Source organism: Paracoccus rhizosphaerae (genome assembly GCF_026162645.1).
Taxonomy (GTDB): Bacteria; Pseudomonadota; Alphaproteobacteria; order Rhodobacterales; family Rhodobacteraceae; genus Paracoccus; species Paracoccus rhizosphaerae.
On the sequence record NZ_JAOTBE010000003.1, the window covers coordinates 1 to 56,020 of the forward strand.

Consider the following 56,020-nt stretch of genomic DNA (forward strand, 5'->3'; position numbering starts at 1 on the left):
AGTCCGCATCGCCATCCTCAACCGCTTCACCGCACTCGGCATTCCCGTCACGCAGCCCGTCGGCTGACTTCAGACGGGAAAGGGGAAATCTGATCTTCAAACGCTTCATGCAACAGCGCCCGTTCCCCGCAGTTCTCCAGCCGCTATTGATGTCAGCTTTGTACCGACATCAGAGCTCCGTTACGTATAGCTCGAAGGTCGGCTCAGGGCCGAACTTTTCAGATGATGCTAGAGATTGCTCGCTGCCGCGCCGACCGGCCCTTTCCTGCAAAGCCGCGATGAGCTCTACTCGATCTGCTTTCGTATTCGGGAGCCTCTGATGGCTTCTTCCCATCTCCCTGGCTCGCGGATTGACGCGGGGACGATAGTAGATCGTTGTCTCAGGCAATTACTGTAGTGCGGGGTACCGCCTGTAACGCTTCCAAACCACGTCAGCCTTGCTGCCGCAAAGGAAGAATTGTGGCCACTTGAGGAAGACTTCAGTGGCAATCGACAAACGGGAAAACTGGTCGGAGCGAGAGGATTCGAACCTCCGACCCCCTGCTCCCGAAGCAGGTGCGCTACCAGGCTGCGCTACGCTCCGACCGTGGAGGGGCAGTTAACGCGGTGCCGGCGCGAATGCAAGACCCGTCAACGGCGCAGGGGCCAAAATCTTTGCAGAACCGTTGATTTGGGGGTGGTGACAACCTCGGCGCGCAGGCGGGCGGTGGTGGCGGGGCGGTTGACGGAAACGCCCCTTCCCTCGCGCCAGACGATGTAGATGCCAGATCCAATGATGATCGCCACGCCGACCAGCGTGGCGGGATGGATCGCTTCGTCAAAGAGCAGCCAGCCATAGGCGGTGGCCCACAGGATCTGCGAATACTGCATGGGGGCCACGATGGCGGCCTCGCCGGCCCGATAGGCCATGATGACCAGAAAGCTGCCGATCAGCCCCAGCGCGGCGATAATCCCCGCCATGGCCAGATGCGGCAGCGCCATTGGCTGATATCCCAGCGACAGCGCCGCGCCTGCCGCGAAGAAGTTGCCCAGCATCGGCCACATCATCAGGACCAGCGGACGCTCGGTCCTGCCGAGGCGGCGGATGATGACGGCGCCCATCGCGCTGGCCGTCGCACCCGCCAAGGCCGCAGCATGGCCCAGCTGCAGGTCCTGCGCACCCGGCCGCAGCACGATCAGTACGCCCGAAAGGCCGACCACGACCGCGGCCCAGCGGTGCAGGCCTACCCGCTCGCCCAACAGGGGGATCGACAGGATGGTGATCAGCAGGGGCGTCGTAAACAGGATCGCGTAGACCTGGGTCAGCGGCAGGGTGGAAAAAGCAAAGAATGCCCCCATTCCGGCCACGACCGCGCAGCCGGTCCGCAGGACGACCCAGCCCATGCTGTTGGGCCGCAGCGATCCGGGCTGGGGATCGCGCATCAAAACCATCGACACCAGCGGGAACGACAGAAGCGACGCGAAGAACAGGATCTGCAGCGGCGGATAGACCCCACCCAGCGTCTTGATCACCACGTCATGCGTCGCATAGAGGCCCATCGCTGCCAACTGCAGCAGGGCCCCCTTGACGTTTCCCGTCAGCGCCAATCAGCTCTCCAATGCGGCGATGATCCGGTCGCCCATCTGCGAGGTGCTGACGGGGGTGCCGCCTTCTGGCCCCATCAGGTCGGCGGTGCGGACGCCGTCGGCCAGAACCTTCTCGACCGCGCGCTCCAGCGTCTCGGCGGCCTCACCCTCGTTGAAGCTGTAGCGCAGGGCCATCGCGAAGCTGAGAATGCAGGCGATGGGGTTTGCCTTGCCCTGCCCCGCGATGTCCGGCGCCGATCCGTGCACCGGCTCATACAGCGCCTTGGGCCGCCCGTTCGTCATCGGCGCGCCCAGCGATGCCGACGGCAGCATGCCCAGCGACCCCGTCAGCATCGCGGCAGCGTCCGAAAGGATGTCACCGAAAAGGTTGTCAGTGACGATCACGTCGAACTGGCGCGGCGCGCGGACCAACTGCATGGCGCCGTTGTCGGCATACATGTGCGACAGCTCGACGTCGGGGTATTCGTTGTCGTGGACCCACTGCACCTCCTCGCGCCAGAGGATGCCGGATTCCATGACGTTGGCCTTCTCCATCGAGCAGACCTTGTTGCCGCGCTTGCGCGCCAGTTCGAAGGCCGACCGGGCAACGCGGCGAATCTCTCCGCTGGTATAGCGCTGCGTGTTGATGCCGACGCGGCCGCCCTCGTTGTCGGGGTTGTTGTCGTCGGAATGGATGCCGCGCGGTTCGCCGAAATAGACGCCGCTGGTCAGTTCACGTACGATCAGGATGTCCAGCCCCGCCACGACCTCTCGTTTCAGGCTGCTGAAATCGGCCAGTGCGTCGAAGCACTGTGCAGGGCGCAGGTTTGCGAACAGGTCCATCTCCTTGCGCAGGCGCAGAAGGCCGCGCTCGGGTTTGACGCTGAAATCAAGAACGTCGTATTTCGGTCCACCGACCGCCCCCAGCAGCACCGCGTCCACGGCCTGGGCGCGGGCCATCGTCTCATCCGTCAGGGGTGTGCCGTGGGCGTCATAGGACGCCCCGCCGACGAGGCCATGGGCGACGTCGAAGGACATGCCGCGGTTGGCCTGGAACCAGTCGATGACCTTGACCACCTCGGCCATGACCTCGGGGCCGATCCCGTCGCCGGGCAGGATGAGAAGCGAATAAGCGTCGGACATGTACTCTCCTATGGCGCGGCGACGATCGGCTCCGGGTTAGACCGCACCTGCCACAGGGTCAAGCTTGGCGCCCTTTCCACCTGCAGACCAGCGTGCGCGGAATGGCACAGCTTGCAGCTGCATTGCACTTGCCGCAGCTTGACGGCGGGGAACGGAGGATCACATGCCACGTCTGTCGGCGGGACTGCTCAGCCTTGTGCTGGGCTACATGCTCAGTCAGTTCTATCGGGCGTTTCTGGCGGTGCTGTCGCCCGTGCTGCAGGAGCAGCTGGGGGCGACGCCCGGCGACCTGGCGCTGTCGTCGGGGCTGTGGTTCATCGCCTTCGCGGTCATGCAGCTGCCGGTGGGCGCGGCGCTGGACCGCCACGGGCCGCGCCTGACGGTGGCCTGCCTGCTGGCCTTGGGCGGCGGTGGCGGGGCGGCAACCTTCGCCCTGGCGACCGCGCCGTGGCACCTGCACCTGGCGATGACGCTTCTGGGCATCGGCTGTTCGCCGGCGCTGATGGGGCCCTATTACATCTTCGCGCGCGAATACCCCCCGGCAGCCTTCGGCACGCTGGCAGGGATGCTGGTGGGTTTCGGATCGCTCGGCAATATCCTGGGCGCGGCGCCGCTGGTGGGTACGATCGACGCGCTTGGCTGGCGCATGACGCTGTGGGCGCTGGCCGGGGTGACGCTGCTTGTGGCGGGCGCGGTCCTGGCATGGGTGCGCGATCCGGCGCGGCTGGGGCAGGACCATCCCGCAGGCTCGGTCGGGCAGATCCTGCGGCTGCGGGCGCTGTGGTTCATCCTGCCGCTGTTCGCGGTCAGCTACGCCGTCTCGGCCGCGATCCGCGGCCTCTGGGCCGCGCCGTGGCTGGCCGAGGTGCATGGCGCCGACACCCACCAGATCGGCCGCGTGACGCTGGCCATGGGGCTTGCGATGGTCGCGGGCAGCTTTGCCGTGGGCCCGGCGGCGCGGATGATCGGCAGCGTCAGGCGCGCCGTGCTGGTCTTCACCCTGATGATGATCGCTGTGATGTCGCTGTTGTGGCTGCGGCCCGCGCAGGGGATGGGAACGGCCACGGTCCTGCTGATGGTGCTGGGGTTCTTCGGAGCCAGCTATCCGCTGGTCATTGCGCACGGGCGGTCGTTCCTGCCGCCGCACCTCGTGGGCCGGGGGGTCACCTTCCTCAACATGTTCTCGATCGGCGGGGTCGGCGTGATGCAGTTCGCCTCTCGCCCGGTCTATCGCGCTGCCGAGGGTGCCTACCCTCCGGCGCAGGCCTTCGCTATGCTGTGGCTGTTCTTCCTGGTCCCGCTGGCGATCGGGTTCCTGCTGTATTTCCTGACGCCCGAGGCGGAGCATGACTGACACACCGCTGGTGGTGGCCCCCAACCTGAAACGGCGCCTGTCGGGCGTCACCGCAACGGTGGTGCGGCTGATCCCGGTGCAGGCGCGGATGATCGACATCGCCGCCACCGGCCCCGGCCTGCCGCCCGAGGTGCCGCACATCCCGCTGCGGCGCGCGGCCACACTGCCCCGCGACCGATGGCGCGTCTGGCACGCGCGTCGCAACACGGAGATGGCGCTTGGCCTGATCCTGCGCCGGGTGCTGCGTCGTCGTTACCGGCTGCTGTTCACCTCGGCCGCACAGCGCAGGCACACCGGCTTCACCCGCTGGCTGATCCGCCAGCAGGACGCGCTGGTCGCCACCTCGCCCCAGGCCGCCAGCTATCTGGAGCGTCCGGCGACCGTCATCCTGCACGGCGTCGATACCGACGTCTTCCGCCCCGCCCCCGACCGTGCAGCGCTGCGCCGCGATCTGGGGCTGGACCCCGATGCCGTTCTGATCGGCTGCTTCGGCCGGGTGCGCGCGCAGAAGGGCGTCGATCTGCTGGTCAACGCCGGCCTTGCCCTGCTGCGCGACCGCCCGCGCGTCCAGATCATCTTCACCGGCCGCATCACGGCCGACAATCGCGCCTTCGCCGACGACCTGCAGGCACGCATCCGCGCCGCCGGGCTGTCGGACCGCATCCGTTTCCTGGGCGAATTGCCCTGGGATCAGGTCGTGCGCCATTACCAGGCGCTGGACCTGTTCGCCGCCCCCGCCCGTTGGGAGGGGTTCGGCCTGACCCCCCTCGAAGCGATGGCCTGCGGCGTCCCCACCGTCGCCGCCCGCGTGGGCGCCTATGAGACCCTGATCCGCGACGGCGACACCGGCAGCCTGGTCCCCCGCGACGATGCGCCCGCCCTGACCGCCGCGCTGGCACGCTGGCTGGACGACGACGCGGCCCGCCGGGCGGCGGGACAGGCCGCCCGCGCCCATGTCGCCCAGAACCACGCCATCGAGGGCGAGGCCCGCGCCCTGGTCCGGGTTTATCGCGGCCTGCTGAGGCAGCCATGATCCCGCCGCGCCTGGCCTTCACCGCCGCGCGATTGACCCGGGACGAGGCGCGGCTCGCCGCCCTGTCGGTGCCGCAGGATGATCTGCTGGCCGATCTGCGGGACCGGCAGGTGGCGCTGGTCGGCAACGCCCGCGCGCTGGCGCAGGGCCAAGATGGCGCGCGCATCGACGCCGCTGACTTGGTGATCCGCATCAACCGCGCGCCCACCCCCGACCCCGTCAGCCACGGCAGCCGCACCGACTGGCTGGCGCTGGCGACGCGCCTTCCTGACGCCGACCGGGCGCGGCTGTCGCCCGACCGCATCCTGTGGATGTCGCCCAAGCGCAAGCGCCTGGACTGGCGGACCGCCAGCAGCCCCGGATTCTACCTGCACCCGCTGGCGGATTACCACGCGCTGAGGGACCGGCTGGCCGCACCGCCCACCACGGGGGCGATGATGATCGACCTGCTGCTGCGGTCGCCGCTGTCAGGACTGACGCTTTACGGCTTCGATTTCTTCGCCAGCCTGTCGCTGTCGGGCCGGCGCGGGGCCGCCGACGTGCCGCATGATTTTGCCGCCGAATCCGCCTGGGTCCAGGACCTGCTGCGCCGCGATCCGCGGCTGGTGCTGGTCCCGCCGGGGGCAAGACCCTTCCAATGACGCCACGTTTGCGGTAAACGCCCCGGACCGCAGAAAAAGGAGTTCCCCCGCGATGGGTTACAAAGTCGTCGTCGCCGGCGCCACTGGCAATGTGGGCCGCGAAATGCTGAACATCCTCGATGAACGCCAGTTCCCGATCGACGAGATCGCGGTGCTCGCCTCGCGCCGCTCGCAGGGGACCGAGGTCAGCTTCGGCGACAAGACCCTCAAGATCAGGGACATCGAACAGTTCGACTGGACCGGCTGGGACATGGCACTGTTCGCCATCGGGTCCGACGCGACCAAGATCCACGCGCCCAAGGCGGCGGCCGCTGGCTGCGTCGTGATCGACAACAGCTCGCTCTATCGCTACGACCCGCAGATCCCGCTGATCGTCCCCGAGGTGAACCCCGAGGCGATCCACGACTACAAGAACAAGAACATCATCGCGAACCCGAACTGCTCGACCGCGCAGATGGTCGTGGCGCTGAAACCGCTGCACGACCGTGCGCGCATCAAGCGCGTCGTGGTCAGCACCTATCAGTCGGTCAGCGGCGCCGGCAAGGAAGGCATGGACGAGCTGTGGGACCAGACCAAGGGCATGTATGTGCCGGGTCAGGAAAAGGAACCCAACAAGTTCCAGAAGCAGATCGCCTTCAACGTCATTCCCCAGATCGACGTCTTCATGGAAGACGGCTCGACCAAGGAGGAATGGAAGATGGTGGCCGAGACGAAGAAGATCGTCGACCCCTCGATCAAGGTCACCGCGACCTGCGTGCGCGTCCCTGTCTTCGTCGGCCATTCCGAGGCGATCAACATCGAGTTCGAGGATTTCCTGGACGAGGACGAGGCCCGCGACATCCTGCGCGAGGCCCCCGGCATCATGGTCGTCGACAAGCGCGAACCCGGCGGCTACACCACGCCCGTCGAATGCGTGGGCGACTTCGCGACCTTCATCAGCCGCATCCGCCAGGATTCGACCATCGAGAACGGCCTGAACCTGTGGTGCGTCAGCGACAACCTGCGCAAGGGCGCGGCGCTGAATGCGGTCCAGATTGCCGAGCTGCTGGGCAACAAGGTCCTGAAGAAGGGCTGATCATTGTTCGACTGGATCACCGGTCTTCTTCAGGGCGGCGGGGCTTGGGCCATCGCCGCCCTGATGCTGTTGGAAAACGTGTTCCCGCCCATCCCGTCGGAACTGATCATGCCGCTGGCAGGCTTCAACGCCGCGCAGGGCGGCACGCCGCTGTGGCTTGCTGTTCTGGCCGGAGGCGCGGGATCGACGGCCGGTGCATGGCTCTGGTATGCGTTGGGACGCGCCTACGGGGCGCAGCGGCTGCACCAGCTGGTCGCCCGCCGCGGACGTTGGCTGACCATGACTCCGTCCGAACTGACGCGCGCGCAGGGTTGGTTTGCCCGCCACGGTGGGGCGGCGGTGTTCTTCGGGCGGTTCCTGCCGACGATCCGCACCCTGATCTCGGTCCCGGCGGGACTGGCGCGGATGCCCATGGCGCGGTTCCTGGTCTATACTGCGGCAGGCAGCTTCATCTGGTCGGGCGGCCTGGCGCTGGCAGGGTGGCTGCTGCAGGCGCGGTATCACGACGTCAGCGACTGGCTGAACCCGGCCTCGACCGCCGTCGTCGTGGCGATCGTGGCCGTCTATCTGTGGCGCGTGATCCGCTGGCGGCCCGAAGCCTGATCAGATCTGCGTCCAGGACGCGCCGTCGTCCTCGGCCTGCAGCAGCGTGCCTTCGCTGATGTCGTGCAGCAGCCCGTGCAGCGACAGCTCTCCCCTCTCGACGGCGGCCTGCACGAAGGGGAAGGTCATCAGGTTGCGGATCGAAACCAGCACCGCCTCGCGCTCCAGCGCACTGACCTGCTGTTCGGAGGGCAGATCCTTCACCCGGTCGTAGCCCGGCCGCAGGATGTCCATCCAGCGCCCGACGAAGCTGGTCGTCTCCTCCAGTTCGGGTGCCGCGCCCGAGCACATGGCATGGCAACCGGCGACGCCGCCGCAGCGGGTGTGGCCCACCACGATCAGATGCGCCACCTTCAGCGCCGTCACCGCATATTCGACCGCAGCCGAGGTGCCGTGCTGCTGCCCGTCCGGCGCATAGGGCGGCACCAGGTTCGCGATGTTGCGATGGATGAAGAACTCGCCCGAATCGGCGCCGAAGATCCCGGTGACATGCACCCGGCTGTCGCAGCACGAGATGACCATCGCCCGGGGGCGCTGACCCTCGTTGGCCAGGCGGCGGTACCAGGCGGCGTTCTCGTTATAGGACGTGGCCCGCCAGCCTTGATAGCGCTTGATCAGGTATTGCGGCAAAGGGGACAGGTCTGACATCTGGAACCTCGCTTTCGTTTACGCCTGATAGGCCGAGTTTGAAACGAATTCGAGCCTTTTCGCTTTGCGCGATCAAGGCTTTCTTCATGGCTTCATCCGATGGTCGGCCGGTGCGGCGACAGGACCATACGGAGGTGCGGATGGCACAGATATCAGCTTTGGCCGTGCCCGAGGCGGTGCGCGTCGACAGCCGCCGGGTGGCAGAGATCATCGCCGAGTTGGGCGAGACCGCGGCGCAGCATGTCGTGGGCCTGGCGCTGGAACAACTGGCCGCGGCTCTGACGGCGGTCGATGCGGCCTTGCAGGCGGGCGATCTGGCGCAGGCGGTGGCGGATGCGGAACGGATCTCTCGGCTGGCATGGCAGATCGGGCTGCTGTCTCTGGCCGGCGTCGCCATGGACCTGGGCAGCACCGCCGAACGGGGCGACCAGGCCGCGATGTCTGCTATCCGTGCGCGACTGATGCGGGTCGGCAACCGCTCCCTGACCGCCATCTGGGACCGCACCGCCCTGGCCTGACCGACCGGGGTTGCAGGGCGCCGCACAGGCTGTAGGCTGGCGCCGATCTGCCAAGGACCCGCCATGACACCAGAATTCGCCCCCGCCTCCCACGCCGCCCTGCCGCTCTGGCTGGTGTGGTCCGGTGACGACATTCCCGCTCAGGCGGGCACTTGGCCCGAGGCCAGCGGCTTTGCGGCCAAGGCGGGCCAGATCTGCCTGCTGCCCGATGCGCATGGCGGTCTGGCCGGTGCGATCATGGGCCTGGGCGACTGCAGCCAGGCGTCGCGCGACCGTTTTCACCTGGCCCGGGCCCATGCGCTGCCCAAAGGCGACTGGCGGCTTGCCGCCCTGCCCGGGGGGCTCGATCCCGACCAACTGGCGCTTGGCTGGCTGCTGGGCCAGTACCGGTTCACCCGCTACAAGGGCAGCCCGTCGCAGGGGCCGCGCCTAGTCTGCCCCGACGGCGTCGATGCCGACCGGCTGGTGGCCATCGCCGCGGCCGAATTCCTCACCCGCGACCTGATCAACACCCCGGCCAGTGACTTAGGGCCGGACAAGCTCGAATCCGCCGCCCGCGCGCTGGCCGACGACATTGGTGCGCGGGTTGAGGTGATCTGCGGCACGGCGCTGCTGGAGCAGAACTTCCCCATGATCCACGTGGTCGGCCGCGCCGCCACCGCAGAGCCGCGGCTGATCGACATCCGCCTGGGCGAGGATGGTCCGATGCTGACCATCGTCGGCAAGGGCGTATGCTTCGACACCGGCGGGCTGAACCTGAAACCTGGCACGTCGATGGGGCTGATGAAGAAGGACATGGGCGGTGCCGCGACGGCGCTCGGCCTTCTGAAGATGCTGGCGGGAACCGGAGCCGCCGATGGCCTGCGCCTGCGGGTCCTGATCCCCGCCGTCGAAAACAGCGTCGCCGGGAACGCCTTCCGCCCCGGCGACGTGCTGACCAGCCGCAACGGGCTGTCGGTCGAGGTCAACAACACCGACGCCGAAGGGCGGCTGGTGCTGGCCGATGCCCTGACCTACGCGGCCGAGGAAAACCCTGACCTGATGATATCCTTGGCGACGCTGACGGGGGCGGCGCGGGTGGCGCTTGGCCCCGATGTGCCGCCCTTCTACTGCGACGACGACAGGACGGCCACGGCGCTGCAGCAGGCCGGGGCGCAGGTGGGCGACCCAATCTGGCGAATGCCCTTCTGGGACCCGTACGAGCCGATGATCGAACCCGCCATTGCCGATCTGGACAACGCGCCCTCGGGTGGCATGGCGGGGTCGATCACCGCCGCCCTGTTCCTGCGCCGCTTCGCCGAAGGCGCCGGGCAGTATGCGCATTTCGACATCTACGGCTGGCAACCCGCCGCCGCGCCCGGACGGCCCAAGGGCGGCGTCGGCCAGGGCGCCCGCGCCATCCTGGCCGCGCTGCCGCAGATCCTGGGGTGATCATGGACCGCCGCCTGACACCCGCCACCGACCGCGTCGCGCTGGGGAGCCTGCGCGGCACCCTGGACCGTCCGACCTATGTTCCCGGCCAACCCGCCCGCCTGGCCGTGCCACTGGCCGACCTGCTGAACGGCCCCAGGGGCCGCCGCGACCGGCAAGTGAACTTCGGCGCCGACCTGACCGTGATCGAGCGTCGGGGCGACATGGCCTTCGTGCAGGCCGCGCTTGACGGCTATTGCGGCTGGCTGCCGGTCGCCGCGCTGTCGTTCGACCTGGCCGCCGTCACGCACCGGGTGACGGCCCCGGCGACTCATGTCTATCCGGCCGCCGACATGAAGCGCCCCGAGATCATGTCCCTCTCCATCGGCGCCCGGCTGTCGGTCACCGGCCTCGCCGAAGGCTTCGCGACCCTCGCCACCGGCGGCTTCGTTCCTGCGCAGCATGTGGGCGACGGCCCCGCGGCCGATCCCGCCGCCGTCGCCGAAAGCCTCATCGGCACGCCTTACCTATGGGGCGGCAACAGCCGCGCGGGCATCGACTGCTCGGGTCTGGTGCAGGCGGCACTGAATGCCTGCGACATTGCCTGCCCCGGCGATAGCGACCTGCAGCGCAAAGCCTTTCCCGAAGTGCAGACGCTTCGGCGCGGTGACCTGCTGTTCTGGCCGGGTCATGTCGCCATGGCGCTGTCCGACGACCTGATGATCCACGCCACCGCCTGGACCATGTCGGTCACGCGAGAGCCGATCGCAGATGCCGTCGCCCGCATCGACGCCGCAGGCGACGGACCCTTCCTGGGCATCCGCCGCCCGATCGGCGTTACCTAGAGGTTGAACACCCGCTCGGGCTGGACCATGCCGCCCTGATAGCGCCCGATGCAGACGGGTCCCGTGGCGTCGGACACCCAGACCAGTTCGCCCCATTCGGCGCCGGTGGTCACTTCGCCCGGATTGCCGTTGCGGATACGGGTCGCGCCTTCCGGCGTCGCGCGCAACATCGGCAGGTCTGCCAGGCCGGTCTCCAGCGGCAGGACCTGAGTGTCCAGCCACTCCCGCGCCTCGCGGTCGACACGGTCGAAGGCGACGCCGTTCTCGGCCTCGAACGGTCCCGACCAGGTGCGCCGCAGATGCGCCACGTGGCCCAGGCAGCCCAGCTTGCGCCCCAAGTCGCGGGCGATGGACCGAACATAGCCGCCCTTGCCGCAGACCATCTCCAGCCGTGCGCTGTCCTGACCGGCGTTCAGCAGAACCAGGCTTTCCACCCAAAGGGGCCGGGCCGCCAGCTCCATCTCGACGCCTTCGCGCGCCAGGTCATAGGCCCGCTCACCCTCGACCTTGACGGCCGAGAAGGCGGGCGGCACCTGCATGATATCGCCGGTGAAATTGGCCAGCGCCGCCTCGACCTCGGCGGCGGTCGGGCGGGCATCGGACTGTCGCACGACTTGGCCCGAGGCATCGTCGGTGGTCGTCTCGGCGCCCCAGTTCACTGTGAAGTCATAGCACTTCAGCGCATCCGTCACGATGGGGACGGTCTTTGTCGCCTCGCCCAGGGCCACGGCCAGAACGCCGGTCGCATCGGGGTCCAGCGTGCCCGCATGACCAGCCTTCTTGGCGTCCAGCGCCCACCGGACCTTGGCCACCACCGCGGTCGAATTGACCCCGGCCGGCTTGTCCACGATCAGCCAGCCGCTGATGTCCCGGCCCTTCTTGCGCGCCATGCGTCCCTCCTGCGAAACAGGCGCCGGGGCATAGCGCCGGCGCCTTGCGGGGTCAACCGGCCTCGCCCACCAGCCCGATGATCGGCCCCAGGCTGCGGCCGAAATCGGCCCGGTTCACTCCCGGCGCATAGAGCCGAGAAATCGAGCCGTCGAAGTAAAGCGCGTCCCTGACGCCCAGCCCATCACGGAACAGCCGACCAAATTCATGAAACGTCACCGGCCGGTCCGAGATGGCAAACCATGCCGTCTGCCCGTCCGGCGACACCCCGACGCCGTTGCGGATATAGCGGCTGTCGCTGTCAGGCAGGAAGCGCGGGTGCAGTTCGCCGTCGATGACCAGCATCGGGCCGGACTGCGTGGCCAGCCGGCAATCCGGACGACCCTCGGCAAAGCCGAGCGTCTCGATTACCTGGAACGGAACTTCGCCGCCGGTGCAGAAGACACCGTTCGGCAGCATCCCGAAGTTGTCATTACTGCCCCCGGTGACGATGGGCGACAGTTCCTGCCCGTCGACGACCAGCAGGCCCACGGGGCGGTAATCGGGGTGGAACATTCCGGCGTTCATGGCGAATGCCAGCGCCTCACCATCCGCCAGCGTCCGGCGAACATTGCTGAAATTGCGCAGTGGCGCGCCGTCGGCCCCATCCTGCCAAAGGCGCAGCGCGGGTTCCTGCGCGGCGGGCACCTCGCAGAGGACATAGCCTTGGCCGTCATGGCTCATCCGCTCGCAGGTCGCCGCGCCGGCGGGAAGCGCCAGAGAGACCAGCGCGCCCACAGCCACGGCCAACCGCGACAGATCAAAGCTCATCGTCGTCCTCGTCAGCGGCCTCGACGTCGCGGCGCACGCGTTCGTCGGCGAACAGCCGGCGGGTATCGTCTAGGCGGTCGAAGGTTTCGTCCAGCTGGAACTTGAGCGCGGGGGCGTATTTCAGCGTCATCCCCTTGGTGACCAGGTGCCGCAGCTCGGGCGCATTGCGGCGCAGGGCGGCCAGCGCCTCGTCGGCGTTCTGGCCGAACAGCGGCAGCACATAGGCGGTCGCCACCTTGAGGTCGGACGCCATGACGACCTCTCCCACGGTAATGGAATGCCGGTTCAGGTCCGGGTCGTGCACGTCCCCGCGCGCAAGCACGTCGGACAGGGTGCGGCGGATCAGTTCGCCCACCCGCAGCTGACGCTGCGACGGACCTCTGCCTTGGGAATTTCGGTTCTGTGCCATGATCCCCGATGTAGGGGGTCGCGGGCGACGCCGCAACGGGATATGACGCGGGCAAACCCAGCGGAGGCGCCAGATGAGCGATTTGCAGAACACCGATCAGCCGCAGCGTCCGGGCGTGGTCGTCACCGGCGCCTCGGGGCGGATGGGGCAGATGCTGATCCGGCTGATCCTGGACAGCCCGGACCTGCGGCTGGTGGGCGCGCTGGAACGCGCGGGCCACGACTGGATCGGCCGGGACATCGGCACCGCGATGGGCGGCGCCCCGGCAGGTGTGGCGGTCAGCGACGACGCGGTGACGGCCATCGCCCAGGCGCAGGCGGTGATCGACTTCACCGCCCCTGCAGCGACCGTGGCCTTCGCCGAACTGACCGCGCAGGCCCGCGCCGTCCACGTCATCGGCACCACCGGGTTCGAGGCGGAACATCTGGCCGCGCTGAAAGCGGCTGCGCGCCATGCGCCGATCATCCGGGCGGGCAATATGTCGCTTGGGGTGAACCTTCTGGTCGGCCTGACCCGCAAGGTCGCCGCCGCGCTTGGCACGGACTGGGACATCGAGGTGGTGGAAAGCCATCACCGCCACAAGGTCGATGCGCCGTCCGGCACCGCGTTGATGCTGGGCGAGGCCGCGGCCAGCGGCCGTGGCGCCAAGCTGGCGGATCTGCGCACGCCCGCCCGCGAAGGCATCACCGGCGCGCGTGAACCCGGCAGCATCGGCTTTGCTGCCATCCGCGGCGGAGACGTGGTGGGCGAACACGACGTCATCTTCGCGACCGAGGGCGAACGCATCGTCCTGCGCCACCTGGCGACCGATCGCGCGATCTTTGCCCGCGGCGCGATCCGCGCCGCGATCTGGGGACAGGACAAGGGGCCGGGCGAATACGACATGCACGACGTGTTGGCCCTTTAGTCCGCCCGCGGCCGGACCCGTCAAGGCTGGATCGAGCAGCAGCCGGAGAGCAGCCGCGGTTCCCCACCGCCCAACACCAGCAGCGCCTGCAGACCGTACAACCGGTCCGACATCCCGTCAGAGCAGACCTGCGGCATCGCCGTCAGCGTCATGTCGCCCGCGACGACCGCACGGGTCGGATCGCGGAAGATGCCGGTCGACAGGGTCTTGGCGTCATGGACCGCATCGGCCTCTTCGGGCCTCGACAGCGCGGCCTTGCCCTGATCGACGGATAGGCTCCAGAACGGTTCAGTCCCGAAGCAACGGAAGGACGATGGCAGCGCTCCGTCCTCCCACACGTCGGTGCGATAGTTAAGGTAGCGCGACGATACCCAGCCGGACTGTTCGGCGGTGTTGACGCGCGCCCAGCCGCGGCGCTCCTCGACCACCTCGATACGGGTCGCGTCGGGGGCCAGCGTGCCGATGATCGGGGCGTCGGCCGACGGTTCGGTGCGGATGTTCAGCACGTCGTCGGCGGCGACGCCGGCCACGTCGAACAGCGTGGGCAGGATGTATTCCTGTGTGGCGGCGGCCGGTCCGGCCAGGGCAAGGGTAAGGGCGACAGCAATGCGCAGCATGGAATCCTCGTTGGTTGTGGTCATCCTAATGCGCCGCCGGGCGATCCGCATGCAACGGTTTCGCGACCTGTTCCCCCCGGCGCGCCAAGCCGCTAGAACACCGCCATGAGCACACGCGTGATCGCCGACGAAGCCCTGACCGCCGCCTTGGCGCGGATGCTGGCCGCCGACCTTTCGCCGGGCCGGACAGTGCTGCTGGACGGGCCGGTCGGGGCAGGCAAGACCCATTTCGCCCGCGCCTTCATCCGCGCCCGCCAAGGCGATCTGGCCGAGGACGTGCCCAGCCCGACCTTCACCCTGGTGCAGACCTATGACGACCCGATGGGAACCGAGATCTGGCACGCCGACCTCTATCGGCTGACCGACCCGTCGGAACTGTCCGAGCTGGGTCTTGACGACGCCATGGCGGACGCCATCTGCCTGATCGAATGGCCCGACCGGCTGGCGGCCCTGCCGCCGGGCGTGCTGACCGTGGCGCTCAGCCCCCTGCCGGACCCCGACCTGCGCCAAGTCGTCCTGGACTTTCCGGGTGCGCCGCGGCTGGCGCAGCGCGCCGCTTTCGTCGCCACCGCCGGTTGGGCCGGGGCGCGGGTGACGCAGCTGGCGGGCGATGCCTCGGCCAGACGCTATTTCCGGCTGGAGCGTGACGGTGAAACCGCCGTCCTGATGGACGATCCGGGCGACAGCATGGGCGCGTTCCTGGCCATGACCCGCTGGCTGACCGACCGCGGCTTCGGCGCCCCCGCCGTCCTGGCCGAGGATGCCGGCCAGGGCCTTGCGCTGGTCCAGGACCTGGGCCGCGACCTGCTGGCCTCGGTGCTGCGGGACGACCCGGCGCTGGCGCCCACAGCCTATGACCGGATCGTGGACCTGCTGGCGGACCTGCACCGCCACCCGGTGCCCGGCTTCATCCCGGCACTGGACGGACCGGCGCTGGCCGAGCAGGTCGGCCTCTTCGCGCTCTATCCCCAGGCCTTGGGGATCGAGGCGCCCCGGATCGGCCCCATCGTCGCGCGGCTTCATGCGGAATGGGCCGCCGACCTGCCGCCCGTGACCGCGCTGCGCGATTTCCATGCCGAGAACCTGATCTGGCGCGGCCCGGCGCCGCTTGGCCTGATCGACTATCAGGACGCGGTGACGGCACATCCGGCCTATGACCTCGTCTCGGCGCTGCAGGACGCCCGGCGGGACGTGGGCCCGGCGATCGAGGAACAGGCGATCGGGCGATACCTGTCGATCACCGGCCTCGATCCGGACCGGTTCCGCGCCGCCTATGCGCTGCTGGGGGCGCAGCGGAACCTGCGCATCATGGGCATCTTCACGCGCCTGGCCCTGCGGGACCGAAAACCCCGCTATCTGGACCTGATGCCGCGGGTCTGGGGCCATGTGCAGGCCGACCTGGCCCATCCCGCGCTGGCCCCCCTGGTTCACGCGCTGCGCGACGTTCCCGCCCCCGACGACCACATCCGCGAAAGGATCCGTGCCGCATGCCGCCCCTGATGATTTTCGCCGCGGGGCTTGGCACCCGGATGCGTCCGCTGACGAACGACCGCCCGAAGCCCCTCATCAAGGTCGCGGGCCGCACACTGCTGGATCGCGCCCTAAATCTGGGCCGGACCGCCGGGGCCGCCCCCATCGTGGTCAACACCCACTACCTGGGCGCCCAGGTCGAGCGGCACCTGGACGGGCAGGACGTCGCCATCAGCCGAGAGGCGGGCCAGATCCTCGATACCGGCGGCGGGCTGCGTCGGGCGCTGCCCCTGCTGGGGGACGGGCCGGTCATGACGCTGAACCCTGACGTTGTCTGGACGGGGCCGAACGTGCTGGCCCGGCTTGCCGCGGCCTGGGACGACCAGATGGACGCCCTTCTGGCGGTGGTCCCGCTGGAACGGGCAACGGCCCGCCAGGGTGCCGGCGATCTCAGCCTGGACGGTGATGGCCGGCTGACCCGCCGAGGCGATTTCGTCTACGCCGGCGCGCAGATCATTCGCCCGGACCGGCTGGCCGAGATCCCCGAGGACGTGTTTTCGCTGAACCGCCTTTGGGACCTGCTGATCGAGGAGGGGCGCGCCTTCGGCATGGTCCATGACGGCGGATGGTGCGACGTCGGCTATCCGGACGCCATCCCCCTGGCCGAGGCGCTGCTGGGTGGCTGAGATGCGCGGCCTTTATGCCCTGCCACCCGGCGTGGATTTCGCGGCCTGTTTCGTGCACGGCCTGCTGGAGCGGATGAAGGACCAGCCGCCCGAGGCGCTGGCCCGCGTGACGGTGCTGGTCAACGCAGCATCCACGCGCGGTGCACTGTTCAAGGCATTCGACAAGGCCGGTCCGCTTCTGCTGCCGCAGATCAGATCGATCACCGGCGTCGATCCGGGACCGCTGGTCATGCCTGATCCGCCAGAGGCGCCCTTGGCGCGGCGGCTGCAGCTGGCCCGTCTGATCGCGCAGATGCTGCAGCTGCGGCCGGATCTGGCGGCGGGACATTCGATCCCGGTGCTGGCGCAGTCGCTGTCGCAGCTGATGGTCGAGATGCAGACCGAGGGCCGGGACCTCGCCGCGCTCGAGGGGATCGACACGGGCGACCATGCGCGCCATTGGCAGAATGCGCTGGCCTTCCTGAAGATTGCGGCCGATTTTCATCTGGCGGACTCCTCTCAAGACCGCGCCGCCCGCCAGCGCGCCGCGGCCGAACTGGCCATGCGCGACTGGCCGCAGGGGATCGACCTGCCGCAGGGGCCGGTGATCGTTGCGGGTTCGACCGGGTCGCACGGCGCAACGCGGCTTTACATGGAGGCGGTGGCGGCGCTGCCGAACGGGGCCGTGGTGCTGCCCGGCTTCGACTTCGACCAGCCGCAAGAGGTGTGGGACCGGCTGGACGAAGCCGCGGACGACCATCCACAGGCGCGCTTCGCGCCGCTGATCCGCAAGGCGGGATACCCGCAGCGCTGGACCGACGCGCGTCCGGCCTCAGAGGATCGCAACCGGCTGGTGTCGCTGGCCCTGCGCCCTGCCCCCGTCACCGACCAGTGGATCGCCGAGGGGCCGGCGCTGCCAGACCTGATCGCGCCCACCGACGGGCTGACCCTGATCGAGGCCGACCAGCCGGGGCAAGAGGCCGAGACCATCGCGCTGATCATGCGCGACGCCGCCGAGAAGGGCGAGCTGATCACCCTGATCGCCGCCGACAGCGGCCTGATCCGGCGCGTCACCGCCGCACTGGACCGCTGGCACATCCGCCCCGACGACAGCTCGGGCCAGCCCCTGCCCCTGACCGCGTCGGGCCTGTTCCTGCGCCAGGTCGCCGCCCTCTTTGGCGAGGCGCTGACCATCGACCGGCTGATCATCCTCCTCAAGCATCCGATGACGGCCACGGGGTCCGAGGCGATCGGCCGCAACGACATTCTTCGCCAGACCCGCGAACTGGAACTGAAGCTGCGCAACCAAGGCCCGGCCTTTCCGGATGCCGAGACGCTGGCGGACTGGGCCACGAAGGGCGACGCCACGCGCAAGATCTGGGCAAACTGGCTCTGCGACATGCTCAGGCGCATCACGCCACTGGCACAGGACCGCGCCCCGCGCCCCCTGGCCGACCGCCTGGCCGACCTGTTCGCCCTGGCCGAGGCGCTGGCCGCCGGTCCCGACGGCGATGTGGCGCGATCACAGCTTTGGCAGGGAAAATCAGGCCAGATGTCATGCGCCATTCTGGATCATCTGGCCGAGCATGCCCATCTGGGCCCCGACATCGGGCCGAATGACTTCTGCGCGCTGCTGATCACCGAACTTCAGGCCAAGGCCGTGCGCGAGGATGTGACCGGCCATCAGTGCCTGCGCATCCGCGGCCCGCGCGAGGCGCGACTTTACGGCCACGGCCACGTGATCCTGTCGGGGCTGAACGAAGGCGGCTGGCCGCAGGCGCTGTCGCCTGACCCGTGGCTGTCGCGGCAGATGCGGCTGGCGGCGGGGCTGCCGGTCCCTGAACGCCAGATCGGGCTGGCGGCGCACGACTTCCAGCAAGGCATCGCCGCCGGGCGGGTGATCCTGACGCGCGCCAGGCGCGACGCCGAGGCCGAGACGATCCCGTCCCGCTGGCTGAACAGGCTGATGAACCTGATGGGCGGGTTGCCCGACCGGAACGGCCCGCAGGCGCTGGCTGCGATGCGGGCGCGGGGCAACGACTGGCTGGCCTTGGCCGAGGCCGTGGCGCGTCCGCCCGCGCAGACGGCCCCGGCGCGCAGGCCGTCCCCCGTCCCGCCGGCCCCGGCCTTCGACGAACTGCCGGTGACCGACGTCTCGCTGCTGATCCGCGACCCCTATGCCGTCTATGCCAAGCGGGTGCTGAAGCTGCGGTCCCTTCCCAGCCTGCGACCGCAGCCCGATGCCGCGCTGCGCGGCCAGACCCTGCACGCCATCGTCGAGGCGCTGCTGAAATCGCGCCCCGCCCCCGACACGCCGCCAGAGGTACTGCGCACGACCTTCCTGTCGCTGACGGCGCAGGTGCTGCAGGCCGAAGTGGCTTGGCCCGCCGCCCGCGCCTTCTGGCAGGCCCGGATCGAGGGCATCGCCGACCGCATCGTGGCCGACGAACTGGCCCGCCTGGCAGAGGGCAGCCCGATGGTGATCGAGAACCGGGGGCGGGTGTCCGTCACGGGCCTAAACGTCACCCTGACCGCCAAGCCCGACCGGATCGACCTGCTGCATGACGGGCGCGTGGTCGTCTATGACTACAAGTCCGGCACCCCGCCGACCGACGCGCAGATCCGGCATTTTGACAAGCAGCTGATGCTGGAGGCGGCGATGGCCCGGCGCGGCGGCTTCGACGCGCTTGGTCCCGTGGACATCGCGGCGATCCGCTATATCCAGTTGGGCGGAGAGGGCGCGACCCACCAGCGCGCCCATGACGAGGCGGTCGAAGGCCAGACCTGGGACGGCTTCGTGGCGCTGATGGAGGCCTATCTGCGGGGCGGGGCGGGCTTCACCTCGATGCGTGCGCCGGAGCGGACATCCTATTCGGGCGACTACGATCACCTGGCGCGCTATGGAGAATGGTCGCTGACCGATGCCGCCAGTCCGGAAAAGGTGGGCGATCATGGATGAGGCGACGCTGAACCAGATCGCGGCGGCCGACCCGCGGCGGTCCACCTGGCTGACCGCCAATGCGGGGTCGGGCAAGACGCGGGTGCTGACCGACAGGGTGGCGCGGCTGCTGCTGGCCGGCACGCCGCCCGAACGCATCCTGTGCCTGACCTATACGAAGGCCGCCGCGACCGAGATGCAGAACCGCCTGCTCAAGCGCCTGGGTCAGTGGGCGATGCTGCCGGAACCGCAGCTGCGCGCCGAGCTGGCCGAGTTGGGCGAGGACGGAGAGCCCGACCTGCCCCAGGCCCGGCGCCTGTTCGCCCGCGCCATCGAGACGCCCGGCGGGCTGAAGGTGCAGACGATCCACAGCTTCTGCGCGGCGCTTCTGCGGCGCTTTCCGCTGGAGGCCGGCGTGCCGATGGGCTTTGCCGAGCTGGACGACCGCAGCGCCAAGGCGATGCGGGCCGAGATCCTCGAGGACATGGCCGCCGAGGGCCATCCCGCCATCCGCGACCTGACGCGCCTGCATTCCGGCGACAACATCGACAGCTTCCTTGCCAGCCTGTCCGAGGCCGACTTCGCCGCCGAACCAGACCCCGCGGCCATCTGGGCGGCGCTTGACCTGCCCCCCGGCCTGACCGCCGACAGCCTTCTGGCGCAGGTCTTCCTGGGGTCCGAGGGCGATCTGGTCGACGCGCTTCTGCCCCTGCTGCGGGCCGGCAAGTCCACCGACGCCAAGCTGGCCGACCAGCTGGCCCGCTGCCGGATGCGCGACCCCGGCATGGGCGAGCTGTGGACGCTCTGCGGCTGCCTGCTCTATGGGGCCAAGGCGGCGCAACCCTTCGGCGCCAAGATCGGCAAGATCCCCACGAAGGATCTGGCCGGCGGCCCCTGCGCGCCCTTCATGGACGACCTCAACGCGCTGATGGAGCGGGTGGAGCTGGCCCGCCCGCAGGCGCTGGCCCTTGCGGCGGCGGAAAAGACGCTGGCGCTGCACCGCTTCGGCCATGCCTTCACCACGCGGATGGCGCGGGAAAAGGCCGCGCATGGCTGGCTGGACTTCGACGACCTGATCCGCCGCACCGCGCAGCTGCTCGAGGAATCCAGCATGGCGCAATGGGTGCTGTGGCGGCTGGACGGAGGCATCGACCACATTCTGGTCGACGAGGCGCAGGACACCAGCCCGGAACAATGGCGCGTCATCCGCCGCCTGACCGGCGAATTCACCAGCGGCGCGGGCGCACATGACCGGCCCCGCACGTTGTTCGTGGTGGGCGACCCCAAGCAGTCGATCTATTCCTTCCAGGGCGCCGACATCGCCGTCTTCGAGGAGATGCGCGATCGCTTCGACCAGGATTTCCAGGCGGTGCAGCAGCCGATGCAGCGGCGCGGGCTGGCGCACAGCTTCCGGTCCTCGCCCGCGATCCTGCAGCTGGTCGATGCGGTCTTCCAGGACCGGGCGGCCGAAGGCCTAGGCGACCCGCCGCGCCACGTGGCTTTCCGCCATGCCCTGCCCGGCCGCGTCGACATCTGGCCGACCTTGCCAGAACCCGACGCGCCCGAGCGTCCGGACTGGACGCAGCCGGTCGATGCGCCGGCTGAAAACGACGCGCGCACCGAACTGGCCCGCGCCGTCGCCCGACAGATCGACGCCATGCTGGGCACGCCGATCATGGACGCGCGCACCGGCCAGACGCGACCCATTGGGCCGGGCGACATCCAGATCCTGGTCCAGCGGCGCAGCGACCTGTTCGACGCACTGATCGGAGAACTGAAGTCGGCGGGCCTGCCCGTGGCCGGCGCCGATCGGCTGAAGCTGGCCGCCGAACTGGCGGTGCGCGACATCACCGCGACGCTGGCGGTCCTGTCGACCCCCGAGGATGACCTGTGCCTGGCCGCCGCACTGCGTTCGCCGCTGTTCGGCCTGGCCGAGGATGACCTCTATCGCCTGGCGGCAGGGCGCAGGCGGGGCGAATACCTTTGGGCGCGGCTGCGCCAGTCGCACCATCGCCGTACCTGGGATGTTCTGGACGATCTGGCCGACCACGCCGATTTCGTTCGGCCCTATGATCTGATCGCGCGGTTGCTGACCCGCCACGGCGGGCGTGCCGCCCTGCTGGCCCGGCTTGGTCCCGAGGCCGAGGACGGCATCGACGAACTGCTGTCGCAGGCGTTGGCCTATGAACAGGTCGAGACACCGTCGCTGACAGGTTTCCTGGTCTGGCTGCAGGGCGATGACGTTCAGGTCAAGCGGCAGCTGCCCGGCGGGTCGGGCGGGCTGATCCGGGTGATGACCGTGCACGGGTCCAAGGGTCTGGAAAGCCCCGTGGTGATCCTGCCCGAGACGCAGAAGCGCCGCCCGGCGAGCGGCCAGCGGCAGGTGCGGCTGGACGGCATGCCCGCCTGGCGCGGCGCGGCGGCAGAGCGCTGCGATGCGGTCGCCCTGGCCGTCGCCGACTGGGACCGCCGGCAAGAGGAGGAACGCCGCCGCCTGCTCTATGTGGCGATGACGCGGGCGGAAAGCTGGCTGATCGTCGCCTCGGCCGGCGATACCGGAGAGGCGCTGGACAGCTGGCACGGGATGATCGCCGACGGTACGGGGCGGACGGACCTCGTGCGCCACGACCTGCCGCTGCAGGAACTGTCGCCGGCATTGGGGACCGGCCTGCGCCTGTCCTTCGGCGACTGGCCGAAGGCGGCAGTGTCCGAACCGGCGCCGGCCGCCCCCCTGCGCCAGCCGCCGGACTGGGCGCTGCGCCTGCCGCCCCCTGCGCCCGACTATCTGACGCCGATCACGGCGACGGGGCTGGGCGGGGCGAAGGTGCTTCCCTCGGCCAGCGAGGGCGACCGCGAGGCCGCCATGCTGCGCGGCACCCGCCTGCACCTGCTGCTGGAACATCTGCCCGTTTATTCGCCCGGCGACTGGCCGTCCGTCGGTCGCGCCCTTCTGGCCGGGGCCGAGGGCGGCCTGCCTGACGGCCCGGAGCTGGCCGAGCTGCTGGAGGAGGCCCGCCAGATCCTGACCGCGCCCGCCCTGGCTGATGTCCTGCAGCCGCCCGAGGGCGCGCAGGTCCTGTCCGAAGTCGCGCTGACCGCGCCCCTGCCCGGCCTGGGGACCCTCAACGGGGTGATCGACCGCCTGATCGTCACCGCGGCGGCGGTAACGGCGGTGGACTACAAGACCAACACCGACGTGCCGCCATCGCCCGAGGACGTGCCCTTGGGCATCCTGCGCCAGATGGCCGCCTATCGCGCGGCCTTGCGGGCCATCTGGCCCGGCCGGGACGTGCGAGTGTCGGTGCTGTGGACCGCCAGCCGCAGCGTGATGCCGCTGCCAGACCCGCTGCTGGACCGGACCATGGCGGCGCTTCTGCCGGGGGCCGCGCCCCTTGACCATGCGCCTGCGGGTCCATAGCTGTAACCTCACCCCGTTGCCGGTCCCGCCGGCCCATCATCGAAGGAGCCCCGCATGGCCACCGTGCATGTGAACGACGCCGATTTCGACGCCGAAGTGCGTCAGTCCGCCACCCCCGTGATCGTCGATTTCTGGGCCGAATGGTGCGGACCCTGCAAGCAGATCGGCCCCGCGCTGGAAGAGCTGTCGGACGAATATGCCGGCAAGCTGAAGATCGTGAAGGTGAACGTCGACGAGAACCCCGAACAGGCGGCGGCGCTTGGCGTCCGGGGCATTCCCGCGCTCTTCATGTTCAAGGGCGGAGAGGTCGTGTCGAACCGCATGGGCGCCGCCCCCAAGGCCGCCTTGAAAAGCTGGATTGACGAATCCGTCTGATCGCCTGACAGATCGACAGGGCGGCGGTCTTACACGGGCCAGCCGCCCTTTCTCATGGCCGCCAGCAGGCGGTCGTCGGCGTCCGGCGCCATCATGTCCAGGCTGGTGCGGCGCAGGAACCAGTCGAGGAACTGTTCGACCGGCGGGGCATGGTCCGGCGCGCGGTCCAGGGCCGCCTCGGCGCCCAGGTCGGCTGCGTTCAGCGCGACGTGGTGATAATCGCTCTGCCCGAAGAGCACGACCGGCTTTCCAAGGATCAGGCCGTCGAAGCCGACCGCGCTGTTCTGGGTGACGACGAAGGCGCAGTCGCGCAGCCGCGCCATCGTGTCGCCACCGATGGTCAGGTTCGGATGCGCGCGGGCCAAGGCCTCCAGCGCTGCCCGGTCTTCGGCATCATAGGTCTCTTTCGGATGCAGCGTGACGATACAGGGACGCCCGGTGCGCGCGGCGGCCGCGACCATCGCGACAGGACTGGCGCTCTGGAAACTGCGCTGGCGGCGGATATGGCCCTGCAGCGGGATCAGGACGTGATCGCCCCGGACGGGCTGGACCCCCGGCAGAACCCGTGTCCGCAACCGTTCGGCAAAGCGCCGCGCGGCCCCGACCTCGATCCGTTCGGGTTCGAAGGCGGTCAGCGCGATGGGCCATCGCCAGCGTTCGGCCACGGATTCCAGGCGCCAATAGGGATAGTGATAGGCCAGCCGGAAGGTCAGCGCCCGGTCATGCGTGGGACGTTCCATGTTGAAGAGCGCATAGCCAGGCCGCGTCGGGGCCTTTGCCCGGGCACCCTGGCCCGAGGGATGGACCTCGACCCGCCAGTCGCGGCTTTCCAGCAGGTGGCGAAGGCGGTTCAGAAAACCCAGCCTGCCAGCCCATGCGGTCTGCAGGATCGGCGGGTGAAGATAGACGCTCAGCAGCGGATCGGCGCTCATCCACGGGACGCTAGGGCGCCGCGGCGGGCTTTTCAACGGGTTGCACAGCGGTGAAGGCGCCCATATCTGCTGGCGGAACGAAGAAAGACGGAGCCTTTCATGGCAGAGGACAAATTTCCCGGCTGGCACGGCACGACCATCCTGGCGGTTCGTCGCGGCGGCAAGATCGTCGTCGCGGGCGACGGCCAGGTCAGCGTCGGGCAGACCGTGATGAAGGGAACGGCGCGCAAGGTGCGTCGCCTGTCGCCGGGGGGGCGCGACGTCGTCGTGGGCTTTGCCGGATCGACCGCCGACGCTTTCACCCTGCTGGAGCGGCTGGAGAAGAAGCTCGAGGCCGCGCCGGGCCAGTTGCAGCGCGCCTGCGTCGATCTGGCCAAGGACTGGCGCACCGACAAGTATCTGCGCAACCTGGAGGCCATGCTGATCGTCACCGACGGCACCGACCTGCTGGTGGTGACCGGGGCGGGCGACGTTCTGGAGCCCGAACATGACGTGGCCGCCATTGGATCAGGCGGCAACTTCGCGCTCGCAGCGGCGCGGGGCCTGCTGGAAAGCGACCTGGACGCCGAGGCGATCGCCCGCAAGGCGATGGCGATCGCGGCGGATATCTGTGTCTATACCAACGGCCGCCTGACCGTCGAGGCCATCGGCTGAGCTGCCCCATATCCGTCCAAGACAATGGGGGCGGCCGCCGCCCCGACCGGAGAGAACCATGAGTGATCTGACCCCCCGCGAGATCGTGTCCGAACTGGACCGCTTCATCATCGGGCAAAGCGGTGCCAAGCGTGCGGTGGCCGTTGCCCTGCGCAACCGTTGGCGCCGCAAGCAACTGGGCGATGACCTGCGCGACGAGGTCTATCCCAAGAACATCCTGATGATCGGCCCGACCGGCGTCGGCAAGACCGAGATCAGCCGCCGGCTGGCAAAGTTGGCGAATGCACCCTTCATCAAGGTCGAGGCCACCAAGTTCACCGAAGTCGGCTATGTCGGTCGCGACGTGGAACAGATCATCCGCGACCTGACGGATGCGGCCATGACCGACACCCGAGAGCGGATGCGCGAAGAGGTAAAGGCCCGCGCCCACAAGGCGGCCGAGGAACGGGTGATTGAGGCCCTGGCGGGCAAGGATGCCCGCGACGGCACCCGCCAAATGTTCCGCGACAAGCTGAAGCGTGGAGAGTTGGACGACACGGTGATCGAGCTTGAGGTCCAGGACAATTCGAACCCGCTCGGCGGGATCGAGATGCCGGGCCAGCCGGGGCAGCAGTTGGGCGGGATGATGGACCTGTCGGGGCTGATGAAGGCCTTCGGCGGTCGGCGCGTGCGCCGCAAGGTGACTGTCGCCGAAAGCTATGATCTGCTGATCAGCGAAGAGGCAGACAAGCTTCTGGACGACGAGACGATCAAGGCGGCCGCGCTGGAATCGGTGCAGGAGAACGGCATCGTCTTCATCGACGAGATTGACAAGGTCTGCGCCCGCACCGATGCGCGGGGCGGCGACGTCAGCCGCGAGGGCGTGCAGCGCGACCTGCTGCCGCTGATCGAGGGCACGACCGTCAGCACCAAGTATGGCGCTGTGCGAACCGATCATATCCTGTTCATCGCCTCGGGCGCGTTCCATGTGGCTAAGCCATCTGACCTTCTGCCCGAACTTCAGGGCCGACTGCCGATCCGGGTCGAGCTGCGTGCGCTGAGCGAGGAGGACTTCGTCCGCATCCTGACCGAGACGGACAATGCCCTGACGCGGCAATACACCGCCCTGATGGCGACCGAGGGCGTCGAGGTCGAGTTCACCGACGACGGCATCCGGGCGCTGGCGCGCATCGCGGCCGAGGTGAACGCCTCGGTCGAGAACATCGGCGCCCGGCGGCTCTATACCGTGATCGAGCGGGTCTTTGAAGAGCTCTCCTTCACCGCCCCCGACCGCAGCGGCGACAGGGTCGGCGTCGATGCGGCCTTCGTCGAGACGCACCTGGGCGATCTGGCGCGGTCGACCGACCTGTCGCGCTACGTGCTCTGACGGAACCGGCGTCCGAGCAAGCGTGTTCGGTCGCTGGAAACCTGCAGGGGGCGCGACATGCGGTGGCTTTTCAGCATCATCGTTTTTGCACTGGATGTCTGGGCGATCGCCTCGATCATCAACACCGACGCTTCGAACAAGAGCAAGATCCTGTGGATCCTGCTGATCGTGATCCTGCCCATCCTGGGGCTGATCATCTGGTATTTCGCCGGGCCGAAGGCGAACTATCGGCGCTAGGCCGGGCGGCGCAGATAGACGTAGTAGGCACCCTCGCCTCCGTGGCGGAAATGGGCGGCGCCGACCTGCTGCACGACGGCCGACAGCGGCGGGCTGTGCAGCCAGTGCGGCACCTGGTGACGCAAGGCCCCCGGACGTGTCGGCAGAGGTCCATGATCGCCCCGTCCCTTGCCGGTGATCACCAGGACAAGGCGCAGCCCGTTGCTGTGGCATGACAGGATGAACTGCATCAGTCGCGGCTGAGCGGCGGCCAACGTCATGCCGTGCAGGTCCAGACGCGCCTCGGGCCGAAGCTTTCCTTGGGTCATCTTCCGATGCGTGCGTGCATCCATCCGCAGGTCGGCGGCGGCAAGACGCTCGGCCGGCGTCTGTGGCTGGGGCAGACGTGCCGCGGGGACTGCTGCGGTCTGTCCGACCCTGAAGCGCGGCAGGGCAGGCGCGGGGACCGCGGGAACGACCGGCGCAGTCGACGCCAAAGGGGACGACTGCGGATGATCGGCCGGGATCCTTGGGTTCAGCGGCTTGGCGGTCCGGGCGACGCGGGCCCACAGGTCCGCGTCCTCGGGTGACAGGCCCTTGCGCCGGCGCATCAGCCGGTCGCGACAAGCTGCCAGTTCGGGTCGTCCTGACCCATGGTTCGGGCGAAGGTCCAGAGGTCCTTCTGCTTGCGCGGCGTCTTCGGATCACCCTCGACCACATCGCCCTCGGCGTTGCGGGTGGCGGCGATCAGTTCTCCCACGAAGCGGACCGAGATTTCGGCGACGCCGGTCGAGGAATCGAATTCCGCCGACGCCAGCGCCGTGTCGCGGGTGCCCAGATACTGCGCCTCGACCGTCTGCCCTTGGGCCGTGCGCTGATCGATCACCGACTGGAAGGCCTCGGCCACCGGGTCCGAGAGAAAGGGGCGCACTTCGGACAGGTCGCCGCGTTCGAAGGCCATCAGGATCATCTCATAGGCCTGGCGCGCGCCGCCGAGGAAGTCGTTGACACCGAAGGACCTGTCCTGACGCTTCATCGCCGCCAGCGCCTTCGCGGTGGGCGAGCCTGCCTCGGCATGGTCCAGGACGTCGTGGTCGACCTCTTCGGCGCTGCCCTCGATCACCTCGAAGCGGGCCGGCTGCCGCGCGGGCTGATCGACCTGGGGCGGCTCGAAGCCGTCGCGCGTGCCCAGCACGTTCCTCAGCCTGAGGATCAGGAAGATCGCGATCCCGGCAAGGACAAGAAGCTGGAGTAGCGGGTTGGACATTCGGGCAACCTCTGGGGCAAAAAGGGGTCGTTGGTATCGGGTGGTCAAACCATTATGTAGGGAGTGGTCAGGCGCAAGTCCAGTTTCCGCGCCTGCAGGAAGGGGAAAACGCATGCGGCTGTTGGTCTTGTTTCTGGCGGTGCCGATCATCGAGATCGCTCTGTTCATCCAGGTCGGCGGACTGATCGGTCTGTGGCCGACATTGGCGATCGTGGTGCTGACCGCCATCGCGGGTTCGGCGCTGATGCGCAGCCAGGGCGCCCATGCCTGGGCCGAGGTTCAGCGCAGCTTCAGCGAGATGCGCGATCCAACACGGCCCCTGGCCCATGGGGTGATGATCCTGGTGGCGGGCATGCTTCTGCTGACGCCGGGGTTCTTCACCGACACCGTCGGCCTTCTGCTGCTGATCCCGGGCGTGCGCGACGCGGTGATGCGGCAGGTGGCGCGGCATGTCACAGTGACCCGCGTGGGTACGTCGATGGGGCGCGACGCTCACCGTCCCCCCTACGGCGACGGCGTCATCGACGGCGACTTCATCGTGACCGAAGACGAACGCCCGGCCCGCCCGCCGGTCGACCTGCCGCCGGACCTCGATGACGAGGATCCGCGCCGCCCCGGCCGCGGATCGGGCTGGACCCGGCATTGAGGGCTTGGGGCGGGCCTGCTAGACATCGGCCAAGTCCGTAAAACAGCAAGGTAGGAACATGGCCGAAGAAAACACCCAGAACGGCAGCACGCAGCAGCCCCAGCCCGCCGCGCAGCCGCGCATGCAGATCCTGGCGCAGTTCATCCGCGACCTGTCGTTCGAAAACGCCGTGGCCCAGAAAGGCGCCCCGCACGGCGAGGTCCAGCCGGAAATCACCGTGCAGGTCAGCCTGGACGCCCGCAAGCGCGGCAGCGAAACCCAGTACGAGGTCATCACCAAGTACCGTGTCACCTCGACCAACAAGACCGAGGGCAGCACGCTGTTTCTGGCCGAGCTGGATTATGGCGGGGTCTTCCAGATCGAGGGCGTGCCGCAGGACCAGCTGCACCCGTTCCTGATGATCGAATGCCCGCGCATGCTGTTCCCGTTCGTGCGTCGCATCATCTCGGACCTGACGCGGGACGGCGGCTTCCCGGCGTTCAACATGGACCCGGTCGATTTCGTGGCGCTCTATCGTCAGGAACTGGCGCGCCGGGCGCAGGCGGCGCAGACCGCCCCGGCAGACCAGAAACTGTCTTAAGGCACGATGACCTCGCGACGTCCCCGGGCCTGGCAGCGGATGCTGTCGGGCCGCCGGCTGGACCTTCTGGACCCCACGCCGCTGGACATCGAGATCAGCGACATCGCCCACGGCCTGGCTTTCGTCGCGCGCTGGAATGGCCAGACGCGCGGCGACTGGCCCTATTCCGTCGCCGAACATTCACTGCTGGTCGAGGACATCCTGACACGCCTGAACCCCGGCATCGCGCCGCAGTGGCGGCTGGCGGCCCTTCTGCACGATGCGCCAGAATACGTGATCGGCGACATGATCTCACCGGTGAAGGCCGCGCTTGGGCAGGAATACGGGGCGATGGATGACCGCCTCAGCTCGGCCATCCACCGCCGCTTCGGGTTGCCTGTAGTCCTACCGCTGGCGATCAAGCGCAAGATCAAGGCAGCGGATCGCGTGTCGGCGCGCCTCGAGGCGATCACCATCGCGGGCTTCGACATGGCCGAGGCGTTTCGGCTGTTCCCTGTGCCGGACGCGCATCTGCTGCCCGACCTGTCCATCGACCTGCGGCCGCCGGCCGAGGTCCGCAAACGCTATCTGCAGCGTTTCGACCTGCTGACGGACCTGATCGACATGTCGGAATCGTAGGCGTAAGGAAAAGGGCGCCACTGGGCGCCCCCTCCTCGATCAGATCGCGAGATCTTCCAGCTGCTTACCGGACTGCAGGCTGTCCTTGACCCATTTCGGCTGCCGGCCGCGTCCGGTCCAGGTCATCGTGGGATCGTTGGGATTGACGTATTTCGGCGCAATGGTTCCTCCGCGACGGGTCTTTACTCCGGTCAATTCCGCCAAATTGAACCCATGTTCGCGCGCCGCTTCCTCGATGGCATTCATCGCTTCGCGCCGCTTTCGATCCTCATAGGAATTGATCGCACGATCGAGGCGCGTCCGCAGGTCCCGCAATTCCTTCAGCGACATCTTGTCGAAATCGATATCCATGTTTCTCCGGCTTCCATCTCAATTGGATTAATAGCACTACAAATAGATAAACCGGTCATCTTTACAATAAGTTTCTTATTTGGGACCGCGCTTAGCCAATATACGCTGAAGCGTTCGGCGGTGCATATGAAGCCGCCGCGCGGTTTCGCTGACATTTCGGTCACATTGCTCGTAAACGCGCTGAATATGTTCCCAGCGAACCCGATCCGCGGACATCGGATTTTCCGGCGGCGGCGGCAGCGCCTCTCCGCTGGAAAGCAGGGCTGAGGTGACGTCGTTCGCATCCGCAGGCTTGGCCAGATAATCCGTCGCGCCCATTTTCACGGCGGCCACAGCCGTGGCAATTGCGCCATAGCCGGTCAGCACGATGATCCGCGCATCCTCGCGCTTGTCGCGAAGCGCCTCGACCACGTCCAGACCGTTGCCATCCTCAAGCCGCAGGTCGACGACAGCATAGGCCGGCGCCCGCTTTTCGATCAGCCGCATGGCCCCTGCGACGGTCTGCGACGTCTCGGTCCTGAAACCGCGCTTTTCCATGGCACGGGCCAGGCGGGTCAGGAAAATCTCGTCGTCGTCGACCAGCAGCAGCGAAGGGTCCGGACCGATCTGCGCAACCATATCGTCCATATTCAGCGCCTCTTGGTTTGTTCCAGATATATGGTGCCGGATCGGCGGATTTGCATCCCGTGCGACATCATGCCTTAGGTGGCATCGAGAAAACACCCGACACTGTCGGCCATATCCCCGGGCAGCGCATCGCGGGGAAAATAATCGACGGTGTGGCCGCCAGGCATCACCAGATAAGTATTGGTCATATGGTCGACGAGGTAATATTCCTGATCGTCCTCGTCATTTGCTTTATAGTAATTCCGCCAGCCCTGATTGACCGCGGCAATTTCCTGCTCGCTTCCGGTCAGGCCGATCATGTCGTCGGAAAACATGTCGGTGTAATCCGCCAGGACTTCGGGCGTATCGCGGCGAGGATCGACGGTCACGAACACCGTCTGCAGCGTCTCGCCACGGTCTTCCATGATCGCGGCCACCTCGGCGTTCCGCGCGCTGTCCAGCGGGCAGACGTCGGGACAGAAGGTATAGCCGAAGTAAAGCAGCGTCGGCTGGTTGAAGACTTCGGCCGAGGTGACACGCTGGCCGTCGTCGCGTGTCAGCGTGAATTCGGTCCCAAAGCTGTCCATCCCGCCAGCGACCGCGCTGCCGGTGCATTGGGCATAGGGGTCGCCCGCACGCTGCTGGGTCAGGAAGAGGGCACCGCCCGCCAGGACGCCGACGGCGGCCGCCGTTCCGATCAGCAGGATTTTCCGGTCCGCCATCAGGGGCCTCCTTCGCGTGTCAAATGCCCGCATTGATCGCCCATCGGCCGGCAGGTATCAAGTCACCCGATGTCGCAGCGAGGGCTCCTGATGACCGACGCGCCCGAGGCGGAAGACGACCGCCTGTCGACGCAGATCGACACCCCCAAGGCCGAACCGATCCGGATGCGCACGCTGGTGCATCTGCGCTGGTTCGCCATCGGCGGGCAGATGGCTGCCGTCATCGTCGCCTGGAGCATGGGCATCGGCTTTCTCAAGACGCCGGTCCTGCTGCTGATCGCGGCCTCGATCACCATGAACCTGTGGCTGTTCCTGCGCCCGCCCAAGCGGACTTCGCCCGGCCGTGCGGTGCTGCAGCTGGGCTTCGACCTGGTCCAGATCTCGACCCTGATGGCGCTGACCGGCGGCATGGCAAACCCCTTCGCGCTGCTGGTGTTGGCGCCGGTGACCATCGCCGCGGCATCGCTGAACGCGCGGCAGGTACTGGCCCTGGGCATGGCGACGGTGGCGCTGATCACGCTGGCGGCGACCTTGGGGCTGCCGCTGCGCGAACCCGATGGCGACCTTCTGCGGATGGAGCCGATCCTGGCCCTGGGTCACTGGGTCGCCCTGGTGATCGGCGTGGTGTTTTTCGCGGGATATGCGCACCGGGTGACGGCCGAGCTGTCGGACACCTCGAACGCGCTCTTTGCGACGCAGATGGCGCTGTCGCGCGAACAGCGGCTGCAGCACCTGGGCGGCGTCGTGGCCGCTGCCGCGCACGAAATGGGCACTCCGCTTGCGACGATCAAGCTGATCGCCGGAGAGCTGGCGGACGAGCTGAAGGACGATCCAGAGCTGCATGCCGACGCCATCGCCCTGCGCGACTCGGCAGATCGCTGCGCGGCGATCCTGCGCAGCATGGGTCGGGCGGGGAAGCATGACCTGCACATGCGGGCTGCCCCGCTGCGGGCCGTGCTGGAGGACGCCGCCAGCCCCCATGCCGACCGTGGCCCCCTGGTCGAGATCCATGCCGAGGGACCGGTCGTCCGCCGCGACCCCGCGATCATCCACGGCCTGCGCAACCTGATCCAGAACGCCGTCGACTTCGCCGAAAGCCGCGTGGTGATCGAGACGCAGGAGACACCGGGTTTACTGGTGGTGACCGTGCGCGACGACGGGCCGGGCTATCCGCCGCAGCTTCTGTCGCGGATCGGCGATCCGTACCTGTCGCGCCGCGCAGACGCACAGCGCGGCAGCTATGAAGGCATGGGCCTTGGCCTCTTCATCGCCAAGACGCTGCTCGAACGCTCGGGAGCGCGCCTCAGCTTCGCCAATGGCGGGCCGGGCGCCGTCGTGTCGGTGCGCTGGCCTATCGACCGCATCCGCGCCAGGGACCGGGTGGCGTTGACGCATAATCCCTCGATCGAAACCTGAGGGCCTTAACCGACTGTTAATCACGCCGCGATTATGGTCACGTCGACGTGAAAACGGCGCTGGCGGTGGATATGAATGGTTTGGCTTTGGTAGCGGTGGCGATCTTCAGCGGCACCGCCTCGGTTCTTCTGGCGATCGTGATGATCCGCATCTGGGACCGCAGAAACGGCATGGGAATCGGCATCCGATCCGCGCTTGCAGTCGAAGGACAGGTTCAGCCGATGGTGTTCCTGTTCCGCGGCAACATGCTGGTCGATGCGACGCCGCCGGCGCGCGCCCTGCTGGACCGAATTGGGGCACCTGACGACGATTGGTTGCGTCTCATGCGCTGGATCGGGCCGCACTTTCCCGAGGCGGCCGACCGGCTGGCCGACCTGAGCCGGCAGGGCCGGATCGAGATGCTGGGCCAGCAGGGGCACGGCCAGGCCACGCTGCGCCTGACCGTCGAGGATCTGGGCGGCGGCCTCTGGCGCCTGACGCTGACCGATCCGGGGGCCGAACATGCCGGCATTGTGGTCGATTCGCTCTCGCTTCAGGCGATGGAGGAAGAGCTGCACCTGCTGCGTGGGGCATTGGACCAGACGCCGATGCTGGTGTGGCGCCTGGATGCCGAAGACCGTGTGACCTGGGCCAATGCCGCCTATCTGCGCCGTGCGGAGTCGCGCGGCGACGGGGCGCTTGGCTGGCCGCTGCCGCGGCTTCTGGATACGCCGAAGCAGGTGCCGGGCAGTTCGACCCGCCGCTCGGCGCTGGAGGATCACGGCGTGGTGTCATGGTTCGACTGCCATACCCACAGGACGGGCGATCAGGTGATGATGTTCGCCCTGCCCGCCGACGCGGCGGTACGTGCGGAACGCAGCCTGCGCGAATTCGTGCAGACGCTGACCAAGACCTTCGCCGACCTGCCGATCGGGCTTGCGATCTTCGACCAGAAGCGGAACCTGCAGCTCTTCAACCCTGCGCTCATCGACCTGACCGGGCTGCCGACCGGCTTCCTGACGGCGCGGCCGACGCTGTTCGACTTCCTCGACCAGCTTCGCGAATTGCGCATGGTGCCCGAGCCCAAAGATTACCGCAGTTGGCGCCAGCATATGGCGAACCTGGAAAGCGCCGCCGCGACCGGCCACCATGTCGAGACATGGTCCCTGCCCGGCGGCCAGACTTATCGCGTCACCGGCCGCCCGCATCCCGACGGCGCCGTCGCGTTCCTGTTCGAGAACATCACCTCCGAAATTTCTCTGACCCGCAAGTTCCGCGCCGACCTGATGCTGGGGGCGCATGTCCTCGACGGGCTGGACGACGCTCTGGCCGTCTTTGCGCCGACAGGACAGCTGGTCCTATGCAACCAAGCCTATCGCGGGCTGTGGGGCGCGCCGCCCGCCGATCTGTCGGCCGCGATCCGCACGTGGGAGGACGCAACCCGGACCGGTCCCGGATTCGCCGCCCTGCGAGAGGCGCTGACCTTGGCCGAGCCGCCCAAGACCGGCGGCGCCATGGCCGGACCCGAGGGGCAGCTTCTTGGCTGGACGGTCACGAACCTTTCGGGGGGGCGACGGATGCTCCGCTTTCGTCCCTCTGCCGCGCAGCCGCTGACATCCAGCCACGCCATAGGCGCCGACATGCTTCCCCGCCCCCTGCCGAATGCCATCGGCGCCGACTAATCCGCTCTAATAGTCTCGCTCGAAGAAGACGCCGACCGAGCTTTCTCCGTCGCTTCCGACCGACCCGCGCGCGCGCAGCGAATCAGTGATGTCGAGGTTCAGGTTGATCGTCGAGGTCCCGCTCTCTCCGACCGAGACGTCGGTATACAGGTTCTCGGACAGATAGCGTCCGGCCCGCAGTTCAATGTTGCCGTCGTCGTCGGTCGTCAGGTCCAGGTCGTCCAGCCCCGCGCTTTCGCGCAGGTTGCCGATGATCCCGTCGCCCCCGCGCCCGGCCAGAACGGCGATCGCGTTGGCCAGCTGCGCCGCCTGAAGCGGGCTGATGCTGCCCAGCCCGCGGCCGAACAGCAGCTGCGACAGCACCTCCTCCTGCGGCAGGTCGGGCGAGGACTCGAAGGTGATCTCGGGATCGCGGATCTCGCCGTCGATGATGATGCGAGTGGTGATGCCGTCGCGCTCGGTTTCGGCGACCAGGCGGATGACGGGCACCAGGCTGCCCTGCAATTCGACCAGGCCCTCGGTCAGGTCGAAGCGGTTGCCCAGCAGATCGACCCGCCCCCGGATCAGTTCCAAGTTGCCGATCGGAACGATATTGCGCGGGGTGCCGGTGATCCGGAAGCTGCCGCCCAGTTCGGCATCGACGCCGCGACCGCGGATGAAGACCTGGTTCGGCGCGTTGATCGTCAGATCCAGTCGCGGGGGGTTGGCAGGCGGCGTGGCGGGCGGACCCGCCAGGCCAGCGGCGTCGGCCGCTTGGCTGGGATAACCCTCGAGGCCGGCGCGGGCCCGGGTGGCACGGACCGGCGGCCGCTGCCCGCCGACATGGGTGATGTCGGGAATGGCCCGCGCGCCGCCCAGCCCGGTCGAGGGGATGCGGAACTCGGTCTCGCCCAAGGTGATCTCGCCCGAGATCAGCTGCCCGGTGGCGGCCGATCCCTGGATGTTCACGTCTCCGCTGAGCCGCGTCTCGTAGAGGTTCGGGTCACGCAGAACGACATCGTTCAAGTCGACCGCGATATCGACTGCCCCTGTCGCCGGGTTCACCGGGCCCGACAGCGACAGGCTGCCGCCCGCGGCAACATTGGCCGCCCCGTCGATCTGGATGCCACCGCCCTGGAAGCCGGCCGTCACGTCGATATCCTCAAGCCGCAGGCCCAGGCCGGGATCGGCCAGCTGGCCGTCCGTCAGGCGCACCTGCCCCGACAGCGCCTGCAGCGACGGCGCACCCTGCAGCTGCAGGTCGATCCGCACCGGTCCCGACACGCTGCGGGTCCGCAGGGTGCTGTTGGCCAGCGCCGCGTCCGCACTGCCGGTGATAGACAGATCCGCGGTCGATCCGTCGCGCGCCGCCGTGCCAGTCACCTGGATCTGCGTGTCGCCGGGCGCTGTCGCGTCAAGATCGACGGCGAAGCTGTCGCCCTGTTCACGGATCGTGCCCGTCACCGTGGCAGGGCCCGGCAATTGCGGCACCAGAAGCCCAAGGTCCTGCAAGCGCGCATCCAGATTGATCCCGCCCGAGGGCGAACCATCCGCCGTCACCTGCAGCTGCGGATTGTCGACGTCCAGGTTCTGGATCGAGATTCCGTCCGGCCCCAGGCTGGCCGCCAGATCGAAGCTCGTCTGCCCGCGCAGGATCGGATCCACGCGCGGCTGCCCGATGGACAGGCCGCTGGCGGTGCCGCTGGCCTCGATCAGGCGCGTATCGCCCTCGGCCACCAGACGCGCTTCGGCCTCGACCGCACCGCCGATGCCGTTGCCAAGGAACCGCAGGTCATCCGCGTCCAGCTGGACAGTCACGTCCGTCGCCTCGGCACCGACCTGGCCAGTGGCGCTGGCCGATAGGCGCGGGTTCTCGATGACGGCGGTGTCGATCACGAAGACGCCGTCGGTTTCGACGCCGGTGATCGCGAAGCGTGTTTCGCCGGCCAGGGCGCCGTCCACCTGCGCCTGCCCGAGAGACAGGTCCTGCGCAGTGCCCGTCACCTCCAGCCGGCGGGCGCCTTCGCCAGTTTCCTGAAAGCTCCCCTCGGCCTGCAGACTACCCTGCCAACCAGGACCGAAGGGCGCCAGTGAATTGACGTCGACCACGCCAGAGATGTCGGTCACGCCTTCGCCATAGACCCCCTCGACCGTGGCGCTCAGCTGGTCGTTCACAAGCCGGCCCTCGCTGATCGTGATCACGCCATCACGCTCGGACGCGCGCAGGGCCAGCTGCGTCGTGCCGGTCAGCGCGTCGTCGGTGCCAGATCCGAAAGACAGGTTCTGCCCCTGCCCCGTCAGTTCAATCAGCCTTGCGCCGTCCTCTTCGGACAGCTCGGCACGGGCCTCCAGGCTGCCGGACCATTCGGGCCGGATCGCCGACAGCTCGGCGATCTGGAAACTGGCGACCGCGTCCAACGCGCCTTGGGCAAAGCTGCCCTCGGCCTCGGCGCTCAGCTGCGGGTTTGACAGCTGGAAGGTCTCCAGCTGATAGCCCGCCTCGGTCTCGGCCGCGATGGCGGTCAGCGTGGTCGTGCCGTCCAGGGCATTGTCCAGCGCCTCAATGCCCAGGCTCAGATCCCCGGCCTCTCCCGAGATGGTCAGGCGGCGCTGCCCCTGCGCGCCCGACAGGACGGCCTCGGCCTGCAGCGAACCGGCATAGGCGGGATCGACCTCGGACAGCGCCGGCATCGAGATCTGCGCCGTCAGGTTGCTGGACAGGCTGCTGATCAGGCCTTCTGCCTGCGCCGTCAGCTGGTTCGCGTCGATGCTGAGGTTCTCGATCTCCAGCCCGGTTTCGTCTCGCCGGGCCTGCAACTCGATGGTGGACCTGCCGCCCAGCAGCCCGTCCAGTTGCGGCTGGTCGACCGAGATGTCGGTGCCGATCACCGTGGCGTCGATGTCGAAGCCATCGTTCAAGAGCGTGTAATATCCCTGCACGGAAGCATTGGCCGCCCCGGCCAGCGGGCGCCCGGCCAGTCCTGACAGGCGGGACAGATCGCTGTAGCGGGCGTCAGTATCCAGCGACAGCGTGATGCCGCTGGACAGGCCCGACACCAGGAAGTTGCCGGTCAGCCCGTAATCGGCACCGTCGATGGTCAGGTCGGTGATGTCGACGGCGTTGCCGGGGGTGAAGTTGAACTGGGCCTCGCCCTTGATCTGCTGGCCGATGGCCTGGGCCAGATCGGGGTTGTCGAAGGCCAGCTCGCGGGCCGCGAAGCCAAGGCCTCCAGTCACTTCGGACAGCGCCCCATCGTTCAGGACGACCTCGCCGGACCCGTTCAGGTCCAGCGCGCCGAGGGCCACGTTGTCCAGCACCAGTTCGCCCACGCGCCCGTCCAAGGTCCAGCCCTGCCCCTCGGCCGCGTCGTATTCCAGCGTCAGGCGGCCCGATTCCACGGTCGCGCCATCGGCGAACGGCAGGGGAACCGGGACCTGCGCCGCTTCGGCGTCGCGGCCCAGGGTCACCAGCAACTCGGCGCTCTGCGGGGCCGACTGGTCATTCGTCGCCAGCGACCCAGAGATCCGCAGCGCCTGGGTCCGGATGTCCAGTTCGGGAATCTCCAGCCGCCCGGTCTCGGCGCGCCAGCCTTCGGCCAGCAGCTGCGTCTCTTGACCGAAGAAGGCGCGGTCGTCAGGCGGCAGCAGCGTGGCGATATCGCCGCCTAGCTGGAACCGGAAGGCCGTGCCGGGGGTGCCGTCGGGGCCGGTTTCGCTGTTGGCGCTGACCTGGCCGATGATGCGCGGCTGGCCGTCGGTGGCCAGGCGGATGTCGGCGGTGAAGTCGCTCAGTTCGCCCTCGCCGCTGATCTGGGCGGTCACGGCGGGCTTGTCATGGATGTTGGCGAGGTTGACCAGAAGCCCGTCCTCGGCCTCGTCCAGCGCCAGGTTCAGGCGCAGGACGCCGGTCTCGTTCGAATAGCCCGCGTCCAGCACGAATTGGCCTCGCGGCCCGTCCAGTCGGTCGATGGTCAGCTGCGCCGTACCCTCGCCACCTTCTAGGCTGAGGCTGCCGTTCACGCTCAGCGCGGCCTCGACGCCGATCACCGGCTCGCCCAGCTCGACGCGCTCGGCCCTGATCTGCTCGATGTCGATCGAGACCGGCAGTTCGGGCAGCGCAAAGACCGGAGCTTCGGCCTGGACGGCGCTTTCCTCGCCCTGCGGCAGGCGGGGCAGCAGGATCTCCTCGGCGGACAGTTCAGCGATCTCGATCCGGCGGCGCAGCAGGGCCGAGCGGTTCCACTGGATCGCCCCGTTGCGCAGGGTCAGCCAGACGCCCTCATCGTCAGCGATGCGGATCTCGTCGAAGGTCGCCCGCGACGACAGCGCCCCTTGGAAGCCGTCGATCGTGACCTGACGACCGGCGCCGGACAGGTTGTCTTCCAGAAGCCCCGTCAGGAAGCCGCGATCCTCGTCGGTCTGATCGGCGTCCTGCGCCAGCGCGGCCAGCGGGAACAGCAGGGCCAGAAGGATGATCCATATCGTGCGCATCAGAATGCCTGTCCCAGTCCAAGATAGAGCTGAACGCCGCTGCCGGTCTCGCCGGCGACGGGCGCGGCGACATCGAAGCGCAGTGGTCCGACGGGCGTGTCATAGCGAACCCCGACGCCGGCGCCGGTCTGGTCGCCGCCGTCGCCCTCGAACCCGCTTTCGGTCCACACCCGGCCATAGTCGACGAAGGCGGCCAGCCCGATCCTCTCTCGGACTTGGAAGCGGAATTCGGCTGTGGCGTTGGCGACGCTCATGCCGCCGGTCTTGATCGGGCCGTCGGGCCCGTCGATCACCTCGACGCCGAGCGACTGGTAGGGGTGGCCCCTGACCGATCCGCCGCCGCCCGAGAAGAACAGGTAGTTCCGCGGCGTATCCTCGATGTCGCTGCCGAAGATCGACCCGGCGCGCACCCGCCCGGCCAGGGTGAACCGGTCCTCGGCACCGAAGCTGCGGAAGATCCGCCCCTCGCCCAGGGTCTGGACGCCGGTTCCGGTGTTCTCGAACCCGTAGAAGGGCGTCAGGTCGCCCGACAGATAGAACCCGCGCTTGGCGTTGTTGCGTTCGACCCGGCGGTCCCAGATGGTCTCGATCGGCAGGGCCAGGACCTTGAAGTCCGTCTGCCGTTCGTCGTCGAAGACCCGCGAATACTGGTACTGCATCGAGATGTCTGCCGTCAGCAGCTCGTCCTCTTCGTCGCGGAAGATATGGCTGAAGCCCAGTGCGATGCTGGCTCGGTCCTCGTCGTAGTCTTCCTCGCGCATCCGCGCCGCCTCGGTCTCGATATAACCGGTGGTGTCGGGGGTCAGCGTGGCCGGACGGTCCAGGCGGATCGTGATCTCGTCGTCGCGGTCGCTGGTCTCGGAGCCGATATCCTTGACCTGCCCCTCGATCCGCAGCCGTTCACCGCCGCCCAGCAGGTTGCGGTGCATCCAGTAGGCCGACACCAGGATGCCGTCGGTGTTTGAAAACTCGAAGCCGGCGCCGATGCGGCGAGGCTTCTGTTCGACCACGGTCAGGTCCACGTCCAGCGAATTTCCCGGCCCCAGCGTCTCGGCCTCTTCCAGCGTGATCGCCGAGAAGACGCCGCTGCGGCGCAGGCGCTTGCGCACCGTTTCAAGGTCGTCCGGATCGAAGCGCGTGCCTTCGGGATAGCCGGCGATCTTGCGCAGGCGCCGTTCGGACAGGCGCTGGTTGCCGCTGACGCTGAGCTGGCCGAAAGTCGCCAGCGGGCCGGGGGCCAGGCCGATCTGGCTGTCGACGGTGTTGCTGTCGTGATTGGCGACGATCTGCTGGTCACCGACTTCCGCCTTGGGGTGGCCAAAGTCCCGCCAGCCGGCGACGCCCGCCAGCGCGGCGCGGCGGATGGTGCCGGTTCCCGCAGTCTCTCCGCGATCGTAATCGGTTGGAATGTCGGTGCCCGGCGCCAGGGGCGCGATGGCCGCGCGCGAGAATTCGAAGGCCGGCCCCGGCTCGACGACGATCACCGCCTGCCGGATGACCTCGGGCGCGTCCAGGGGCGCGATCTCGGCCGCCTCGACCCCGTCCAGCAGGATGTGCACGACCGCGTCGTAATACCCGTTGTCATAGAGCAGCCCCAGGATGCGGGCGTAGTCGCCGCGCGCGGCCGCCAGGATGTCCTGGCCGGTGGTCCGATCCTCGTTCAGGGCGCCCGTGATCAACGAGGTCTGCCGGATCTGCCGGGCCAGCCCGTCCTCGTCCCCCGCGACGCGGACGTCCAGGTCGACGGGACCCTCGGCCTCGCTGCCGCCGCCGAAGAGGCCCGAGAAGGGCGAGGACGAGGATTGCGCCAGCGCCGCCCCCGCCACGCCAAGGGTCACGCCCGCCACCATCATCGCCCTGAGATATGCCCGCATCGGTCCTGCCCGTTTTCTTGGTGCTTGGACCGATTGAAACAGGATCACCCCAAGGAATCCAGCGCAACTTGCCGGATGGCACGGACCGCCCGATCACGCTTTCTGCAGGCTGTGCCCCTCAGGTCAACGCGGCCAGACAGCCCTGCAGAGCGGCCATGTCATCGCGGATCAGGAAGACCGGCGTGTTTTCAGGGATGTGGCGCATATGTTCCTGCGCCAGGAAGGCGGGCTGGAAGCGGTCCATCCGGTCGGCGATGCTGCGCCCGACGCTGCCGGCCAGGAACATTCCGTCCAGCGGCATGAAGCGCAGCGCCAGTTCCCGGCAGAGCAGACCGACCAGTTCCGTGAAGAAGTCATAGGTCGCGACGGCATCCGGATCGCCACCCTCGGCCGCGCGGGCCACGTCCTCGCTGCGGATCGGCGCGCTGCGGGTCATCGCGGCATGCAGGCGCGACAACCCGCGCCCGGCGAAGGTCTCCTCGGTCGAGAAGAAGCCTTGCGCGGCATCGGCGCCGACACGGTCGATCAGGCGTGCCATGATGTTGGCGGGCAGGTGGGTGTGCCCCTCCTCGGCCTCGAGCGCGGTGATCGCGCCGCCGGACAGCACGCGTATGGCGCAGACGTTGAAGCCGGTGCCAAGGCCGACCACCAGCGCCTGCCCATTTCGCGCCCGGTGCGCGGGCGCCTGGCGCAGGACGGTGACGCCGTCGGCGGTCAGGGTGGGCGTCGCGTAGCCCAGGGCCGTCAGGTCGTTGATCAGCCGCACCTGGTCGGCATCGGTCAACCTGGCCAGGTTCTGTTCGTCGAAGGACCAGTCGCGGTTGGTCAGCCGCGCCTGCCCACCGCTGACCGGCCCTGCGACCGCGATGCACAGGGCCGAGACACGCGGCTGGTGCTGTTCGGCCATGAACTGCCGCACCACGTCGTCGAAGCTGGCGAAGTCGTCGCCCCTGAACCGCGTGACGGTGGCCGGGTCGATGCTGCCGTTGCCCGCGATCGCCAGCCGGGCGTTCGTGCCGCCCACATCCCCCAGAAGCACCGCCATGCCGTCACCCTCTTCAGTTCAGACGTTCACCATCCTTAGGTGAGAAGTAGGACACTTTCGAGAGGTCGAAGGCCAGCGGAAACGGCGCCCGCGCCCGCACCGCGCTTTCCGCGCGCAGCCGCGCCGTCACCGGCTTGCCGCCCAGATGCGTCACCGCAAAGGTGTCCGCGCCCGCCGGCTCGACGATGTCGATCATCACATCGCCGCCCGCGCCCTGGGCGGTGCCCGGCAGATGCGCGTTGCCGGTGGCCTCGTGGATGTCCTCGGGACGGACGCCCAGGACGATCTCGGCCGGCAGGTCGCGCGACACCGGGTCGGTGATGACCAGGGGCGCGTCACCCGAACGGTCGATCTCGATCCGGGTCTGGCCAGCCTCGGACCGGACGCGGGCGGGGATCAGGTTCATCGCCGGGCTGCCCATGAAATCGGCCACGAACATGTTGGCAGGCCGATTATAAATCTCGGCCGGTGTACCGATCTGCTGGATCACGCCGCCCTTCATGACGACGATGCGGGTCGCCAGGGTCATCGCCTCGATCTGGTCATGGGTGACATAGACGATCGACGCGTTCAGGTCCTGGTGCAGCTTCTTGATCTCGGTCCGCATGGAGACCCGCAGCTTGGCGTCCAGGTTCGACAGCGGTTCGTCGAAAAGAAACAGCTTGGGATCGCGCACCAGCGCCCGGCCCATGGCGACGCGCTGACGCTGGCCGCCCGACAGTTGGCCGGGCTTGCGATTCAGAAGCGGCTCGATCTGCAGCTGGCTGGCGACCTGGGCCAGCTTCTGGTCCTGCGTCGCCTTGTCGACGCCGCGAACCTTCATGCCGAAGGTGATGTTCTTGGCCACCGACATGGTCGGGTAGAGCGCGTAGGACTGGAACACCATGGCGATGTCGCGGTCCTTGGGCGACACGCCCGTGACGTCGCGGCCGGCGATGCGGACGGTGCCGCCGGTGATCGGTTCAAGTCCCGCGATGCAGTTCAGCAGCGTGGACTTGCCGCAGCCCGACGGGCCCACCAGCACCAGAAAGTCGCCCTCCTCGATGCTGATGTTGATGTCGTGCAGGATGTGCGTGTCGCCATAGGCTTTCTGCAGATGGTCGATTTCGAGGATCGGCATGGGCTTATCCCTTGACGCTGCCGGCGGTCAGGCCGCGGATGAAGTATTTGCCGGCGACGACATAGACCAGCAGCGTGGGCAGGGCGGCGATGATCGCCGAGGCCATGTCCACGTTGTAGGCCTTCACGCCGGTGGTGGAGTTGACGATGTTGTTCAGCGCGACGGTTACCGGCTGGCTGCCGGGACCGCTGAACGACACGCCGAACAGAAAGTCGTTCCAGATCTGCGTGAACTGCCAGATGACCGACACGGTGATGATCGGCAGCGACAGCGGCAGGAAGATGGAAAAGAAGATGCGGAAGAAGCCCGCGCCGTCCACCTTGGCCGCCCGCACCAGTTCCTGCGGAATGGTGACATAGTAGTTGCGGAAGAACAGCGTGGTGAAGCCGATGCCATAGATGACATGGACGAAGATCAGTCCCGGAATCGTGCCCGCCAGCCCCATCAGGCCCAGCATCTGCGCCATGGGCAGCAGCACCACCTGGAAGGGGATGAAGCAGCCGAAGAGAATCGCCGCAAAGAACAGGTTCGCGCCGGGAAAGCGCCACTGCGCGAAGACGTAGCCGTTCAGCGCCCCGATCACGGTCGAGATCGCGACCGCCGGCACCGCCATCAGGACGCTGTTCCAGAAGAACGGGCGTAGGCCCTCGCACTGGGTGCCGGCGCAGGCGCTGGACCAGGCCTCGGCCCAGGGGGCGAAGGTGATCTCTCGCGGCAGGGCCAGCAGGCTGCCGGTGCGGATCTCCTCGAGGCTTTTCAGCGATGTCGTCAGCATGACGAACAGCGGCATCAGGTAGAACAGCGCGAAGAGGATCAGGATCGCATAGAGGCCCCAGCGCAGCATCGTGTTGCGACGGCCCTTGGCGACCGAACCGGTCTGCGGCGTGGTCAGCGTGTCGCGCGACAGGCGCTTGGTCAGGACGGTTCTACTGGTCACGGCGCGGCCTCAATTCGCTGTAGAGGTAGGGCACGACGATGGCGAAGATGACCAGCATCATGATCATGGCGCTGGACGCCGCCTGCCCCAGGTCGCCGCGCGAGAACGCCATCGCGTACATGTAGGTCGCGGGCAGGTCGGTGGCATAGCCGGGACCGCCGCCGGTCAGCGCGATCACCAGGTCGAAGGCCTTGATGGCCAGGTGCGCCAGAACGATGAAGGCGGACAAGAAGATCGGCGCCATCGTCGGAATGATGATCGCGGAATAGATGCGGTGCGTGGGGATGCCGTCGACCTGGGCCGCGCGGATGATCTCGGTGTCGACCGAACGCAGGCCGGCCAGGAACAGCGCCATGACAAAGCCCGACGCCTGCCAGACCGCCGCCAGCACGATGGTATAGATCGCCATCTCGGGGCGGATCAACCAGTCGAAGGTGAAGCCTTCGAACCCCCAGCCGCGCACGGCCTCCTGAATGCCAAGCCCCGGGTTCAGGATCCATTTCCAAGCGGTGCCGGTCACGATCAGCGACAGCGCCATGGGATAAAGGTAGATGGTGCGCAGCACGCCCTCGGCCCGGATCTTCTGGTCCAGGAAGATCGCCAGCGCCAGCCCGATCACCATCGAGATCACGATGAACAACCCGCCGAAGATGAACAGGTTGTTCATTGCCACGTCCCAACGCGGCGCGGCAAACAGGCGTTCGTACTGGCCGATGCCGTCCAGCTCGTATCGCGGCATCAGGCGGGATTTCGTGAAGCTGATCCAGGCGGTCCAGGCAATGAAGCCATAGACGAAGACCAGGATCGCCACGCAGGACGGCGCCAAGACCAGCTTGGGCACGTTGCGGTCAAGCCATTCCATGTCGGACAAACCCCCAAAGAAAAACCCCGCGCCCTGGCCTTTCCGACCGGGCGCGGGGCAAGTTACGCCGTCATCACATCGCGTTCGCGACGGCGTCTGCCAGCTGTTGCACGGCGTCCTCGGACGACATGTCGCTGTTGAAATGCGCGGTCACCACGTCGGTGATCGCACCGGCCGGCGCGCCGCGCAGCGCCATGCCATGGGCATAGCTGGGCAGCAGCGAGCCGTCCTCGGACCCCTGCGCCATCGCCTCGGCCGACTGCTTGGCGCAGTCGTCGAAGTCGTCCAGCGCCACGTCGTTGCGTGCGGGGATCGAACCCTTGTTCAGGTTGAAGGTCTTCTGGAATTCAGGCCCCATGATCAGCTTGGCCAGAAGCTGCTGGCCCTGCTGCTTCTCCTCGCCGTCCAGCTCGAAGAAGGCGAAGCTGTCGACGTTATAAAGGAAGCCCTCGCCCGGCGTCGGCGCGCAGACAAAATCGACGCCCGGCTCCTGGCCGGCCGCCAGGAATTCGCCCTTTGCCCAGTCACCCATGATCTGGAAGGCGGCCTCGCCGTTCATGACCATGGCCGTCGCCAGGTTCCAGTCGCGGCCCGAGAAGTTGTCGTCGACATAGCCGCGGATGGTCCGCATCTGGTCAAAGACCTGCTTCATCGTGTCAGAGGTCAGCGCCTCGGGATCCAGGTCGACCAGCGCCTTCTGATAGAATTCCGGCCCGCCCAGGCCCAGGACGACGGTTTCGAAGATCGTCGCGTCCTGCCAGTTCTGGCCGCCATGGGCCAGTGGCGTGACGCCGGCGGCCTGCAGCTTTTCGGCGGCTGCGTTGAATTCTTCCCAGGTGGTCGGCATCTCGATGCCGTGTTCGTCCAGGATCTGCTTGTTGCCCCAGATCCAGTTCACGCGGTGGACGTTCACCGGCGCGGCGCACCACTGGCCTTCGCACTTCATGTGCTCGGCGATGCGGTCGGGCAGGACCTCGGCCCAGTTGTTCTCCTCGGCGACGGTACCGATGTCGGCCAAGCCGGTTTCCTCGTACCATTCCTGGATCGCGGGGCCTTTCAGCTGCACCGCGGTGGGGGCGTTGCCGGCCAGCACGCGGGCGCGCAGCGCGGTCATCGCGGCGTCGCCGCCGCCGCCTGCGACCGGCATGTCGGTCCAGGTGCCGCCTTCGGCCTTAAACTGCTCCTGCAGGACGGCGATCGACTGCGCCTCGCTGCCCGAGGTCCACCAGTGCAGCACTTCGGCAGTGGGTTCGGCCATCACCGGCCCAGCCAGCATCACGGCGGTCGAAGCCGCCAGAACGGATTTCATGTGCATGGATCCTCCCAGATCTTTCCCTTGCGGATTCGATGATCCGCATGTTCCCGGATGATGCCAAAGCCGCTGCCATCTGCGCAACGCAATGCAGCCATGCGGCCGGCAGATTTCGCGACGTCATGTTACAAACTGTTACGCAAGCCCCTGCCCCGATGCTACATCCGCCCGAACGGAGGATGACGATGAGCCTGCACCGACTGCTGCTGGTCGAGGACGACGCCGAGATGGCCGCCATGCTGGCCGCCTATCTGCAGCGGCAGGGCTTTCACGTCACGACCGCCGGCAGCCGTTCCAGCGCGCTGGCGGCGCTGGCGGGCGGGCGCGTGGACCTGATCCTGCTGGACGTGTCCTTGGGCGACGACGACGGCGTGGCGATCTGCGCCGAGATCCGGCAGGCCCAGGACGTGCCGATCATCATGGTCAGCGCGCTGTCGGCCGACCACCAGCGGATGGCGGGATACGAGGTGGGCGCCGACGACTATATCGCCAAGCCGTTCAATCCCGACCTGCTGCTGGCCCGCATCCGGGCGGTCATGCGCCGTGCCGGCCGCGCCCCCAGCCTGACCCATCGCCGCCGGGACGCGGTGCTGCGCTTCGCCGGCTGGACCTATGACGCGCGTCGGGACGAGGTGACGGCGCCGGGGGGCTGGCAGGTGTCGCTGTCCGGCCGCGAAACCGCGCTGCTGCGGGTGTTCCTGGCCAATCCCCTGATCCCCCTGACCCGAGAGGAGATCGCCGCCGCGCTGGACGATGACGAAGCGGCCGAGGGACGCGCCATCGATGTCCTGGTCGGCCGGCTGCGCCACAAGACAGACGCGGGCCTGATCCGCACCGAACGCGGCACCGGCTATGTCCTGGCGGCCGAGGTCATGCGTGACTGACCGCCTGCCCTTGCGGGTCCTGGCCAGCCTGTGGGTCGCGCTGGCGATGGTTGCGGGCGGCATGGCCGTCTGGCTATGGATGGAGAGCGACGCGGCCTGGCGGACGCATCTGGACCGCGCTTATGTCGCGGGACTGGCGCTGCACGACAGCCTGGAAAACGGCAGCGCCCTGCCCGCGGGCCTGTCGATCAGCCAGCTGCGCGACGCGCCAGACCTGCCGCCGGGCTGGCGGCAGACGCTGATCACGCTGACCGGTGGCGGCCGTCCCGACCTGAGCCGTGGCGACCGGCTGTCGCTGCGCATCCAGTCGCCCGATCTTCTCTATCCCGTGGCCGAGGTCCAGAGCTTGGGGGGCGGCAGTCAGGCGGCGGGGCTGGCCTCGGTCACTCGGACCCTGGCGCGGTTCTGCAGCCAGCCGCGCCTGTTCGTCCAGCAGGATGCCGGCCCCTGGATCCGGGTCGACGGCGACGCGGTATGGGGATGCGGCGCAGGCCCCTCGGACCGCCGCCTGCTGGCCGGGGCCGTGGGTGTGGGTGCGCTGGCGCTGCTGCTGGGCTGGGTGGCCGAGGTCTCGTCCGCCTTTGCCGCCTTCGCAGCCGCGCTGCGCGACCACCGGGCGCGGACCGCCACCCTGCCTGTAGGCGGCGTGGACGAGCTGCGCCAGACCGCCGAGGCCGTGAACGCCTATGTCGCGCAGGACCGCGCGGCGCTGGAGAATCGGGCGATGGTGCTGTCGGGCGTCAGCCACGACCTTGGCACCCCCGCGACCCGCCTGCGGCTGCGCAGCGCCCTGATCGAGGACCCTGCCCTGCGCGAGAAGCTGGAGCGCGACATCGACGAGATGACCGCCATGATCGATGGCGTCTTGACCTATACCCGCGCCGAGATCGGGTCCGAGCCGTTCCGGCAGCTGTCCCTGACATCGCTGGCCGAGGCCGTGGTGGCGGATTATCAGGACGTGGGCATGGCCGTGACCCTGCGCCCGGCGCCGGTTCGGACGGCCGGGGCGGGAAACCTGTTCGCCCGTGCCATCACCCGCCCCAAGGTCGAAAGTTCGGCCATCCTGATGCGGGGGCAGCCGACGGCCTTGCGCCGCGCCCTGACCAACCTGATCGACAACGCGCTGAAGTACGGACGCGAAGCGGTGGTAACGGTCGATGGCGATGCCAGCGACGCTCGGATCGCCGTCGAGGATCGCGGGTCGGTCCTGACGCCGCAGGACCTTCAGCGGCTGACCGGCGCCTTCCAGCGGGGCGGCAATATCGGGCTATCGCCGGGGGTCGGACTGGGGCTGGCGATCGTGTCCACCATCGCGGCCCAGCATGGCGGCCGGCTGGAATTCGATCGTGGTCCCGAGGGGCTGGAGGCGCGGCTGATACTCTGCCGGAACTGGGCCTGACACACCGGCAGACATCTCACGCGACGTCAAGGCCCCGTGAGGGCGGCGGAACCTTCCCGGCGAAGACTGCGTTTTTCATGCAACAGAGGACGCCAATCGTCGAAAGGGACTGATCATGACCTGCATCGCCAACCGCATCGCTCGCCTTGCAACGGCCGGCAGCGTCGCGCTGCTGGTCACGGCACCGGTCCATGCCGCGACCCGCCTGCACCAGCCAATCCAGGTCTGGTCTGCCATGCAGGGGGTCGAACCCGCCGTGCTGATGGAGGACATTGCCGACATGCCGTTGTCGGACATGGCGATCGACGATCAGCCCTATTGCGCGGCCGATGCCGAGATCGCGCAGACGCTGGACCATGACTTTGGCGAACGCCGCATCGATAGTGACGGCGACACCGAACTGTGGGGATCCGACCAGCTGGGCACGTGGACCCTGGTCGCGGCACGAGACGAGGCGACCAGCTGCATCATCGCATCGGGCATCGGCTTCGACGGTGGCCGCGAGGCCGAGGTCTATTACCGCACGGCCGGTCTCTAACCGACACGCCGCAGAAAAGCCCGCGTGCGGTCGTCCTGCGCACGGCCGAAGATCTGCGCAGGAGGGCCCTGCTCGACGATGCGGCCACCCTCCATGAAGACGACCCTGTCCGCGATCTCTCGGGCAAACTGCATCTCGTGGGTGACGATCAGCATGGTCTGCCGTCCGTCGGCAATGCGTCGGATCAGGTCCAGCACCTCGCCCACCCATTCGGGGTCAAGCGCGCTGGTCGGTTCGTCGAACAGCATCAGGTCAGCGTCCAGCGCCATGGCCCGCCCAATGCCCACGCGCTGCTGCTGACCGCCCGACATGGCGGCAGGATAGCTGTCGCCCCGATCCCCCAAGCCGATCTGCGCCAGGATGTCGTCGGCACGCGCGCGGGCCTTGTCCTGCGGCCACCCACGAACGGTTGTCAGCCCCTCGATGATGTTTGCGCGAGCGGTCTTGTTGGCAAAGAGGGCGTAGTTCTGGAACACGAAGGCCGTCCGCCGCCGCAGCGCCAGAACCTCGGCGCGGCTGGCGCGGGCGGCATCCACCGAAAGGTCGCCCAACCGGATCACGCCCCTGTCCGGGCGGTCGAGGAAATTCAGGCAGCGCAGCAGCGTCGACTTGCCGGTCCCCGACGGCCCGATGATCGCCACACGCTCGCCGGGTTCGAGGCACAGGTCGATGCCGTCCAGCACCGTGTTGCCGCCGAAGCGCTTGACCAATCCGGTGATCTCGATCTGGCAACTCATCGCGCCACCGCCTTTCCGAGGCTTGTTTCAAGGCGCCGCTGGCCGACCGACAGCACCTCGACGATGATCCAGTAGAAGATTGCGACCACCAGGAACGCCTCAAGATACAGGAAACTGCCGGCGGCTTCCTTCTGCGCGGCGCCCATCATCTCGGTCACGCCCAGGGTGAAGGCCAGCGAGGTGCTTTTGATCATGTCGATGAAATAGTTCATCAGGGTCGGCGCCGCCGTCCGCGCCCCCTGCGGCAGGATGATCCGGCGCAAAAGCTGTCCCTGGGTCATGCCGATGGATTGCGCGGCCTCCCACTGGCTGCGGTCTACGCCCAGGATCGCGCCGCGGATGCTTTCGGCCATATAGGCCGAGAAATGCAGCGTCAGGCCAATGATCGCGGCGGTGACGCCGTTGATGCCCGTCATCGCCGGCACCATCTGCGGCAGGCCGAAGTAGAACAGGAACAGCTGCACCAGCAGCGGCGTCCCGCGGAAGAAGCTGATGAACACCGCCACGACCCGGTCCAGGACCGGCACGCGCAGGACGCGCACGATGGCCAGCATCGACGCCAGCACCAGTGCCGCGATCATGGCCACGATGGCCATGAACAGCGTCAGCGGCACATAGCCGGCAATGACCGGCACCAGGTCCATCATGTAGGCGGTGTCCAGCGGGCGCATCGCTTATTCGGTCGCGTCAGTTGCGGGCTTGGTAACGTCGGCGTTCAGCCACTTTTCGGAAATCTCGGCCAGTGTTCCGTTCTCCTTGAGCGTGGTGATGGCGGCGTCGACGCGGTCGCGCAGCGCGCGGCCCTCCTCGTCGTCGCGGAACGGCAAGGCGTTGCGAATCTCGGAGAACGGCTGTCCGGCCAGGGCCAGCGGCAGCGGGCTTTCCGCGATCACTTGGGCCGAGGATACGCGGTCCATCACGAAGGCATCGACGCGCCCCAGTGCAGTGTCCTGTTCGATGTTGCTTTCATAGGTGCGGATGTCGATCTCGTCGGCATAGGGCAGTTCGCGCAGCAGCTCCTCGAAGTTCGACCCCAGGTTCACGGCGACCGAGCGGCCCTTGAGGCTTTCGGGCCCGGTGATCTCGGCTTCGTTGCCCGCCTTCACCACCACCTGCGCACCGTCATAGACATAGGGCTGGGTGAAGACGAAGGCTTCCTCGCGCTCGGGCGTGATGGTGATCTGGTTGGCGACTGTGTCGATGCGCCCAGATTCCAGTGCGCCGATCAACCCCGAGAACGACATGGTGACGAATTCGATCTCGTCGCCGGTTTCCTCGGCGATGGCGTTTAGGAAGTCCACCTCGAAGCCCTGCAGCTCGTCCGCGCGGGTGAAGGTGAAGGGGAAATAGCCTCCGGACATGCCCACGCGGATGGTCTCGGCGGCGGCGGGCAGGGCGGCGATCAGCGCCAGGGCAGTGGCTGCGGCAAGCTTGCGCATCGAAAATCTCCTTAGGTTCGTGGCCCTTAACTGCGGGCGGTCAGGGCCGTCCGCAAGGCAGGCGCACCGAAAAAGGACAAGCGTGCCGGGCGCCTGCGACGGCGCGGAACATTCCCCGTGGCCGAACGGCGGAGCGCGAACTTCGTTCCGGCGCCACGGGCGGCGGGGCGGGAAAAAGGGCGCCCGGTCCGTTGCGGCCGCACCGGTTCAAGGGTCTGCTGATCACGACTTGTTCCCTTTCCCTTTCGCAGGCACTGTGGCAGGAATCCCACGGAACTCTGGTTTGCGAAAGGTATCCGCCATGTTTCGTCCCCTTGCGACCTCGGGTCTTGCACTGGTTCTGGGTGCCGGACCGATCCTGGCCGAGGTCACTCCGGCCCAGGTCTGGGAAACCTTCCGTCAGAGCTATGAGAACATGGGCTATCAGGTCGAGGTCGGGTCCCAGGATACGGCAGGCAACAACCTGACGCTGTCGGATATCAGGGTGACCAACGACGGAAGCGGCGACGGCCGGTTCCTGTTCGTCGTGCCGCGGCTGGAGATGTCGCAGACCGGCGGCGGCGACGTCCGCTCGGTTGTCGAGGGCCCGATGACGCTCGAAGCGCGCAACACCACGCCAGAGGGCGAGGATGTCGGTTTCACAATGTCTGTCGACCTGCCTGGAAACGAGGTCGTCACCTCGGGCACGCCCAAGGAGATGCGGCACCGCTACAGCATCCCCACCGTGACCATGACCGGGCAGGCGCTGGATGACGTGAATCAGACGCCCGTCACGCTGGCGCTGACGGATGTGCAGGGCACTCAGACCACGGAACGCACCGCTGAGGGCGGTTTCCGCAACGCCCTCGACGCCACCGCCGACAGCCTGCAGGCCGAGATCAATGCCACCGGCCCTTCGCCGGATGCGCCCGACGGGGCGGGGACCGACAGCTTTGCCGCCACGGTTCGCATCGCCGACCTGTCCGTAGCAGGGTCGACCGTTCTTCCGGACGGCGGCGCCGAATTCGGCGACAATCCAGCCGCGGCGCTGCGGGCGGGCTTCGACGCCGACGGCACCATCGGCATGGGCACGCTGAATATCAACTTCCAGTCCAGCGTCACGGCCGAGGATGGCGGCGTCGAGGATGCCGAAGGCAGCATTGCGGCGGAAACTGGCGAGTTGTCGATGGCGATGTCGGACGAGGGCATGTCCTACAGCGGCACCACCACCGGGGTGACCACCCGGATCACCTCGGACGACATGCCGTTCCCGCTGGCCTACGGGGTCGAGCGCAATTCCTTCGGGCTGCAGATCCCGGTCACCGCGTCCGACGAAGAACAACCCTTTGCGCTGTCCTATCTTCTTCAGGGCCTGACGCTGGACGACGCGCTGTGGCAGAGCCTCGACCCGCAGTCGACGCTGCCGCGAGAACCTGCCAACCTGGTCATCGACGTCGAGGGGCAGGCGGTCCTGTCACGCGACCTGCTGGACCCCGAAGCGATGTCCGCACCGGATGCCGCGCCGACGCCGGATGACGGCAGCGCGCAGGATCAGATGCCGTTCCAGCCACGCAGCCTGACGATCAACGACATCTCGCTGGACGCGCTTGGCGCCACCGCCGATCTCAGCGGCAGCCTGACCTTTGGCGACGACCCCAGCAAGCCGGCCGGTTCGATCACCGGGACCTTCTCGGGGATCAACGGGCTTCTGGACAACCTTGTGAAGATGGGCATCGTGCCGCAGGACCAGCTGATGGCGCCGCGGATGATGATCGCGATGTTCGCCCGTCCGGTCGAGGGGAAGCCCGACCAGCTGCAGACCGAGCTGGAGTTCCGCGACGACGGCTCGATCTTCGCCAACGGCCAGCAGGTCAAGTAAAGCGCGCCCAAGGGCTGTCGGCCGGGGCGCCCCTCCTGGCCGTTTCCATGGCGCGTGTCGCCAGCAACCAGAGAACCGCATGACCGACCCTGCCGATCCCGACCGCCTGAAGCACCTCGCCGAAGCTCTTGTCGACGCCGCCCGCCGCGCGGGCGCCGACCAGGCTGATGCGCTGGCCGTGGACGGTCGCTCCGTCGGCATCGATGTCAGGGCAGGCGACCTGGAACAGGCCGAGCGCGCCGAAGGTGTCGAGATCGGCCTGCGCGTGCTGATCGGCGGACGTCAGGCGGCGGTCTCGTCTTCGGATCACGCAGCGGACGCCATTGCGCAGATGGCCGCCCGCGCCGTCGCCATGGCCAAGGAAGCGCCCGTGGACGACAACCTGGGCCTGGCCGATCCGTCGCAGCTGTCGGCCGGCCGCGACGCGCAGGGGCTGGAGATTGCCGAGGACGCGCCCGAGCCTGACCCCGCCCATCTTCAGGACATGGCGCTGCGCGCCGAGGCCGCGGCCCTGTCGGTCGCAGGCATCAGCCAGCTGGAAAGCGCCAATGCCGGCTACAGCCGCCGGCGGATGTGGCTTGCGGCCTCGAACGGGTTCTCGGGGGGATATGCGCGGACCGGGCATTCCATCTCGGCGGTCGCGATCACCGGCGAGGGGCTGAAGATGGAGCGCGATTACGCCGGGGAATCCCGTGTCTTCGCCGCCGACCTACCCACGCCCGAAGAAATCGGCCTGCTGGCTGCCGAACGCACGCTGGCGCGGGCCGGGGCGCGCAAGCCGCCGACCGGGGCGTTCCCGATCCTTTACGATCGACGGGTGTCCGCGTCGCTGATCGGTCACCTGCTGTCAGCGGTGAACGGCAGCGCGGTGGCGCGTGGCGCCAGCTGGCTGCGGCGCGATCTGGGCCAGCAGGTGCTGCCCGTTGGCATGGACCTGGTCGAGGACCCGCTGCGCCCGCGTTTTCCCTCGTCGCGTCCGTTCGATGCCGAAGGGCTGGCCACGCGGCCGCGCAGCATCGTGGCCGCCGGCGTGCTGCAGGGCTGGACGCTGGATCTGGCGACGGCACGCAAGCTGGGGATGGACAGCACCGCTTCGGCCGCCCGTGGGCTGGCCTCGGCACCATCGCCCAGCCACAGCAATATCGTGCTGACACCGGGGCAGGTCAGCCAGCAGGAACTGATCGCGCAGATGGGGCGGGGGCTTGTCGTCACCTCGATGCTGGGGGCGTCGATCAACGGGACGACCGGCGACTATTCGCGCGGTGCTGCTGGCTTCTGGGTCGAGAATGGCGAGATCGTTTTCCCCGTCAATGAATGCACTATCGCCGGCAACCTGCGGGATATGCTTCTGACGCTGATCGCCGCCGATGACGCACTGCCTTGGCGCGCGACCGAGGTGCCCAGCCTGCTGGTCGAAGGCATGACCGTTGCAGGCGCCTGAGGCCGACCTTGACCTGCTGACGGCCGCCGCCACCGAGGCCGGGCAGATCGCCCTGCGCTTCTGGCGCCGCGACCCGGTGGCCTGGGACAAGGGCGGCGGCGCAGGCCCTGTGACCGAGGCCGATCTTGCTGTCAACGACGCCATCCAAGCGCGGCTGACCGCCGCGCGCCCCGGCTATGGCTGGCTGTCCGAGGAAAGCGAGGCTGACCCCGCGCGGCTGGACGCGCGGCGATGCTTCATCATCGATCCGATCGACGGCACCCGTGCCTTCATCGACGGTCAAGACGGCTTTGCTCATTCGCTGGCCGTGGCCGAGGAAGACCGGATCATTGCGGCCGTGGTGCACCTGCCGGTCAGGGGCCTCACCTATACGGCCACCGCTGGCGGAGTGGCGCTTCTGAACGGCCGGCCCATCCGCCCCAGCGATGCGGGCATCGATGGGGCGCGGGTCCTGACTTATCGTGCGGTCGCCGATCCTGCCAACTGGCGCGGCGACATGCCGGGCTTCCGGCGCGAGTTCCGGTCGTCCCTGGCTTGGCGGCTGTGCCTGGCCGCCGCGGGGCAGTTCGACGCGGCGCTGTCGCTGCGAGCCTGCTGGGAGTGGGACATCGCCGCCGGAAGCCTGATCGCCGAGCGCGCCGGGGCCATGGTCAGCGACCGACGCGGCCAGCCGATGCGCTTCAACAGCGTGCGGGCGCAGGTGGACGGGATGATCGCCGCCGGACCGCGCCTGCACGCCCAGATCATGACAGCGCTGGCGTGACCCGTCAGAACAGCGGCGGCAGGTCCAGCGGATCCGCGGACGGCTGCGTGGTGGCGATGGTCGCGCCGGGTCCGGACAGGGTCGCGATCTGCTGCGCCAGCAGCGACAGGGCGCGGCCCGCGGCCTCGGCCGTGGCGGCAGGACCCGAGGAGGTCATCGGCACCTGGATGTCGAAGCTGCGGACGTAATTCGTGCCGCTGCCGGCCAGTCCGTCGTCCGACACGAAATAACGTCCCGACAGCCGATAGATGTTGTCGGCCTGCGACAGGGCGCGTTCCACCCGCACCTCGACCACCTTGGCTGGCGGCTCGGCCAGCGGCCAGGGCTCGCTGATGACCGTCGCGCCCGACACCGCGCTGATGGCGCTGGCCAAGCTGAGCGTGAAGGCGCGCGAGGGGCTGTCCGCCCAGAGGCTTTCCGGGTTGGACCTGACGGCCCCGTCCTCGGTCTGGAAGGCCACCTCCTGATCGGCGGCATATTCCGGCAGCGTCACGTCCCTCAGTTCGGCCGTGCCGAGGCGGTTTGGAACGGTGATCCCCGCCACGGGGGCATCCAGAAGATAGCGGCCCGTGGCCTCGGGATCGGAGCAGCCGGCCAGCAGGCCCGCCCCCAGAAGGGCGAACAGCGGCAGGCGGAAGGGCGCGGGGTGAAGCGTCATGTCTATCGTCCCAAAATGAAGGCGCGGGGGTTGCGCTCGATCAGTCGGGCGACCGAGCCGATGGATTCGGTGGCGCGCCGCAGTTCCCGAAGCGCGCCGAGCAGTTCATTGTTGAAGGGCGAACGGGTGCCATAGCTGGCGAACAGGGACTCGGCGCTGCCGGCGGTGGCCTGCAGCCGCTGGATCAGGTCCGGCAACTGCTGGACCGACTGCGCGATCTGGTCGGCGGCCGTGCTGGCCGATTCCAGCGCGCTGTTCAGGCTGCCCACCGCATTGCCATCGCGCAGGTCGTTGAGAAGGCCGGTCGCGGCCTCG

At 68.1% G+C, this 56,020-nt stretch carries 53 protein-coding genes and 1 tRNA gene (1 of these 54 cut by a window edge); 28 read left to right on the forward strand and 26 right to left on the reverse strand.

The genetic code is table 11. The features are described 5' to 3' along the window. Positions 1 to 506: 506 nt before the first annotated feature. From OC184_RS02085 to leuB, 3 genes are all read right to left on the reverse strand, one after another. Positions 507 to 583, reverse strand: a tRNA-Pro gene (locus tag OC184_RS02085). Between the two features lie 47 nt (positions 584 to 630). Next, complete coding sequence (locus tag OC184_RS02090; RefSeq protein WP_265505663.1) at positions 631 to 1,581, reverse strand: DMT family transporter; 951 nt, start codon at positions 1,579 to 1,581, stop codon at positions 631 to 633. Between the two features lie 6 nt (positions 1,582 to 1,587). After that, positions 1,588 to 2,709, reverse strand: a complete 1,122-nt coding sequence (leuB, locus tag OC184_RS02095; protein WP_265505531.1) for a 3-isopropylmalate dehydrogenase — start codon at positions 2,707 to 2,709, stop codon at positions 1,588 to 1,590. Positions 2,710 to 2,881: 172 nt separating this feature from the next. On the opposite strand from leuB, the gene OC184_RS02100 reads away from it, so the two are divergent. From OC184_RS02100 to OC184_RS02120, 5 genes are read left to right on the forward strand one after another with little or no spacing between them, the layout of a single operon-like run. Continuing rightward, positions 2,882 to 4,063, forward strand: coding sequence for an MFS transporter (locus OC184_RS02100; protein WP_378926881.1), 1,182 nt, complete (start codon positions 2,882 to 2,884; stop codon positions 4,061 to 4,063). Then, on the forward strand, positions 4,056 to 5,096 hold the full coding sequence (locus OC184_RS02105) for a glycosyltransferase family 4 protein (protein ID WP_265505533.1): 1,041 nt from the start codon (positions 4,056 to 4,058) through the stop codon (positions 5,094 to 5,096). The genes OC184_RS02100 and OC184_RS02105 overlap by 8 nt, the downstream gene beginning before the upstream one ends. Continuing rightward, positions 5,093 to 5,737, forward strand: coding sequence for a glycosyltransferase family 29 protein (locus OC184_RS02110; protein ID WP_265505534.1), 645 nt, complete (start codon positions 5,093 to 5,095; stop codon positions 5,735 to 5,737). Before OC184_RS02105 ends, OC184_RS02110 begins: the two co-directional genes overlap by 4 nt. A gap of 52 nt (positions 5,738 to 5,789) precedes the next feature. Then, positions 5,790 to 6,812 (forward strand): aspartate-semialdehyde dehydrogenase, encoded by a 1,023-nt coding sequence (locus OC184_RS02115; RefSeq protein ID WP_265505535.1) that lies wholly within the window; start codon positions 5,790 to 5,792, stop codon positions 6,810 to 6,812. Positions 6,813 to 6,815: 3 nt separating this feature from the next. Further along, positions 6,816 to 7,415, forward strand: a complete 600-nt coding sequence (locus tag OC184_RS02120; RefSeq protein ID WP_265505536.1) for a DedA family protein — start codon at positions 6,816 to 6,818, stop codon at positions 7,413 to 7,415. Here the strand turns inward: OC184_RS02120 and OC184_RS02125 are convergent, their stop codons facing one another. Beyond that, complete coding sequence (locus tag OC184_RS02125) at positions 7,416 to 8,063, reverse strand: carbonic anhydrase (RefSeq protein ID WP_265505537.1); 648 nt, start codon at positions 8,061 to 8,063, stop codon at positions 7,416 to 7,418. Between the two features lie 140 nt (positions 8,064 to 8,203). Here OC184_RS02125 and OC184_RS02130 point away from each other — a divergent pair, with 140 nt between their 5' ends. The 3 genes from OC184_RS02130 (at position 8,204) to OC184_RS02140 (ending at position 10,836) form a co-directional block, all read left to right on the forward strand. After that, positions 8,204 to 8,581: a hypothetical protein gene (locus OC184_RS02130; protein WP_265505538.1), complete on the forward strand. Its 378-nt coding sequence runs from the start codon at positions 8,204 to 8,206 to the stop codon at positions 8,579 to 8,581. Positions 8,582 to 8,644: 63 nt separating this feature from the next. Next, a complete protein-coding gene (locus OC184_RS02135) occupies positions 8,645 to 10,012 on the forward strand; it encodes a leucyl aminopeptidase family protein (RefSeq protein WP_265505539.1) in 1,368 nt (455 codons plus the stop codon). Positions 10,013 to 10,014: 2 nt separating this feature from the next. Beyond that, on the forward strand, positions 10,015 to 10,836 hold the full coding sequence (locus tag OC184_RS02140; RefSeq protein WP_265505540.1) for a C40 family peptidase: 822 nt from the start codon (positions 10,015 to 10,017) through the stop codon (positions 10,834 to 10,836). On the opposite strand, the gene truB is transcribed toward OC184_RS02140, so the two are convergent. Genes truB through rbfA form a run of 3 tightly spaced genes read right to left on the reverse strand, consistent with a single transcriptional unit; the run spans position 10,833 to position 12,943 of the window. Continuing rightward, a complete protein-coding gene (gene truB, locus OC184_RS02145; protein ID WP_265505541.1) occupies positions 10,833 to 11,726 on the reverse strand; it encodes a tRNA pseudouridine(55) synthase TruB in 894 nt (297 codons plus the stop codon). The genes OC184_RS02140 and truB overlap by 4 nt on opposite strands. A gap of 52 nt (positions 11,727 to 11,778) precedes the next feature. Next, positions 11,779 to 12,534 carry a phosphodiester glycosidase family protein gene (locus OC184_RS02150; protein WP_265505542.1) on the reverse strand — a complete coding sequence of 252 codons (756 nt, stop codon included), beginning with the start codon at positions 12,532 to 12,534 and terminating at the stop codon, positions 11,779 to 11,781. Then, positions 12,524 to 12,943, reverse strand: coding sequence for a 30S ribosome-binding factor RbfA (gene rbfA, locus OC184_RS02155; RefSeq protein WP_265505543.1), 420 nt, complete (start codon positions 12,941 to 12,943; stop codon positions 12,524 to 12,526). The genes OC184_RS02150 and rbfA overlap by 11 nt, the downstream gene beginning before the upstream one ends. Positions 12,944 to 13,016: 73 nt before the next feature. Here rbfA and dapB point away from each other — a divergent pair, with 73 nt between their 5' ends. Beyond that, positions 13,017 to 13,850 (forward strand): 4-hydroxy-tetrahydrodipicolinate reductase, encoded by an 834-nt coding sequence (dapB, locus tag OC184_RS02160; RefSeq protein WP_265505544.1) that lies wholly within the window; start codon positions 13,017 to 13,019, stop codon positions 13,848 to 13,850. A 20-nt stretch (positions 13,851 to 13,870) separates the two neighbouring features. Here the strand turns inward: dapB and OC184_RS02165 are convergent, their stop codons facing one another. Continuing rightward, entirely contained in the window at positions 13,871 to 14,467 is a 597-nt protein-coding gene (locus OC184_RS02165) for a COG3650 family protein (RefSeq protein ID WP_265505545.1), read from the reverse strand. A 105-nt stretch (positions 14,468 to 14,572) separates the two neighbouring features. On the opposite strand from OC184_RS02165, the gene tsaE reads away from it, so the two are divergent. Genes tsaE through trxA form a run of 5 tightly spaced genes read left to right on the forward strand, consistent with a single transcriptional unit; the run spans position 14,573 to position 23,333 of the window. After that, complete coding sequence (gene tsaE, locus OC184_RS02170) at positions 14,573 to 15,967, forward strand: tRNA (adenosine(37)-N6)-threonylcarbamoyltransferase complex ATPase subunit type 1 TsaE (protein WP_265505546.1); 1,395 nt, start codon at positions 14,573 to 14,575, stop codon at positions 15,965 to 15,967. Further along, positions 15,955 to 16,623 carry a nucleotidyltransferase family protein gene (locus tag OC184_RS02175; RefSeq protein ID WP_265505547.1) on the forward strand — a complete coding sequence of 223 codons (669 nt, stop codon included), beginning with the start codon at positions 15,955 to 15,957 and terminating at the stop codon, positions 16,621 to 16,623. The genes tsaE and OC184_RS02175 overlap by 13 nt, the downstream gene beginning before the upstream one ends. Position 16,624: 1 nt before the next feature. Further along, positions 16,625 to 19,561 (forward strand): double-strand break repair protein AddB, encoded by a 2,937-nt coding sequence (gene addB, locus OC184_RS02180; RefSeq protein ID WP_265505664.1) that lies wholly within the window; start codon positions 16,625 to 16,627, stop codon positions 19,559 to 19,561. Further along, positions 19,554 to 22,958 carry a double-strand break repair helicase AddA gene (gene addA, locus OC184_RS02185; RefSeq protein WP_265505548.1) on the forward strand — a complete coding sequence of 1,135 codons (3,405 nt, stop codon included), beginning with the start codon at positions 19,554 to 19,556 and terminating at the stop codon, positions 22,956 to 22,958. Before addB ends, addA begins: the two co-directional genes overlap by 8 nt. 54 nt (positions 22,959 to 23,012) lie before the next feature. Further along, positions 23,013 to 23,333 (forward strand): thioredoxin, encoded by a 321-nt coding sequence (trxA, locus tag OC184_RS02190; protein WP_265505549.1) that lies wholly within the window; start codon positions 23,013 to 23,015, stop codon positions 23,331 to 23,333. Positions 23,334 to 23,362: 29 nt separating this feature from the next. Here trxA and OC184_RS02195 read toward each other — a convergent pair whose 3' ends face one another. Next, complete coding sequence (locus tag OC184_RS02195; RefSeq protein WP_265505550.1) at positions 23,363 to 24,265, reverse strand: capsular polysaccharide export protein, LipB/KpsS family; 903 nt, start codon at positions 24,263 to 24,265, stop codon at positions 23,363 to 23,365. 99 nt (positions 24,266 to 24,364) lie between these two features. Between OC184_RS02195 and hslV the strand changes: the two genes are divergently transcribed. From hslV to OC184_RS02210, 3 genes are read left to right on the forward strand one after another with little or no spacing between them, the layout of a single operon-like run. Continuing rightward, positions 24,365 to 24,919, forward strand: coding sequence for an ATP-dependent protease subunit HslV (hslV, locus tag OC184_RS02200; protein WP_265505551.1), 555 nt, complete (start codon positions 24,365 to 24,367; stop codon positions 24,917 to 24,919). A gap of 58 nt (positions 24,920 to 24,977) precedes the next feature. Beyond that, entirely contained in the window at positions 24,978 to 26,285 is a 1,308-nt protein-coding gene (gene hslU / locus OC184_RS02205; RefSeq protein ID WP_265505552.1) for an ATP-dependent protease ATPase subunit HslU, read from the forward strand. Between the two features lie 57 nt (positions 26,286 to 26,342). Next, on the forward strand, positions 26,343 to 26,522 hold the full coding sequence (locus OC184_RS02210; RefSeq protein ID WP_265505553.1) for a PLDc N-terminal domain-containing protein: 180 nt from the start codon (positions 26,343 to 26,345) through the stop codon (positions 26,520 to 26,522). Here OC184_RS02210 and OC184_RS02215 read toward each other — a convergent pair. Continuing rightward, complete coding sequence (locus OC184_RS02215; RefSeq protein ID WP_265505554.1) at positions 26,519 to 27,112, reverse strand: Smr/MutS family protein; 594 nt, start codon at positions 27,110 to 27,112, stop codon at positions 26,519 to 26,521. The genes OC184_RS02210 and OC184_RS02215 overlap by 4 nt on opposite strands. Then, positions 27,112 to 27,768, reverse strand: a complete 657-nt coding sequence (locus tag OC184_RS02220) for a Tim44/TimA family putative adaptor protein (protein ID WP_265505555.1) — start codon at positions 27,766 to 27,768, stop codon at positions 27,112 to 27,114. Before OC184_RS02220 ends, OC184_RS02215 begins: the two co-directional genes overlap by 1 nt. Before the next feature lie 112 nt (positions 27,769 to 27,880). Between OC184_RS02220 and OC184_RS02225 the strand changes: the two genes are divergently transcribed. From OC184_RS02225 to OC184_RS02235, 3 genes are read left to right on the forward strand one after another with little or no spacing between them, the layout of a single operon-like run. Then, the gene (locus OC184_RS02225) at positions 27,881 to 28,414 is read left to right on the forward strand and encodes an FxsA family protein (RefSeq protein ID WP_265505556.1); all 534 of its coding nucleotides are present in this window, start codon (positions 27,881 to 27,883) and stop codon (positions 28,412 to 28,414) included. A 58-nt stretch (positions 28,415 to 28,472) separates the two neighbouring features. Continuing rightward, a complete protein-coding gene (secB, locus tag OC184_RS02230; RefSeq protein ID WP_265505557.1) occupies positions 28,473 to 28,994 on the forward strand; it encodes a protein-export chaperone SecB in 522 nt (173 codons plus the stop codon). Positions 28,995 to 29,000: 6 nt separating this feature from the next. Then, entirely contained in the window at positions 29,001 to 29,612 is a 612-nt protein-coding gene (locus OC184_RS02235) for an HD family hydrolase (RefSeq protein WP_265505558.1), read from the forward strand. Between the two features lie 39 nt (positions 29,613 to 29,651). Here the strand turns inward: OC184_RS02235 and OC184_RS02240 are convergent, their stop codons facing one another. The 3 genes from OC184_RS02240 to OC184_RS02250 form a co-directional block, all read right to left on the reverse strand. Next, positions 29,652 to 29,942, reverse strand: coding sequence for an H-NS histone family protein (locus OC184_RS02240; RefSeq protein ID WP_322630167.1), 291 nt, complete (start codon positions 29,940 to 29,942; stop codon positions 29,652 to 29,654). Between the two features lie 96 nt (positions 29,943 to 30,038). Continuing rightward, complete coding sequence (locus OC184_RS02245; protein ID WP_265505560.1) at positions 30,039 to 30,590, reverse strand: ActR/PrrA/RegA family redox response regulator transcription factor; 552 nt, start codon at positions 30,588 to 30,590, stop codon at positions 30,039 to 30,041. A gap of 74 nt (positions 30,591 to 30,664) precedes the next feature. Further along, entirely contained in the window at positions 30,665 to 31,291 is a 627-nt protein-coding gene (locus OC184_RS02250; RefSeq protein ID WP_265505561.1) for an SCO family protein, read from the reverse strand. Between the two features lie 90 nt (positions 31,292 to 31,381). Between OC184_RS02250 and OC184_RS02255 the strand changes: the two genes are divergently transcribed. Beyond that, positions 31,382 to 32,707 (forward strand): ActS/PrrB/RegB family redox-sensitive histidine kinase, encoded by a 1,326-nt coding sequence (locus OC184_RS02255; RefSeq protein ID WP_265505562.1) that lies wholly within the window; start codon positions 31,382 to 31,384, stop codon positions 32,705 to 32,707. A gap of 71 nt (positions 32,708 to 32,778) precedes the next feature. After that, entirely contained in the window at positions 32,779 to 34,368 is a 1,590-nt protein-coding gene (locus OC184_RS02260) for a PAS-domain containing protein (RefSeq protein WP_265505665.1), read from the forward strand. Positions 34,369 to 34,374: 6 nt separating this feature from the next. Here OC184_RS02260 and OC184_RS02265 read toward each other — a convergent pair whose 3' ends face one another. The 7 genes from OC184_RS02265 to OC184_RS02295 form a co-directional block, all read right to left on the reverse strand. Further along, entirely contained in the window at positions 34,375 to 38,838 is a 4,464-nt protein-coding gene (locus OC184_RS02265; RefSeq protein ID WP_265505563.1) for a translocation/assembly module TamB domain-containing protein, read from the reverse strand. After that, on the reverse strand, positions 38,838 to 40,712 hold the full coding sequence (locus OC184_RS02270; protein WP_265505564.1) for an autotransporter assembly complex protein TamA: 1,875 nt from the start codon (positions 40,710 to 40,712) through the stop codon (positions 38,838 to 38,840). Before OC184_RS02270 ends, OC184_RS02265 begins: the two co-directional genes overlap by 1 nt. 118 nt (positions 40,713 to 40,830) lie before the next feature. After that, positions 40,831 to 41,757: a glucokinase gene (locus tag OC184_RS02275; RefSeq protein ID WP_265505565.1), complete on the reverse strand. Its 927-nt coding sequence runs from the start codon at positions 41,755 to 41,757 to the stop codon at positions 40,831 to 40,833. Positions 41,758 to 41,770: 13 nt separating this feature from the next. Continuing rightward, positions 41,771 to 42,877 carry an ABC transporter ATP-binding protein gene (locus tag OC184_RS02280; protein ID WP_265505566.1) on the reverse strand — a complete coding sequence of 369 codons (1,107 nt, stop codon included), beginning with the start codon at positions 42,875 to 42,877 and terminating at the stop codon, positions 41,771 to 41,773. 4 nt (positions 42,878 to 42,881) lie between these two features. Continuing rightward, a complete protein-coding gene (locus tag OC184_RS02285; RefSeq protein WP_265505666.1) occupies positions 42,882 to 43,721 on the reverse strand; it encodes a carbohydrate ABC transporter permease in 840 nt (279 codons plus the stop codon). Positions 43,722 to 43,803: 82 nt separating this feature from the next. Next, positions 43,804 to 44,676 carry a carbohydrate ABC transporter permease gene (locus OC184_RS02290; RefSeq protein ID WP_265505567.1) on the reverse strand — a complete coding sequence of 291 codons (873 nt, stop codon included), beginning with the start codon at positions 44,674 to 44,676 and terminating at the stop codon, positions 43,804 to 43,806. Between the two features lie 73 nt (positions 44,677 to 44,749). Continuing rightward, positions 44,750 to 45,991, reverse strand: a complete 1,242-nt coding sequence (locus OC184_RS02295; RefSeq protein ID WP_378926851.1) for an ABC transporter substrate-binding protein — start codon at positions 45,989 to 45,991, stop codon at positions 44,750 to 44,752. A 182-nt stretch (positions 45,992 to 46,173) separates the two neighbouring features. On the opposite strand from OC184_RS02295, the gene OC184_RS02300 reads away from it, so the two are divergent. From OC184_RS02300 to OC184_RS02310, 3 genes are all read left to right on the forward strand, one after another. Continuing rightward, the gene (locus OC184_RS02300) at positions 46,174 to 46,872 is read left to right on the forward strand and encodes a response regulator transcription factor (RefSeq protein ID WP_265505569.1); all 699 of its coding nucleotides are present in this window, start codon (positions 46,174 to 46,176) and stop codon (positions 46,870 to 46,872) included. After that, positions 46,865 to 48,271 (forward strand): sensor histidine kinase, encoded by a 1,407-nt coding sequence (locus OC184_RS02305; RefSeq protein WP_265505570.1) that lies wholly within the window; start codon positions 46,865 to 46,867, stop codon positions 48,269 to 48,271. The genes OC184_RS02300 and OC184_RS02305 overlap by 8 nt, the downstream gene beginning before the upstream one ends. Positions 48,272 to 48,386: 115 nt before the next feature. Beyond that, positions 48,387 to 48,809 carry a hypothetical protein gene (locus tag OC184_RS02310; protein WP_265505571.1) on the forward strand — a complete coding sequence of 141 codons (423 nt, stop codon included), beginning with the start codon at positions 48,387 to 48,389 and terminating at the stop codon, positions 48,807 to 48,809. Here the strand turns inward: OC184_RS02310 and OC184_RS02315 are convergent. The 3 genes from OC184_RS02315 to OC184_RS02325 are packed head-to-tail and all read right to left on the reverse strand — an operon-like array spanning position 48,806 to position 50,985. Next, positions 48,806 to 49,546, reverse strand: coding sequence for an amino acid ABC transporter ATP-binding protein (locus OC184_RS02315; protein ID WP_265505572.1), 741 nt, complete (start codon positions 49,544 to 49,546; stop codon positions 48,806 to 48,808). The genes OC184_RS02310 and OC184_RS02315 overlap by 4 nt on opposite strands. After that, positions 49,543 to 50,217: an amino acid ABC transporter permease gene (locus tag OC184_RS02320; protein WP_265505573.1), complete on the reverse strand. Its 675-nt coding sequence runs from the start codon at positions 50,215 to 50,217 to the stop codon at positions 49,543 to 49,545. Before OC184_RS02320 ends, OC184_RS02315 begins: the two co-directional genes overlap by 4 nt. A 3-nt stretch (positions 50,218 to 50,220) precedes the next feature. Continuing rightward, positions 50,221 to 50,985: an amino acid ABC transporter substrate-binding protein gene (locus OC184_RS02325; protein WP_265505574.1), complete on the reverse strand. Its 765-nt coding sequence runs from the start codon at positions 50,983 to 50,985 to the stop codon at positions 50,221 to 50,223. A 301-nt stretch (positions 50,986 to 51,286) separates the two neighbouring features. Here OC184_RS02325 and OC184_RS02330 point away from each other — a divergent pair, with 301 nt between their 5' ends. The 3 genes from OC184_RS02330 to OC184_RS02340 all read left to right on the forward strand — a co-directional run bounded on the left by OC184_RS02330 (position 51,287) and on the right by OC184_RS02340 (position 55,047). Beyond that, entirely contained in the window at positions 51,287 to 52,843 is a 1,557-nt protein-coding gene (locus tag OC184_RS02330; RefSeq protein ID WP_265505575.1) for a DUF2125 domain-containing protein, read from the forward strand. 79 nt (positions 52,844 to 52,922) lie between these two features. After that, positions 52,923 to 54,284: a TldD/PmbA family protein gene (locus OC184_RS02335; protein WP_265505576.1), complete on the forward strand. Its 1,362-nt coding sequence runs from the start codon at positions 52,923 to 52,925 to the stop codon at positions 54,282 to 54,284. Next, entirely contained in the window at positions 54,271 to 55,047 is a 777-nt protein-coding gene (locus OC184_RS02340) for an inositol monophosphatase family protein (RefSeq protein ID WP_265505577.1), read from the forward strand. Before OC184_RS02335 ends, OC184_RS02340 begins: the two co-directional genes overlap by 14 nt. A gap of 4 nt (positions 55,048 to 55,051) precedes the next feature. Here the strand turns inward: OC184_RS02340 and OC184_RS02345 are convergent, their stop codons facing one another. Continuing rightward, positions 55,052 to 55,705, reverse strand: a complete 654-nt coding sequence (locus tag OC184_RS02345; RefSeq protein ID WP_265505578.1) for a PqiC family protein — start codon at positions 55,703 to 55,705, stop codon at positions 55,052 to 55,054. Positions 55,706 to 55,707: 2 nt separating this feature from the next. Further along, a protein-coding gene (locus OC184_RS02350) for a PqiB family protein (RefSeq protein WP_265505579.1) crosses the window boundary here: on the reverse strand, positions 55,708 to 56,020 show its 3' end. Its footprint extends 1,739 nt past the window's final position; only the last 313 of its 2,052 coding nucleotides appear in the window; its start codon lies off the right edge, out of view; the stop codon is at positions 55,708 to 55,710.

Coding starts and splice junctions, on each gene's coding strand:
- leuB (WP_265505531.1), bottom strand. CDS start 2,709: ATGTCCGACGCTTATTCGCTTCTCATCCTGCCCGGCGACGGGATCGGC.
- OC184_RS02105 (WP_265505533.1), top strand. CDS start 4,056: ATGACTGACACACCGCTGGTGGTGGCCCCCAACCTGAAACGGCGCCTG.
- OC184_RS02110 (WP_265505534.1), top strand. CDS start 5,093: ATGATCCCGCCGCGCCTGGCCTTCACCGCCGCGCGATTGACCCGGGAC.
- OC184_RS02115 (WP_265505535.1), top strand. CDS start 5,790: ATGGGTTACAAAGTCGTCGTCGCCGGCGCCACTGGCAATGTGGGCCGC.
- OC184_RS02125 (WP_265505537.1), bottom strand. CDS start 8,063: ATGTCAGACCTGTCCCCTTTGCCGCAATACCTGATCAAGCGCTATCAA.
- OC184_RS02130 (WP_265505538.1), top strand. CDS start 8,204: ATGGCACAGATATCAGCTTTGGCCGTGCCCGAGGCGGTGCGCGTCGAC.
- OC184_RS02135 (WP_265505539.1), top strand. CDS start 8,645: ATGACACCAGAATTCGCCCCCGCCTCCCACGCCGCCCTGCCGCTCTGG.
- OC184_RS02140 (WP_265505540.1), top strand. CDS start 10,015: ATGGACCGCCGCCTGACACCCGCCACCGACCGCGTCGCGCTGGGGAGC.
- truB (WP_265505541.1), bottom strand. CDS start 11,726: ATGGCGCGCAAGAAGGGCCGGGACATCAGCGGCTGGCTGATCGTGGAC.
- OC184_RS02150 (WP_265505542.1), bottom strand. CDS start 12,534: ATGAGCTTTGATCTGTCGCGGTTGGCCGTGGCTGTGGGCGCGCTGGTC.
- rbfA (WP_265505543.1), bottom strand. CDS start 12,943: ATGGCACAGAACCGAAATTCCCAAGGCAGAGGTCCGTCGCAGCGTCAG.
- dapB (WP_265505544.1), top strand. CDS start 13,017: ATGAGCGATTTGCAGAACACCGATCAGCCGCAGCGTCCGGGCGTGGTC.
- OC184_RS02165 (WP_265505545.1), bottom strand. CDS start 14,467: ATGCTGCGCATTGCTGTCGCCCTTACCCTTGCCCTGGCCGGACCGGCC.
- tsaE (WP_265505546.1), top strand. CDS start 14,573: ATGAGCACACGCGTGATCGCCGACGAAGCCCTGACCGCCGCCTTGGCG.
- OC184_RS02175 (WP_265505547.1), top strand. CDS start 15,955: ATGCCGCCCCTGATGATTTTCGCCGCGGGGCTTGGCACCCGGATGCGT.
- addB (WP_265505664.1), top strand. CDS start 16,625: ATGCGCGGCCTTTATGCCCTGCCACCCGGCGTGGATTTCGCGGCCTGT.
- addA (WP_265505548.1), top strand. CDS start 19,554: ATGGATGAGGCGACGCTGAACCAGATCGCGGCGGCCGACCCGCGGCGG.
- trxA (WP_265505549.1), top strand. CDS start 23,013: ATGGCCACCGTGCATGTGAACGACGCCGATTTCGACGCCGAAGTGCGT.
- OC184_RS02195 (WP_265505550.1), bottom strand. CDS start 24,265: ATGAGCGCCGATCCGCTGCTGAGCGTCTATCTTCACCCGCCGATCCTG.
- hslV (WP_265505551.1), top strand. CDS start 24,365: ATGGCAGAGGACAAATTTCCCGGCTGGCACGGCACGACCATCCTGGCG.
- hslU (WP_265505552.1), top strand. CDS start 24,978: ATGAGTGATCTGACCCCCCGCGAGATCGTGTCCGAACTGGACCGCTTC.
- OC184_RS02210 (WP_265505553.1), top strand. CDS start 26,343: ATGCGGTGGCTTTTCAGCATCATCGTTTTTGCACTGGATGTCTGGGCG.
- OC184_RS02215 (WP_265505554.1), bottom strand. CDS start 27,112: ATGCGCCGGCGCAAGGGCCTGTCACCCGAGGACGCGGACCTGTGGGCC.
- OC184_RS02220 (WP_265505555.1), bottom strand. CDS start 27,768: ATGTCCAACCCGCTACTCCAGCTTCTTGTCCTTGCCGGGATCGCGATC.
- OC184_RS02225 (WP_265505556.1), top strand. CDS start 27,881: ATGCGGCTGTTGGTCTTGTTTCTGGCGGTGCCGATCATCGAGATCGCT.
- secB (WP_265505557.1), top strand. CDS start 28,473: ATGGCCGAAGAAAACACCCAGAACGGCAGCACGCAGCAGCCCCAGCCC.
- OC184_RS02235 (WP_265505558.1), top strand. CDS start 29,001: ATGACCTCGCGACGTCCCCGGGCCTGGCAGCGGATGCTGTCGGGCCGC.
- OC184_RS02240 (WP_322630167.1), bottom strand. CDS start 29,942: ATGTCGCTGAAGGAATTGCGGGACCTGCGGACGCGCCTCGATCGTGCG.
- OC184_RS02245 (WP_265505560.1), bottom strand. CDS start 30,590: ATGGACGATATGGTTGCGCAGATCGGTCCGGACCCTTCGCTGCTGCTG.
- OC184_RS02250 (WP_265505561.1), bottom strand. CDS start 31,291: ATGGCGGACCGGAAAATCCTGCTGATCGGAACGGCGGCCGCCGTCGGC.
- OC184_RS02255 (WP_265505562.1), top strand. CDS start 31,382: ATGACCGACGCGCCCGAGGCGGAAGACGACCGCCTGTCGACGCAGATC.
- OC184_RS02260 (WP_265505665.1), top strand. CDS start 32,779: ATGAATGGTTTGGCTTTGGTAGCGGTGGCGATCTTCAGCGGCACCGCC.
- OC184_RS02265 (WP_265505563.1), bottom strand. CDS start 38,838: ATGCGCACGATATGGATCATCCTTCTGGCCCTGCTGTTCCCGCTGGCC.
- OC184_RS02270 (WP_265505564.1), bottom strand. CDS start 40,712: ATGCGGGCATATCTCAGGGCGATGATGGTGGCGGGCGTGACCCTTGGC.
- OC184_RS02275 (WP_265505565.1), bottom strand. CDS start 41,757: ATGGCGGTGCTTCTGGGGGATGTGGGCGGCACGAACGCCCGGCTGGCG.
- OC184_RS02280 (WP_265505566.1), bottom strand. CDS start 42,877: ATGCCGATCCTCGAAATCGACCATCTGCAGAAAGCCTATGGCGACACG.
- OC184_RS02285 (WP_265505666.1), bottom strand. CDS start 43,721: ATGCTGCGCTGGGGCCTCTATGCGATCCTGATCCTCTTCGCGCTGTTC.
- OC184_RS02290 (WP_265505567.1), bottom strand. CDS start 44,676: ATGGAATGGCTTGACCGCAACGTGCCCAAGCTGGTCTTGGCGCCGTCC.
- OC184_RS02295 (WP_378926851.1), bottom strand. CDS start 45,991: ATGCACATGAAATCCGTTCTGGCGGCTTCGACCGCCGTGATGCTGGCT.
- OC184_RS02300 (WP_265505569.1), top strand. CDS start 46,174: ATGAGCCTGCACCGACTGCTGCTGGTCGAGGACGACGCCGAGATGGCC.
- OC184_RS02310 (WP_265505571.1), top strand. CDS start 48,387: ATGACCTGCATCGCCAACCGCATCGCTCGCCTTGCAACGGCCGGCAGC.
- OC184_RS02315 (WP_265505572.1), bottom strand. CDS start 49,546: ATGAGTTGCCAGATCGAGATCACCGGATTGGTCAAGCGCTTCGGCGGC.
- OC184_RS02320 (WP_265505573.1), bottom strand. CDS start 50,217: ATGCGCCCGCTGGACACCGCCTACATGATGGACCTGGTGCCGGTCATT.
- OC184_RS02325 (WP_265505574.1), bottom strand. CDS start 50,985: ATGCGCAAGCTTGCCGCAGCCACTGCCCTGGCGCTGATCGCCGCCCTG.
- OC184_RS02330 (WP_265505575.1), top strand. CDS start 51,287: ATGTTTCGTCCCCTTGCGACCTCGGGTCTTGCACTGGTTCTGGGTGCC.
- OC184_RS02335 (WP_265505576.1), top strand. CDS start 52,923: ATGACCGACCCTGCCGATCCCGACCGCCTGAAGCACCTCGCCGAAGCT.
- OC184_RS02345 (WP_265505578.1), bottom strand. CDS start 55,705: ATGACGCTTCACCCCGCGCCCTTCCGCCTGCCGCTGTTCGCCCTTCTG.